The 56,249-nt window shown below is 67.0% G+C and carries 55 protein-coding genes and 8 pseudogenes; 31 read left to right on the plus strand and 32 right to left on the minus strand.

Annotation, left to right across the window (positions count from 1 at the left end):
• Positions 1-163 precede the first annotated feature (163 nt).
• A pseudogene (locus ACFYXF_RS47445) lies at positions 164-338 on the minus strand (enoyl-CoA hydratase); the annotation flags it as partial.
• Between the two features lie 445 nt (positions 339-783).
• Here ACFYXF_RS47445 and ACFYXF_RS47450 point away from each other — a divergent pair.
• A complete protein-coding gene (locus tag ACFYXF_RS47450; protein ID WP_389359785.1) occupies positions 784-1,419 on the plus strand; it encodes a TetR/AcrR family transcriptional regulator in 636 nt (211 codons plus the stop codon).
• Positions 1,420-1,469: 50 nt separating this feature from the next.
• Here the strand turns inward: ACFYXF_RS47450 and ACFYXF_RS47455 are convergent, their stop codons facing one another.
• From ACFYXF_RS47455 to ACFYXF_RS47485, 7 genes are all read right to left on the minus strand, one after another.
• Positions 1,470-1,856 carry a nuclear transport factor 2 family protein gene (locus tag ACFYXF_RS47455; RefSeq protein WP_389359787.1) on the minus strand — a complete coding sequence of 129 codons (387 nt, stop codon included), beginning with the start codon at positions 1,854-1,856 and terminating at the stop codon, positions 1,470-1,472.
• A 309-nt stretch (positions 1,857-2,165) separates the two neighbouring features.
• Positions 2,166-3,188 (minus strand): AraC family transcriptional regulator, encoded by a 1,023-nt coding sequence (locus ACFYXF_RS47460; RefSeq protein ID WP_389359789.1) that lies wholly within the window; start codon positions 3,186-3,188, stop codon positions 2,166-2,168.
• Positions 3,189-3,303: 115 nt separating this feature from the next.
• Positions 3,304-3,579 carry a YciI family protein gene (locus ACFYXF_RS47465; protein WP_389359791.1) on the minus strand — a complete coding sequence of 92 codons (276 nt, stop codon included), beginning with the start codon at positions 3,577-3,579 and terminating at the stop codon, positions 3,304-3,306.
• 97 nt (positions 3,580-3,676) lie between these two features.
• Positions 3,677-4,948, minus strand: a complete 1,272-nt coding sequence (locus tag ACFYXF_RS47470) for a hypothetical protein (protein ID WP_389359793.1) — start codon at positions 4,946-4,948, stop codon at positions 3,677-3,679.
• A 15-nt stretch (positions 4,949-4,963) separates the two neighbouring features.
• On the minus strand, positions 4,964-5,176 hold the full coding sequence (locus ACFYXF_RS47475) for a hypothetical protein (RefSeq protein ID WP_389359795.1): 213 nt from the start codon (positions 5,174-5,176) through the stop codon (positions 4,964-4,966).
• Positions 5,177-5,192: 16 nt separating this feature from the next.
• Complete coding sequence (locus ACFYXF_RS47480; RefSeq protein ID WP_389359797.1) at positions 5,193-5,936, minus strand: Asp/Glu racemase; 744 nt, start codon at positions 5,934-5,936, stop codon at positions 5,193-5,195.
• Between the two features lie 153 nt (positions 5,937-6,089).
• Entirely contained in the window at positions 6,090-7,457 is a 1,368-nt protein-coding gene (locus ACFYXF_RS47485; RefSeq protein WP_389359799.1) for a homogentisate 1,2-dioxygenase, read from the minus strand.
• A 423-nt stretch (positions 7,458-7,880) separates the two neighbouring features.
• Between ACFYXF_RS47485 and ACFYXF_RS47490 the strand changes: the two genes are divergently transcribed.
• Together ACFYXF_RS47490 and ACFYXF_RS47495 are read left to right on the plus strand one after the other, a co-directional pair.
• On the plus strand, positions 7,881-8,183 hold the full coding sequence (locus ACFYXF_RS47490; protein WP_389359801.1) for an antibiotic biosynthesis monooxygenase family protein: 303 nt from the start codon (positions 7,881-7,883) through the stop codon (positions 8,181-8,183).
• A 433-nt stretch (positions 8,184-8,616) separates the two neighbouring features.
• Positions 8,617-9,525 carry a TIGR03619 family F420-dependent LLM class oxidoreductase gene (locus ACFYXF_RS47495; RefSeq protein ID WP_389359803.1) on the plus strand — a complete coding sequence of 303 codons (909 nt, stop codon included), beginning with the start codon at positions 8,617-8,619 and terminating at the stop codon, positions 9,523-9,525.
• Between the two features lie 339 nt (positions 9,526-9,864).
• On the opposite strand, the gene ACFYXF_RS47500 is transcribed toward ACFYXF_RS47495, so the two are convergent.
• From ACFYXF_RS47500 to ACFYXF_RS47515, 4 genes are all read right to left on the minus strand, one after another.
• Entirely contained in the window at positions 9,865-9,990 is a 126-nt protein-coding gene (locus ACFYXF_RS47500) for a hypothetical protein (protein WP_389359805.1), read from the minus strand.
• A 165-nt stretch (positions 9,991-10,155) separates the two neighbouring features.
• Positions 10,156-10,953: an ISAs1 family transposase gene (locus ACFYXF_RS47505; protein WP_389359807.1), complete on the minus strand. Its 798-nt coding sequence runs from the start codon at positions 10,951-10,953 to the stop codon at positions 10,156-10,158.
• Positions 10,954-11,209: 256 nt separating this feature from the next.
• Entirely contained in the window at positions 11,210-11,989 is a 780-nt protein-coding gene (locus ACFYXF_RS47510; RefSeq protein WP_389359809.1) for an HpcH/HpaI aldolase/citrate lyase family protein, read from the minus strand.
• A 161-nt stretch (positions 11,990-12,150) separates the two neighbouring features.
• Complete coding sequence (locus ACFYXF_RS47515; RefSeq protein ID WP_389359811.1) at positions 12,151-13,233, minus strand: zinc-binding dehydrogenase; 1,083 nt, start codon at positions 13,231-13,233, stop codon at positions 12,151-12,153.
• A 261-nt stretch (positions 13,234-13,494) separates the two neighbouring features.
• On the opposite strand from ACFYXF_RS47515, the gene ACFYXF_RS47520 reads away from it, so the two are divergent.
• Both ACFYXF_RS47520 and ACFYXF_RS47525 read left to right on the plus strand, forming a co-directional pair.
• Entirely contained in the window at positions 13,495-14,292 is a 798-nt protein-coding gene (locus ACFYXF_RS47520; protein WP_389359813.1) for an alpha/beta fold hydrolase, read from the plus strand.
• 203 nt (positions 14,293-14,495) lie between these two features.
• Positions 14,496-14,837, plus strand: coding sequence for a transposase (locus ACFYXF_RS47525; protein WP_389359814.1), 342 nt, complete (start codon positions 14,496-14,498; stop codon positions 14,835-14,837).
• 166 nt (positions 14,838-15,003) lie between these two features.
• Here ACFYXF_RS47525 and ACFYXF_RS47530 read toward each other — a convergent pair.
• From ACFYXF_RS47530 to ACFYXF_RS47545, 4 genes and pseudogenes are all read right to left on the minus strand, one after another.
• Positions 15,004-15,414, minus strand: a pseudogene (locus ACFYXF_RS47530) (acyl-CoA dehydrogenase family protein); the annotation flags it as partial.
• A 98-nt stretch (positions 15,415-15,512) separates the two neighbouring features.
• The gene (locus ACFYXF_RS47535) at positions 15,513-16,469 is read right to left on the minus strand and encodes an alpha/beta hydrolase (RefSeq protein ID WP_389359816.1); all 957 of its coding nucleotides are present in this window, start codon (positions 16,467-16,469) and stop codon (positions 15,513-15,515) included.
• 201 nt (positions 16,470-16,670) lie between these two features.
• Complete coding sequence (locus ACFYXF_RS47540; RefSeq protein WP_389359818.1) at positions 16,671-17,531, minus strand: 3-hydroxybutyryl-CoA dehydrogenase; 861 nt, start codon at positions 17,529-17,531, stop codon at positions 16,671-16,673.
• Between the two features lie 50 nt (positions 17,532-17,581).
• Positions 17,582-19,839, minus strand: a pseudogene (locus tag ACFYXF_RS47545) (methylmalonyl-CoA mutase family protein); the annotation flags it as partial.
• An 827-nt stretch (positions 19,840-20,666) separates the two neighbouring features.
• On the opposite strand from ACFYXF_RS47545, the gene ACFYXF_RS47550 reads away from it, so the two are divergent.
• From ACFYXF_RS47550 to ACFYXF_RS47575, 6 genes are read left to right on the plus strand one after another with little or no spacing between them, the layout of a single operon-like run.
• Positions 20,667-22,304, plus strand: a complete 1,638-nt coding sequence (locus ACFYXF_RS47550) for a GMC family oxidoreductase (RefSeq protein WP_389359820.1) — start codon at positions 20,667-20,669, stop codon at positions 22,302-22,304.
• The gene (locus tag ACFYXF_RS47555) at positions 22,301-22,741 is read left to right on the plus strand and encodes a hypothetical protein (protein WP_389359822.1); all 441 of its coding nucleotides are present in this window, start codon (positions 22,301-22,303) and stop codon (positions 22,739-22,741) included. The genes ACFYXF_RS47550 and ACFYXF_RS47555 overlap by 4 nt, the downstream gene beginning before the upstream one ends.
• A 36-nt stretch (positions 22,742-22,777) precedes the next feature.
• Entirely contained in the window at positions 22,778-23,557 is a 780-nt protein-coding gene (locus tag ACFYXF_RS47560; RefSeq protein ID WP_389359824.1) for an SDR family NAD(P)-dependent oxidoreductase, read from the plus strand.
• Between the two features lie 50 nt (positions 23,558-23,607).
• On the plus strand, positions 23,608-24,510 hold the full coding sequence (locus tag ACFYXF_RS47565; RefSeq protein WP_389359826.1) for a polysaccharide deacetylase family protein: 903 nt from the start codon (positions 23,608-23,610) through the stop codon (positions 24,508-24,510).
• A complete protein-coding gene (locus ACFYXF_RS47570) occupies positions 24,503-25,675 on the plus strand; it encodes an acyl-CoA dehydrogenase family protein (RefSeq protein ID WP_389359828.1) in 1,173 nt (390 codons plus the stop codon). The genes ACFYXF_RS47565 and ACFYXF_RS47570 overlap by 8 nt, the downstream gene beginning before the upstream one ends.
• 56 nt (positions 25,676-25,731) lie before the next feature.
• Positions 25,732-26,799: an alcohol dehydrogenase catalytic domain-containing protein gene (locus tag ACFYXF_RS47575; RefSeq protein WP_389359830.1), complete on the plus strand. Its 1,068-nt coding sequence runs from the start codon at positions 25,732-25,734 to the stop codon at positions 26,797-26,799.
• 60 nt (positions 26,800-26,859) lie between these two features.
• Here the strand turns inward: ACFYXF_RS47575 and ACFYXF_RS47580 are convergent, their stop codons facing one another.
• Complete coding sequence (locus ACFYXF_RS47580) at positions 26,860-27,075, minus strand: hypothetical protein (RefSeq protein ID WP_389359832.1); 216 nt, start codon at positions 27,073-27,075, stop codon at positions 26,860-26,862.
• 248 nt (positions 27,076-27,323) lie between these two features.
• Between ACFYXF_RS47580 and ACFYXF_RS47585 the strand changes: the two genes are divergently transcribed.
• Complete coding sequence (locus ACFYXF_RS47585) at positions 27,324-27,455, plus strand: hypothetical protein (protein WP_389359834.1); 132 nt, start codon at positions 27,324-27,326, stop codon at positions 27,453-27,455.
• A complete protein-coding gene (locus ACFYXF_RS47590; protein WP_389359836.1) occupies positions 27,448-27,582 on the plus strand; it encodes an FAD-dependent oxidoreductase in 135 nt (44 codons plus the stop codon). The genes ACFYXF_RS47585 and ACFYXF_RS47590 overlap by 8 nt, the downstream gene beginning before the upstream one ends.
• A 170-nt stretch (positions 27,583-27,752) precedes the next feature.
• Here the strand turns inward: ACFYXF_RS47590 and ACFYXF_RS47595 are convergent, their stop codons facing one another.
• The 4 genes from ACFYXF_RS47595 to ACFYXF_RS47610 are packed head-to-tail and all read right to left on the minus strand — an operon-like array spanning position 27,753 to position 29,902.
• Positions 27,753-28,232, minus strand: coding sequence for a MaoC/PaaZ C-terminal domain-containing protein (locus ACFYXF_RS47595; RefSeq protein ID WP_389359838.1), 480 nt, complete (start codon positions 28,230-28,232; stop codon positions 27,753-27,755).
• Complete coding sequence (locus tag ACFYXF_RS47600) at positions 28,229-28,975, minus strand: hypothetical protein (protein WP_389360001.1); 747 nt, start codon at positions 28,973-28,975, stop codon at positions 28,229-28,231. The genes ACFYXF_RS47595 and ACFYXF_RS47600 overlap by 4 nt, the downstream gene beginning before the upstream one ends.
• Positions 28,863-29,426 carry a hypothetical protein gene (locus ACFYXF_RS47605; RefSeq protein WP_389360007.1) on the minus strand — a complete coding sequence of 188 codons (564 nt, stop codon included), beginning with the start codon at positions 29,424-29,426 and terminating at the stop codon, positions 28,863-28,865. The genes ACFYXF_RS47600 and ACFYXF_RS47605 overlap by 113 nt, the downstream gene beginning before the upstream one ends.
• Positions 29,423-29,902, minus strand: a complete 480-nt coding sequence (locus ACFYXF_RS47610) for a hypothetical protein (protein WP_389359840.1) — start codon at positions 29,900-29,902, stop codon at positions 29,423-29,425. Before ACFYXF_RS47610 ends, ACFYXF_RS47605 begins: the two co-directional genes overlap by 4 nt.
• Positions 29,903-30,128: 226 nt before the next feature.
• Between ACFYXF_RS47610 and ACFYXF_RS47615 the strand changes: the two genes are divergently transcribed.
• From ACFYXF_RS47615 to ACFYXF_RS47640, 6 genes and pseudogenes are all read left to right on the plus strand, one after another.
• Positions 30,129-30,962, plus strand: coding sequence for a citryl-CoA lyase (locus ACFYXF_RS47615; RefSeq protein WP_389359842.1), 834 nt, complete (start codon positions 30,129-30,131; stop codon positions 30,960-30,962).
• A 70-nt stretch (positions 30,963-31,032) separates the two neighbouring features.
• A pseudogene (locus ACFYXF_RS47620) lies at positions 31,033-31,704 on the plus strand (NAD(P)/FAD-dependent oxidoreductase); the annotation flags it as partial.
• A 34-nt stretch (positions 31,705-31,738) separates the two neighbouring features.
• Positions 31,739-32,005 (plus strand): hypothetical protein, encoded by a 267-nt coding sequence (locus ACFYXF_RS47625; RefSeq protein WP_389360009.1) that lies wholly within the window; start codon positions 31,739-31,741, stop codon positions 32,003-32,005.
• Positions 32,006-32,381: 376 nt separating this feature from the next.
• A complete protein-coding gene (locus ACFYXF_RS47630) occupies positions 32,382-33,917 on the plus strand; it encodes a class I adenylate-forming enzyme family protein (RefSeq protein WP_389359844.1) in 1,536 nt (511 codons plus the stop codon).
• 114 nt (positions 33,918-34,031) lie between these two features.
• Positions 34,032-34,433 (plus strand): annotated as a pseudogene (locus ACFYXF_RS47635) (nitrilase-related carbon-nitrogen hydrolase); the annotation flags it as partial.
• An 86-nt stretch (positions 34,434-34,519) separates the two neighbouring features.
• Positions 34,520-34,798, plus strand: coding sequence for a hypothetical protein (locus ACFYXF_RS47640; protein WP_389360011.1), 279 nt, complete (start codon positions 34,520-34,522; stop codon positions 34,796-34,798).
• Here the strand turns inward: ACFYXF_RS47640 and ACFYXF_RS47645 are convergent.
• Positions 34,765-35,106 (minus strand): hypothetical protein, encoded by a 342-nt coding sequence (locus ACFYXF_RS47645; RefSeq protein ID WP_389360013.1) that lies wholly within the window; start codon positions 35,104-35,106, stop codon positions 34,765-34,767. The genes ACFYXF_RS47640 and ACFYXF_RS47645 overlap by 34 nt on opposite strands.
• Before the next feature lie 180 nt (positions 35,107-35,286).
• Between ACFYXF_RS47645 and ACFYXF_RS47650 the strand changes: the two are divergent.
• The 7 genes and pseudogenes from ACFYXF_RS47650 to ACFYXF_RS47680 all read left to right on the plus strand — a co-directional run.
• Positions 35,287-36,471, plus strand: a pseudogene (locus ACFYXF_RS47650) (aldehyde dehydrogenase family protein); the annotation flags it as partial.
• A gap of 64 nt (positions 36,472-36,535) precedes the next feature.
• Positions 36,536-36,724, plus strand: coding sequence for an aldehyde dehydrogenase family protein (locus ACFYXF_RS47655; protein ID WP_389360003.1), 189 nt, complete (start codon positions 36,536-36,538; stop codon positions 36,722-36,724).
• A gap of 76 nt (positions 36,725-36,800) precedes the next feature.
• Positions 36,801-38,957: an FAD-dependent oxidoreductase gene (locus ACFYXF_RS47660; RefSeq protein WP_389359846.1), complete on the plus strand. Its 2,157-nt coding sequence runs from the start codon at positions 36,801-36,803 to the stop codon at positions 38,955-38,957.
• Positions 38,958-39,000: 43 nt separating this feature from the next.
• The gene (locus ACFYXF_RS47665) at positions 39,001-40,053 is read left to right on the plus strand and encodes an aspartate/glutamate racemase family protein (protein ID WP_389359847.1); all 1,053 of its coding nucleotides are present in this window, start codon (positions 39,001-39,003) and stop codon (positions 40,051-40,053) included.
• A gap of 19 nt (positions 40,054-40,072) precedes the next feature.
• Positions 40,073-40,873: an electron transfer flavoprotein subunit beta/FixA family protein gene (locus tag ACFYXF_RS47670; protein ID WP_389359848.1), complete on the plus strand. Its 801-nt coding sequence runs from the start codon at positions 40,073-40,075 to the stop codon at positions 40,871-40,873.
• A gap of 13 nt (positions 40,874-40,886) precedes the next feature.
• The gene (locus tag ACFYXF_RS47675; protein WP_389359850.1) at positions 40,887-41,840 is read left to right on the plus strand and encodes an electron transfer flavoprotein subunit alpha/FixB family protein; all 954 of its coding nucleotides are present in this window, start codon (positions 40,887-40,889) and stop codon (positions 41,838-41,840) included.
• 280 nt (positions 41,841-42,120) lie between these two features.
• Entirely contained in the window at positions 42,121-43,578 is a 1,458-nt protein-coding gene (locus ACFYXF_RS47680; protein WP_389359852.1) for an APC family permease, read from the plus strand.
• Between the two features lie 62 nt (positions 43,579-43,640).
• Here ACFYXF_RS47680 and ACFYXF_RS47685 read toward each other — a convergent pair whose 3' ends face one another.
• Both ACFYXF_RS47685 and ACFYXF_RS47690 read right to left on the minus strand, forming a co-directional pair.
• Complete coding sequence (locus tag ACFYXF_RS47685; RefSeq protein WP_389359854.1) at positions 43,641-44,003, minus strand: MmcQ/YjbR family DNA-binding protein; 363 nt, start codon at positions 44,001-44,003, stop codon at positions 43,641-43,643.
• Positions 44,004-44,011: 8 nt separating this feature from the next.
• A complete protein-coding gene (locus tag ACFYXF_RS47690; protein WP_389359856.1) occupies positions 44,012-44,395 on the minus strand; it encodes an MmcQ/YjbR family DNA-binding protein in 384 nt (127 codons plus the stop codon).
• A gap of 168 nt (positions 44,396-44,563) precedes the next feature.
• Here ACFYXF_RS47690 and ACFYXF_RS47695 point away from each other — a divergent pair, with 168 nt between their 5' ends.
• The 4 genes from ACFYXF_RS47695 (at position 44,564) to ACFYXF_RS47710 (ending at position 47,561) form a co-directional block, all read left to right on the plus strand.
• Positions 44,564-44,800, plus strand: coding sequence for a hypothetical protein (locus ACFYXF_RS47695; RefSeq protein ID WP_389359858.1), 237 nt, complete (start codon positions 44,564-44,566; stop codon positions 44,798-44,800).
• A gap of 5 nt (positions 44,801-44,805) precedes the next feature.
• On the plus strand, positions 44,806-45,555 hold the full coding sequence (locus tag ACFYXF_RS47700; protein ID WP_389359860.1) for a helix-turn-helix domain-containing protein: 750 nt from the start codon (positions 44,806-44,808) through the stop codon (positions 45,553-45,555).
• Between the two features lie 91 nt (positions 45,556-45,646).
• Positions 45,647-46,426 (plus strand): SDR family NAD(P)-dependent oxidoreductase, encoded by a 780-nt coding sequence (locus ACFYXF_RS47705; protein WP_389359862.1) that lies wholly within the window; start codon positions 45,647-45,649, stop codon positions 46,424-46,426.
• Between the two features lie 82 nt (positions 46,427-46,508).
• Positions 46,509-47,561, plus strand: a complete 1,053-nt coding sequence (locus ACFYXF_RS47710; protein ID WP_389359864.1) for an NAD(P)H-dependent flavin oxidoreductase — start codon at positions 46,509-46,511, stop codon at positions 47,559-47,561.
• Positions 47,562-47,606: 45 nt separating this feature from the next.
• Here ACFYXF_RS47710 and ACFYXF_RS47715 read toward each other — a convergent pair whose 3' ends face one another.
• From ACFYXF_RS47715 to ACFYXF_RS47725, 3 genes and pseudogenes are all read right to left on the minus strand, one after another.
• Positions 47,607-47,870, minus strand: coding sequence for a YciI family protein (locus ACFYXF_RS47715; RefSeq protein WP_389359866.1), 264 nt, complete (start codon positions 47,868-47,870; stop codon positions 47,607-47,609).
• 270 nt (positions 47,871-48,140) lie between these two features.
• Positions 48,141-48,311: a hypothetical protein gene (locus ACFYXF_RS47720; RefSeq protein WP_389359868.1), complete on the minus strand. Its 171-nt coding sequence runs from the start codon at positions 48,309-48,311 to the stop codon at positions 48,141-48,143.
• A gap of 111 nt (positions 48,312-48,422) precedes the next feature.
• Positions 48,423-48,807 (minus strand): annotated as a pseudogene (locus ACFYXF_RS47725) (glycoside hydrolase family 3 C-terminal domain-containing protein); the annotation flags it as partial.
• A 79-nt stretch (positions 48,808-48,886) separates the two neighbouring features.
• Here ACFYXF_RS47725 and ACFYXF_RS47730 point away from each other — a divergent pair.
• Positions 48,887-49,385 (plus strand): annotated as a pseudogene (locus ACFYXF_RS47730) (glycoside hydrolase family 3 N-terminal domain-containing protein); the annotation flags it as partial.
• Here the strand turns inward: ACFYXF_RS47730 and ACFYXF_RS47735 are convergent.
• From ACFYXF_RS47735 to ACFYXF_RS47755, 5 genes are all read right to left on the minus strand, one after another.
• Entirely contained in the window at positions 49,375-49,794 is a 420-nt protein-coding gene (locus ACFYXF_RS47735; protein WP_389359870.1) for a CocE/NonD family hydrolase C-terminal non-catalytic domain-containing protein, read from the minus strand. The pseudogene ACFYXF_RS47730 and the gene ACFYXF_RS47735 overlap by 11 nt on opposite strands.
• A gap of 137 nt (positions 49,795-49,931) precedes the next feature.
• A complete protein-coding gene (locus tag ACFYXF_RS47740; protein WP_389359872.1) occupies positions 49,932-51,206 on the minus strand; it encodes an ABC transporter ATP-binding protein in 1,275 nt (424 codons plus the stop codon).
• Positions 51,203-53,158 (minus strand): dipeptide/oligopeptide/nickel ABC transporter permease/ATP-binding protein, encoded by a 1,956-nt coding sequence (locus ACFYXF_RS47745; RefSeq protein WP_389359874.1) that lies wholly within the window; start codon positions 53,156-53,158, stop codon positions 51,203-51,205. The genes ACFYXF_RS47740 and ACFYXF_RS47745 overlap by 4 nt, the downstream gene beginning before the upstream one ends.
• The gene (locus ACFYXF_RS47750) at positions 53,155-54,096 is read right to left on the minus strand and encodes an ABC transporter permease (protein ID WP_389359876.1); all 942 of its coding nucleotides are present in this window, start codon (positions 54,094-54,096) and stop codon (positions 53,155-53,157) included. Before ACFYXF_RS47750 ends, ACFYXF_RS47745 begins: the two co-directional genes overlap by 4 nt.
• A gap of 117 nt (positions 54,097-54,213) precedes the next feature.
• Positions 54,214-55,791 (minus strand): ABC transporter substrate-binding protein, encoded by a 1,578-nt coding sequence (locus ACFYXF_RS47755; RefSeq protein ID WP_389359878.1) that lies wholly within the window; start codon positions 55,789-55,791, stop codon positions 54,214-54,216.
• Positions 55,792-56,249: the final 458 nt, after the last annotated feature.

The following is a 56,249-nucleotide window of genomic DNA, read 5'->3' on the forward strand; positions in this document are numbered from 1 at the left end:
GGAACGCAGGGCCGACATCCACGAAGCGTTCCTCAAACTCGCCTGCTGCCTCATCACCCACCGACAACTCGGATCATTGTGTTAGCCGTTCTAAGGGCGATAAGAGCCGGGCCGAATCGGGATCGCGACTCACCGCTACGTGCGACCGGGGCTGCCCATGGCATCGACCCACTCCTGACTCGGCCATCGTGGCCACCGGCAACGACATTCCCGCCACGGCCTCCGCGACCCGCGACCGCCAATGCCTCGGCGATCAGCTCGTCGGCTGGGACGACACGGGGGACCAGCCCGGCCCGCTTGGCTTCGCCTGCGTCCATGGTGCGGCCAGTCGGGCACAACAACCCGAGCCTGTTCGTGGTGGGTAGGCGTCGGCGACATCGGCACGTGAGGCGGCTTCTACGGCACAGACGGCGGGCTCGGCGCCCGCCGCCAGCGCCGTGGCCTTTTTCAAGGCTGTGGCGTCGACAGGGGCATTGCGTGATCGGGAAGACGCCCGATACTCCAGGCCCACGAAGGGGCGGTCACTTAGCTCTCCCGCCGACGGCTCCGAAGCCGTGGAATGCGATCCGCTCACTATTCCATCCGCGCGAATCAGTCGGACCTTTTAGAAACTATCGACCACCGTGGCAATTGCGTGACCGATGAGCAACTAATAGTTTATCATTGGTTGCAGTGCGCCTGCTTGAAGATCAGTCCGGAGCACGGGGAGACCGCGTTGGGCAAGGGTCACACTTAAGAGGGGGGCAGACGCGGCGTCCCCTCGATTCTGCTAGCCTGGCGAACATGCCCAGGGAAGAGAATAAGACGAATACCTCTGATGCCAGTCGCCCTTCGTTGCGTGGTGACGCGGCCCGGAATATCCGGCGCGTTCTTGACGCCGGCCGTGCGGTATTCCGGGAGAACCCCCAGGCATCTGCGGATGATGTCGCCCGGGCGGCAGGCCTCGGGGTAGCGACTCTTTATCGGCGCTTCCCCACGCGAGACGACCTGCTTCGCGGGGTCGTAATGGACATTTTTGAGACCGATATGGCTCCGGCCATGGCCAGGGCAGAACGCGAACCAGACCCTCGAGAAGGGGTCCGCATTGCCTTCGAAGCGGGTTTGAGTTCGGCAAGCCAAAGCGGATTTTCCTTCCCGGCGGGGATCACTCTGGAAATCATCCAGTCGACGTTTCTCGACCCGCTGAACCGCATGATCTGCAGAGCGCAGAAGCAGGGTCTGCTGCGAGCCGATATCGACCCGGAGAAGGACACGTTCCGGATCCTCTGCATGCTGCTGGCCGTCGTGCCGACATTCCGTCAGGACAGTGAGGGATGGAGGCGTTATCTGACGCTGGTGCTGGAGTCACTGACGCTGACGCCAGCCGAGCCGCTTCCACCGGCTGAAGCCGTCGTCGACCCCTTTCGGCGCGGTAGGTGAGAAGGGCGCCGCGGCCCCCGAATTCGAGACCGTCCCGCAATCCGGGAGACCTAAGCGAAGACCGGCGCCATGTCCACGTAGACCTGGTAGTGGCGTATGAGGCCGTCTTCCAGCCGGAAAATGTTGGAACACGGGACGCTTACTACGTTGTCATCGAGCCGTGTGTAGTGGACTGTCATCGCCGCGATGATGGTCTGGTCGTCCCCGGCGGCCTGCCACACGTCATGGATCTCGTGACGTATGCCTTTCAGCAGGTTCTTGACCTGAGCGGACAGCCTCGCGTGGCCGGCCTTCCCGCGCACCGGTTCGTTGTTGCCCAGGACGATCTCGATGTCGTCGTGGAAGAATTCGGAGGTGACCGCTACATCGAAGCGGTCGGTCGCGGCGAAGAGCTCGGCGACCTTCTCCACGGAGAACAACTTTCGGGTGTCCTGCATATGGTCTCTCCTGTCGTGATCCGGTGCCTGGGTACGCCGGCGCCGTCATCATCTCTGCGACCACGTCGATCGGCTTCAGGCCCTCGGGGGGGGCGATCCCCAGGCCGAAGGACTCGGGGAGTAACACTGGACGGCCCCATGGTCTGAGGCACGACAGCAGGTGCGCTGGGTCGCCAGGGACAGTCGCGGCAAAGCCGTATACGTGAATCCAACCGCCGCGCGGGGTTCGCCGCGTAGCGCGGAAGCAGTCGAGGCAACCCGCCCCGGCCACACCCCGCTGCACGACCGGCACCCCGGTTCGGCGGGTTGCTACCTCGATCGCAACGTCTGAGCCGGCGAGCATCCGTAGCGCGCGCGGTATTCGGCCGTGAAACGGGCGTAGTGACTGAAGCCCCAACGGTGAGCGATCGTGGTGGCCGTCACCTCGTCCGGGTCGCTCCGCGTGAGCTCCTCGTGGACACGTGCCATACGCACACCCCGCACGTAGTGCATCGGCGAGGTGCCGAGATGCGAGCGGAAGCCGTTCTCGAGTGCGCGTACGCTCAGGTTGGCCAGCACGGCGAGATCGCTGACTCTGGTGAACCTGAGCGGGTCGGCCTCGATCCCCTCGATAACGGCTCTGATGGACCGTGGTCCTTGAAATCCGGCTGGACGAGCCAGTGCCTCCGAGAAGTTGTGCGGGAATTCCAGGAGGACGCCTGCCATCAGCACACCGCTCAGGTGTCGTGCCATCACCGGGTTCTCCGCCATCGCCGCCAGTGCCACGGGCTGCGATCGCAGAAGCTCCAAGGCGTGCAGGAAGTGGCCGCCGGAACGTTGCGAAGGCGGGAAGTCCGCACGGAACTTGATCGGTGACGTCACAATGTGGCCGAGCATGACCGAGAGTTCATTCTCAAGCGCGACCGCATCGAGCACGACCGTGAGCATTTTGCAGGAGCTGGCGCTGAACTCGGTTCGCACTGGCCTGCCGGGCGGATTCACCATCCCCCACACCTGCGGCACCTGCCTCATGGCATCGCCGATCGTCAGATTTGCCCGCCCCGCCAACACCGTCGGCAACACGTAGAACGACGCCGGCTGGCCGATGACCGTCGACGCAGTGATCGAAAAATCGACGAGCTTGACCGCCGAAAAGTCCAAACTCCGCAGGCGCATCCGCATCCCAGCGCGCTGGGGTGCTGTGACAGTGCTATCGATGTACGCGCTGCTCAGAATCACAGCGGCTTCGTCGGCGTCCGAGGCCGACGCAGTCTGAAACTCGCCCTGTACCTCATCCGAAAGCTGGTCCACGCAATCACCCTGGGCAATGTCGAGATCGACGTCAGTAGACATCAACAGCCCCTCACCGTGAAAATTCCCGAAAAATGGATACCATTCTGCCTCGCTGCACCGGGCGAACAGAGACGGCCCACCCCACGGGCTTACAAGCCGTCACGCAACGTCGCGGTCAGCCCTGTACCACCCCGAACACGATGTTCCACTCGCGCACTACGAATGCCGCGCCGCCGTCACGGACGATGGGGCTGTCCCGGTACAGGTCCTGCACTGCTTCGAGGGTGTCGCCGCGCAGGACGGCCATGTCACCGCCGCCATCGGCGAATCCGCCCGAGAGCGTGAGGGTGTTCTGCTCGTACAGCTTGGTCAGCCACGCCCCCTGAGCCTTGCCCACCCCCGGGCCCGGGGCTCCCTTGACGAAGGTGAGCGTCACGGCGAAGTGCTTCACGTCGGTCTCTGATTCCTGGGTCCGCCGAGTCAGTGGTGGTGGCTCTGCCCCTCCGTCGGGTGCGGCCGCAGGCGCCCGCACCCGACGGAGGAATCGCTCATGCGTTGCTCGCCGCGGGAAAGCGCGGGGCGAGCCAGTCGACGACGAGCTGGAGAGCCTCTGCCCGCTTCGCGAGATCGGTGGTGAAGTGGTCGGCGTCCACGAAGTCCATGGTCTTGTCCTCGGCCGGGGTGGCGTCGAACTGTGCCTTGTTGTCGTCGGGGAAGCAGAGGCTGTCAGCTGTGTAGTTGATCATGAGCAGCGGCTCGTGGACCGATTTCAGGTTCTCCGCGAGCCTGGCCCGGGTCGACAGCCCCGACCAGGTGCTCAGCCACGCGCGCGGCGTGACGAGCCGACCGAACCCGGAGGCCGCGTAGTTGACCTGGTCCGGGCGGGCACCGAGGATCGAGCCGGGCTTGCGGGTGGACTTCCACGCGTGCAGGCTCAGGTCCGTGAACGCCGGGTCGGCCTCGGTCCGGTGCACGACCATGTACTGGCCGACCAGCGCGCGCCGGGTGATGTAGTGCTGCTCCTCCAGCGGGAGGTCCGCGAAGCCCGGCTCCTGCATCTGTTGCTTGTAGCGGTTCTGCTCGGCGATCAGCGCGTGGGCGCGGGCGTCCAGCCGGGCCACCCGGGCATGCTGCGCCGCTCGGTAGGGCTCGAGGAAGTCCGCGGAGTACTTGCTCCCCTCCGGGAGCGGGCGGTAACCGTTAGCCGGGTTGTACATGTCCAGTTCCGGGTCCACCAGCAGCGGGTCGTCCTCGTCGATCACCGACGGGTCGATGGAGGTGAGCATGAAAGAACCCTGGCCGGGGTGCGCGGCGAGCAGGACGACGCCGTCAGCCTTGGGCATCTCCACCGCGTTGAGGTCCAGCGGGTCCCCGGACGCGGTATCCGTCAGCCTCCCCGGCGAGGGCGTGGTCGCCTGCTGCTGGTAGAACGTCAGCAGCGATCCGCCACCGCTGTTGCCGAGCAGCACGATCTTCTCGTAGCCACGCTCGTCCTTCAGGTGCTTCAGCCCTGCCGCGAGATCGAGCAGCAGCCGCTCGTGTTCGATGTCGACGTCGTTGTTCAGGCTCCGCGGCGAGTGGACGTAGAAGGCGTACCCGGCCTCCAGGACCGCCGGAGCGGCATAGTGCCGGGTCATGTCGCCACGGGGGTGCGCGGTGATGACCACCGTCCGCTCACCGCCCCGGGCGTAGAGGACGCCACGGGAGCCCGCATCGTCGTCGGCGGCCACCGGGATGAGCGTCGTCTCGGTCCCGGCCGGCAGCGCAGGGAAATCGATGACGCCGATGGCCGTGGCGCTGATTCGCTTCTCTTCAGTCACTTTTCGTCCTTTTCATTACGTTGTCCAGCTCGGCCGGTGCTGCTTTCCCTGACCCTTCGCGGCCTTGGCGCGCGACATGCGGGGCGAAGGCCGCACGGCGTCCACTCCTACGTCCTCCATGCCGATGCGGTCGCCCGGCCTGAACGTGCCGTTGTGGAGGAACAGGAACTTGTCGTAGTCCGCGGTGCGACGGAGAAGGTGCCAGTGCCGAAGTACGGTTCGCGCCACCGGTGTCATCCCGACCTCAGCCGCGGAACAGTGCGCCTGCACCGGGGGCCGGATTGTAGGCGCCGAGTGAGTTCAGTAGCTGCCAAGAGGTGGCGGTGGCTGCGGTGACGACTGGCAGGTCGACGGCATTCTCCGCGGCGGGGATGGCCTGCAGAGACGGCATCTGCACGCAGGCGCTGAGCACCACCGCGTCCACCCCGCGGGTGTCGAGCCGGCCCGCGATCTCCGGCAGCCGGGTCTGGTCCAGGCGGCCGACGGCGAGGTTGTCGTCCACCTCCAGGCTGATGGCGTCCTGCACCTCGACCCCCTCGGCCTCGATGTAGTCGGCCACCAGCGCCGTCAGCGGCTTCATGTACGGCGTGACGATGGAGACCTTGCGGGCGCCCAAGTGATGCAGCCCGGCCACCAGCGCACCCGCGCTGGAGACGACATCCACGGGGGCACCCGCGTCCTTCGCCGTCTTGGTCAGCCGCTCCTCGATCTCACGGTGCGCACCCCGGCCCTGGGACATGATGGCGACCAGACACGCGTACGCCATCACATCCACCGCCGCGTCGGCCAGCTCGACCGCCGCCCGGTCGGCATCGGCGTTCATCGCGGCGAGTTCCTCCGCGCTGACCGTCTTCATCCGCATCCGGTTGGAGTGGAACGTGAACCGATCACGGGTGCGCGCGGCGACGCGCCGCAGCACCTCGGGGACCTCGGTCTCCATCGTCGTATTGGAACTGGGCACCAGCAGGCCCACACGGTACGAACTCACTGCACTTCACCTTCCGTTACTGGACGCGCTTGACAGGCCGGCAGACCCGCCGGTCGCGGGCCCGGACGCCGTCACCTTCCTGGCCGGGCATCGCCCCGGGAGTAAACGCCCGCCGGGGCCGCGTCCGGAGCGCCGCTGCCGTGATGAGAATGCTCAGTAGCGAAAGTTGCTCTGCAGCGTGTTGTTACCGCTCAGCGTTTCGTCGTCGAGGTCGGCGACTGCCTGGGCGGCCTGATCGGTGAGGTAGATCGGCCGCAGCGTTTCAACAACGACGATCAGTCCGTCGCCCTTGAACGGGGACGCGAGGTCGTCGTTGGTGGCGGCCGTCCAGATGTCTGCTCCCGATCCGTGCGGGGTCAGCATGTTGGTCAGGCCCGAAATGCCTCGCCGGAAACCGCCGGCCTGCGCATATTCCTGGACGACAGCGACGAACTCGGTGCTCACGTTGCGGTGGAACCACTGCGGGCGGAAGGTGTCCTCCTGGACGGACCACTCCGGAGGGACGATGCCGAAATCGATGTTGTTCAGGCCGAGCGAGGCGGTTGTCGACGTGAGCGCCGTGAATCGCGAGGGATCCGGGTGGTCGAAGTTGGTACTGCCCATGACCTGGAAGTGGCGCATGTTGTAGACGTAGGGGACGCTGCTGCCGTGCCAAGCGACCACATCCAGCGGTGAGTGGTCGTACGTCGCCTTCCACAGGCTCCCGGCCACCTTGTGGACCACCTCGACCGGCCGCGCGGAGTCGTCGTAGGCGGCGGCCGGGACCCGGAAGTCTCGCGGGTTGGCCATGCCGTTCGTGCCGATATAGCCGAGCTCCGGAAGGGAGAACGCCGCACCGAAGTTCTCGAACACCCACCCACGGACGAACCCGGACCCGTCCTGGCCCTCGGCCGCGCCCAGGATCTCGACCCGGAACGCCATCGACCGCGGGATCAGGGCGAGCTCACCCGGCTCCACGGCCAGCAGGCCGAGCTCCGTGTGGATGAGCAGGCCTCCCAGCTCGGGCACGATCAGCAGTTCGCCGTCGGCGTTGCGGAACACCCGGTCGGTCATCGAGGTGTCGGCGCTGTAGAAGTGAATGGCCATGCCGGCACGCTCGCCGGGGTCACCGTTGCCTCCCAGGGTCCACAGACCGGAGACGAAGTCGGTGCCCGCGGCCGGAGCGGGCCTGGGCTCCCAGGCCTTGAGGTTCGGCTCGACGGGAGTCCTGAAAGGCGGCGTGAGCAGCGTCGGGTGGTCGGTGCGCTCGAACCGCGGGCTCGCGACCGACGGGCGGATGCGGTACAGCCAGGTGCGGCGGGTGTTCTGCCGCGGCTCGGCGAACGCCGTCTCGGAAAGCTGCTCGGCGTACAGGCCATAGGCGGGGCGCTGGGGATTGTTGCGCCCCACGGGCAGCGCACCGACCAGGGCCTCACTGCTGTGCTCGTTGCCGAAGCCGGTGGAGTAGGTCAGCGAAGCCGCCTTCTTGCGGGCCCGCTCACGCACTGCGGCTTCTGTGGTCGTCTCCTGGGAGATGGTCATGATCCTCGACCTTTCGCGTTGAACTCTGTCCGACGTGCTCGGCTCTGCGGACGCAACGTTCACGCCGCGCAGCTGGAACCCCGCACGGCCGGACCGCCGATCACAGCCCGTCTACACCTCTGAGGGCGACAGGCAAGTGATAGATGGTTATCACTATGTCGAGGTTAGGACAGACGAACCCTGGCGACCAGTCGGATTGCGACGCGCGCTATCCACTTTTCGCCACCCGGACTCAGACCTCGCGATCCGGCCCAGAATATCGCCCTACCTGCCCCTGCATGCCAGTCACTTGCCCTCCAAGAAACACTCTGATAGACACTTATCAGTACGGCTTGCGAATCCAACCCGAGCAAGTTCGACGCACACTGGCGTTCGCATCCACGACTTCAAATTCGAGCGAAATATTGACTCAGGAGGCAGGAAATGACTGTTTGGGAAGTTACTCAGCTGGCGGTTGCCGAGGGCGACCAGGATGAGTTCGAATCCGCCCTCCGGTCACATTTGCCCCTTCTCCAGGAGGCCGAGGGCTGCCTGGACGTGAAGCTGCTCCGGGCCGTCGACAAGGAGGGAGTTGCCCTCCTGTGCATCCATTGGCAGTCGCTGGAGCACCACACCGAGGTGTTCATGAAGACCGAGGCGTTCGCCAAGCTCTCCGAAGCCGTTGCACCCTTCCTCGCTGGACCTCCCGAGATGCTCCACGCCCGCACCGTGATCGACGGATTCTGAGCCGGCAGAGCCGGCAATCGGCGTCTTCGGAGTTATTGAGCCTTTTCAGGGGTGCCGCTCCAGGGTGAGGACGGCAACAGCATGACGCCCTTGACCTTCAGTTCCGTCCTACTCCTCAACGGGACGCACCGTCTCTGGCGGATATGGATAGCTCACGGCAGCCTCCCGATCAGCCGGAACTCTCCTTGGCGGGTCCGCGTCGCCCACTCCCGGCCAGCGGGCCAGAAGCCCCGACCCAGCGGACCGATCTCGACCACACCTGGAGGTGGCGGCCGAGCTCCCCAAAACGCCCGGCCGGACGATCCTCGCCGAGCGTTGGCCGAAAGCCACTCCCGGAGGGCGCGCCAACCAGTGAAAGGGCTTGCATGCCAGGCTAGTTGAAGTGTCATCTTTCCTTGTTGACCTCTTCGACCCCTTCCTTACGGGAGTACGCATGAACATAGGTTTTTCACTCCCCCAGTACGGCGCGATGGCCAAACAACTCGACCTTGTGGCGCGCTTCGCCCGGCAGGCCGAGGAACTCGGTGCGGCCAGTCTGTGGGTCGGTGACCGTGTCCTGGCCTCGGTGAATCCCACCGTGGGTTACGCGGGCCCGGGCACTCCGATCCCGTGGCAGATGAACGCCCTGCTCGATCCGTTCGTGGCGATGTCCGTGGCGGCCACCGCCACCGAACGGGTGCTGCTGGGCACAAGCACGCTCACCGCGCCCTGGTACTCGCCGCTGCTGCTGGCCCGGTCGCTGAGCGGCATCGACGTGGTGAGCCGGGGGCGGCTGCTCCCCGGTTTCGGGACCGGCTGGTCACCGGAGGAGTATCAGGGCGTGGGTGTGCCCTGGAGGGAACGAGGCGCGCGGCTGGATGAGTTCCTGGACGTGTTGGAGACGGTGTCAGCCACCGATCCCATTGAGCAGCACCAGGGCACGCACTACTCCATCCCTGCTGCCTATATTGGGCCGAAGCCCGTCCAGCGTCCTCGGCCACCCATCTACCTGGCCGCTTTCGGGCCGGCCTCGCAGCGGAGGGCGGCCCGCCGGGCGGACGGCATCCTGCCGGCGGTGACGCCGCACCCCGGGTTCAAGTTCGACCCGGTGGGCGCAGTGAGCGGGCCACTGGAACAGGTGCGCCGGATGGCCGAGGACCAGGGCCGAGACCCGGCGAGCATCGGTGCGGCGCTGCGGATCAGCCCGTCGGCCGAGTCGACGGTGGAGGATGTCGTGGACATCGTCCTGCGGACGCGGGACGAGACGGATGTCGACCATGTCTTCGCGGATTTCGTGTACATGGCCGACCATGTGGACCAGGCGCTGGAAATGGTCCAGCGGACACTGGAACTGACGCGCTGATCCTTTCCGGCCATATTGCCCTGACGTCGCGCGGCTGCCCGCGTCAGGGCAGCGCCCGCGGCATCACCGCCGCGTCGAGTCACACCATCACGTTCCATTCGCGCACGTCCAGCGTCGCACCGCCGGAGCGGACGACGGGGCTTTCTCGATAGATGTCCTGTGCCTCTTCGAGAGAGTCGCAGCGCAGGACGGCCATACCCTCCGGCCGTCACTGAACGGACCAGACATCATGAGGGTGTTCTGCTCCAAGAGCTTGGCCAGGAACGCCTGTTGCGCCTCACCCACCGCCGGGCCCGGTAGTCAGGGCTTCGGCGTAGTCGCGTGACGTCCGGTTCGCGATCATCCGAGACCGAGGAGTGCGAGGGGGCGGCGAGGGTCGCGGGCGTTGGGGCGGCGGTCGGCCGCGGTGTTCTTCGCTCCGGCCGTGCGGAGGGCTCCGATGGCGAGGTTGCGCCAGGTGGCCATCGCGCGGGGCCAATGTGCCGGTCCGCAGCTGGGAGGCGTCCTCGGCGAAGGTGGTGCCGCGGACATGGTGCGGGGCCTCGATCTTCCAGTGGTCGCGGACGAGTTCGGCGAGGTGGGTCGCGGTGGCTTGCCCGGCGGTCAGGCTGGTGACGGTGCAACCCGTTTTCACGGTGGCCTTGCGCGTCCTTGCGGTCGGTGCGCCGGCGCTTGATCTGGACGGCCTGGCGGGCTCCGGGCAAGAGGAGGCTGTTCAGGGTGGCGACCTTGATCCGGCGGATCTCCGAGCGGCCGTGGCCGATGCCCCGGGTGCGTCCCCGAAGCGGGATGTCTTTCCAGGGAAGGGACTTGAGCTGTCGGCACAGCGCCTTCTGGTTTGCCCTTGACGATCACGATGTACTGGGCCCGCCGACTGAGGAGGTAGTCGGCGTGCTCGCGCCGCGTGTGCATCGCGTCGCTGGTGACGACGGTTCCTGCCAGGTCGGCGCCGGTGTCCAGCAGCAGCTGGAAGCAGGTGACCTCATTCGTCTTCTCGCCGACATCCAGCTGGGCCAGGACCAGGCCGGTGGCGTGCCGGAGCGCGGCGAGCAGGTGGATCTTGCGGCCCTTCGCCCTGGCCGCGCCACGCAGGCTCTTGCCGTCCACGGCCAGGCCGCGCAGCCAGGCGGTCCCGGTCATCTTGGACCGGCGATCCGCGAGCCGGCATCCGACGGTTCGGTCCAGGGCGTCGCCGTCGATCCGGGCCAGCAGCCGGAGCGGATCGTTGCCTCGGCGGGCAGGACCCGCCTGGGCAGAAGCGGATCGGGGTGGACGCCGACCTGTTCGAGGACGTGTGCCGCGGCATCGGCGATCCACTCGCTGACCGCCTGCAGCGAGGTCGCCCCCGGCGAGCACGGCACACGCGGTGAGTGCGAGCACGACGGCGAGGCGGTGGCCCACCCCGCGCGGATCCCGCGGGTCCGGCACCTCGGCCAGCCGCTCCAGCCGCTCCAGCAGGCCCGGGACACCCCGGATACGACGTCGGGATGCTCGCGGAGTTGGTCAAGGGCGGGCGGGATCAGCGATGCGTCGGCAGGCACGGTCTTCGACTCGGATCACGGGGCGTAGAGAACCCCATGATCTTGGAAGCCGTGCCTGTCACGTTCCGGGGCACCGCCGAGCTGACAGATTGTCACGAACTGGGCGTCACGCGACAACACTCAAGCCCCGGTACGGCGACTGATCAGAACCAGCGGTGAGCGACCGTCTTCCGCCCCAATGCCTCGTTCATCGACTCGATCTGCCGAATCATCAAACCGATGTCCGAACCCAGCGACACCATGCCGAATCCTTGGTCAACGCGCGTGATCGCTTCGTCGGTGTTTCGAGCGACGATGCCAGTTCGGATTCCTCTCCGGGAAGCCCGGCGCACGATGTCGAGGTTGATCTCAGCGACTCCTGGCCCCTCCCATTCGCCGACTGCACCTCGGCTGGCGGACATATCACCGGGTCCGAGGAAAACGGCCTCGATCTTGTCAGCCGCGAGGATCTCGTCCAGGTTCTCGTATGCCCGTTGAGTTTCGATCATCGGAATCAGCAGCAGGTCTTCGTTGGCGCTACGAACGTAGGACTCAAGGTCAAGCCCCCACTTCACGCAGCGCTCACCACCGATGCCGCGGTGGCCGAGTGGGGGGTAAAAGAAGTGGTCGGAAGCGGCGCGAAGCTCCGCAGCGCTGTTGACCAAGGGAAGGATGACCCCGTGTGCGCCGAGGTCGAGGGCGCGCTTCATCGGCTCGAGGTCATGTGAGGGAGGACGTACCAGGACGGTCATCCCCGTGCCGCGAGCCGCTGTCAGGTGTCCGGCGATCGACCGGTGGTCCAAGTACCCGTGCTCCATGTCGATGCAGAGCCAATCGATACCGAGGATCGCCGCCACCTCCGTGACCGCTGTTGACTCAGAGGTGACCCACAGTCCGTACGCAGTTTCGTTCTTTGCGAACTTGCTTCGGAGGTTCTCGTTCAATTGCTTTCCTCTCGTTGACCGCGTCAGGGAAATGAGTCGTTGGTAAAAAGAATCGTCCGGCCCCCAGCCCTGCACTTTGGGGATGACTCCCTTCAAGAGGCAGGACGGAGTGGGAGTCCTGGATCACCTCTGCTCCATAGGCCCGAACTGCCGGGCGACGACTATGCGTTTGCGGCGAGATGGAGTTCTGGCTGATCCCAGTCCGGGAGCGACGGGTCCAGGAGTACTTTGCCCGCCTCGCCGCGCATGAGGTCGAGAGCTTGCGGAAGGCCGCTGAGTGGGAGCCGGTGGGTGATGAGGTCCTCGAGGTCGACCTTCCCTGCGACCACCAACGCGGCCAGCCGATGCCAGGTGTCCCAGATGGACCGCCCCCAACTGCCTCGTAGGGTCACACCATGGGAGATCAGTACCTTGCTGATATCGAGCGGGAACTGCTCCTTCACCAGGCCCACCGCAACAACCGTGGCCTCGCGGCGGACCGTTTCCAGAGCGCCGACCAGCGCCGACTTCGCGCCGGAGCATTCCAACGCCAGGTCGAAGCCTCCCCGTACGCGCGTCATCCCGTCAGCGACCTCCCGCGGGTCGCTCTCGGGGCCGACGGCCACGGCGCCCACCCGTTCAGCCATGGCGCGCCGGTAGGCGTTCGGCTCGACGACCACCACGGAACGCGCTCCCAAGGCGTAGGCGATCTGTGCCGCCACCAGGCCGATGGGACCCGCTCCCGTCACGAGCACAGATGCCCCAGCCGGATTGACCCCCGATCGCAGCACGCCGTGCATGGCGCTTCCAGCGGACTCCAGCAGTGCGGCGACCTTGGGATCGATCCCGTCGGGGAGAATGAAGCAGCTTCGTGCCGGGACCACGAATCGCTCGGCGAACGCGCCATCTACCGTGACGCCCAACAACTTCAGCCGGGCACAGTTGTGCCCGTCGCCTGCAAGGCAGTTGAAGCACTCGCCGCAGTGCAGATGCGTCTCGACCGCGACCGGTGTACCAACCGCAATTCCGGCCGTGTGCGGCCCGAGTTCGACCACAACGCCGCCGACTTCGTGGCCCATCGTGCGCGGAAACGTCATCTCGACATCGCCGCCGGCAAAACCGGACTCGAAGAAGGCAGCGTCAGAGCCACACACCGAGGCCGCGGCGACCTCCACCCTCACCTCGCCCGGCCGGAGCTCAGCCTCCGTCTGGTCAAGGACGTACTCGCATCCACGGCCGGGAACCTTCTTGACAACTGCACGCATGTTTTGAGGTTCGATGCTACGGCGCCCGCCGACCACCGCCCGGTGACGAAGGTTCCTTACCGGCGCTCCGACAATTGTCGCAACCGTCGGCCACCGCTCCCGATAGGCCGGTGCCGTTCCTACAGCTGTCCTACTCCAGGCGCTCGGAACTCGACTGGGGGAGGTGGTTGCGGATGGAGGCGCGGAAGATAGTTGTGCGGTGAGGGGTTCGGCCGTGAAAGCGGCAGGAACCTCGCGCACTCACCCCGAAAGGAACCCTTCATGCCAGGCACCGACCTCACGATGACGACCTCGGACGGAGTGCGGATCGTCTACGACGACGAGGGCGGCGGCAGCACGTTTCTGCTGGTCCACGGTTACGACGGTCTCCGCGGCCACTGGGAGTTCCAGCGAGAGGCCCTCCTCGCCGCCGGGCATCGGGTCGTGGCACTCGATCAACGGGGACACTGGGCGTCGGACAAGCCGAGTCACGGGCTTCGGATGGTGCGTCTCGGACAGGATCTTCGAGAATTGATCGACCTGCTCGACTTGGACGACGTCACCCTCGTGGCGCACTCGATGGGCGTGTCCGCCTCGCTCGCCATGTTTTCCATTTCGGGCGTCGCGCCGGTCAGACGATTCGTCGCCATCGAGCAGTCTCCCAAGCTCACCAATGACGAGCACTGGTCCTGGGGTGCCCAGGGCCTCGGCTGGGACAACGTCTACGACATCGCCTACATGCGCGCAGTTCTGGGACAGCCAGAACTTGAGCCTCCGATGCCAGAGGGCGCCGCAATGGGAATGACCGAGGAGACGTTCGACCACGACAAGGTCTCGCCGTTGCGGCTGGACCATCTCGTTGCGGACTGGCGCGACGTTCTGCCTCGCATCTCGGTGCCCACCTGGGTAGTGACAGGGCGACTCAGCCCCTACTACGACGTGGGAGGAATGGAGTGGTTCGCAGCTGAGGTGCCCGATGGCCGACTGACGGTCTTCGAGCGCAGCGGACACTCACCGCACGTCACCGAAGCGCACGACTTCAACCGACAATTGCTCGACTTCGTCGACGCGAATCGATAAGCAACGTCCGGCCGGAACCCGGGGTCGCCGCAGTTGGAGCAGGTCGCCGATCCGGACGTAGTCGTTGAGCACCATCACGCCACGTGCGGATGCTGCGGGACCGGCCTGGACGGGGTGATGAGCGTGGGCTATCGGGCCCGCCAGCCCTTCGACTTGCCGAAGATCGCACCTGAGGTGACCGAGCGCCGGCTGCACCGAGCGGTGTGCGGCTGCGGACACACCACCACCGCGACGGCTCCCGGGGAGGCCGCTGCCGCCACCGTGTGCGGGGCCGGGTACGAGCCGCGATCTGCTACTCGTCGGCCTATCAGCACCTGTCGGCCAAACGCCTGGCCGAGGCGATGGACGCCCTGTTCGGCCTGCCCACCTCCACCGGCACCGTCATCTCCGTCCTGGCCCGTGCCCACGACGGCGTCGCAGGCTTCGAGACCCAGGTCAAGGAACATCTGGCCACAGCCCCGGTGGCATACGCCGACGAGTCCGTTGTAGGCGTGGCCGGCACGCTGTACTGGCTGCACGCGATGTGCACGCACCTGGTCACCTAGTACGGCCTCGACACCAGGCGCGGCCGGGCGGCGGCCATGGACTCCGCGGAGGGCAAGAAGATCGCCGCCCGCCTGAGGGCGCCGCGACGGCGATGCCGCCTCGCCACGCCGACGGTGCCGTCGGTGGAGGCCAAGCCTGAGATCACCAGGTCGTAAGCCGGCCTTCTCGAACGCCTTCGCCATCAGCTGAGGCTGCAGGCCAGGTAGACGAGGCGTACGAGAACATCGCGTCGCCCTTGGCCAGCGGCGCCAGGTACTTCTTCTTCAGGTCCTCGGAACCCGAGAGGATCACCGGGAACGAGCCCAGCTTGTTCACCGCGGGGATGAGAGACGAGGAGACGCAGGCGCGCGCCACTTCCGCGATCACGATCACCTTGGCGAGGGCGTCGGCGCCCACGCCGCCGTACTCCTCGGCCACGTGCACCGCGTGCAGGTCGCTCGCGACCAGCGCGTCCAGCGCCTCCTGCGGGAAACGGGCCTCCGCGTCGACCGCGGCGGCGTACGGCGCGATCTTCGCCTCCACCAGTGAACGGATCGCGTCCCGGAGCATGTCGTGCTCCTCGGACGGGCGGTACAGGTCGAAGTCGTGACTCCTGGCGCAGACGCCTCATCTCTGCTCCGGTCATGAATATGGCACGAGCGTGCAGGAATTATTGGTGGCAACAGAGTGCCGGCCTAGCGATCCTCGGCCTGATCGCGGAATATCCAGCGCAGCGTCTCGGGGAAAACAGCCCCGGCGTGACGGAGGGTGTGCCCTCCGGTCCCGAACTCGAACACCGAATCGTAGCGACGGTACTTGAGCGCTGCAGCCATGTCGTGGTTGGCGATCGGGATGCTCCCGAAGATCACATCCACGTCACGGCTGCCGCTCTGGTGCCAGACCCTGATCGGCTTGTGCGGCGACTGGCGGATCATGGATGGCAGATTGTGTGCGCCGCGGATATTGATGAAGCTTCCACAGTGAGAGATGACGTTGCCGAACACGTCGGGCCGGTGAAATGCGGCGGTCACGGCACATGCGCCGCCTGAACTCATACCACAGATCACGCGTCCTCGAGGATCGCTGGTCAATGCCACCCGCGCCCGCACCACCGGGAACAGTTCCTCATCGAGGAACCGTGCATAGTCGGCGTTCACCGAGTCGTACTCAATGCTCCGGTTGTGGCCACCCCCGAAGTGCGGGTACCCGGGGCCCTGCTCGCCCGGCGCGACGAACAGACCCACCGTCATCGGGATCTCCCCTCGGTGGACGAGGTTGTCGAGCACCGTGGTCGCGTTCACCAACGGGCCGAAGTAGTCCGGTCCGTCCTGGAAGACCGACAGATTGACGCTGCTCGCTTGCTCGGCACCCGCCGGGAGGTAGAGCCACACACTGCGTGATACGCCGGGGTAAACAGTGTGGCTGATCCAGCGGAAGTGGTAGAGCTGCCCGGTCGGCACCTCAGGCTGCGGGAGTGAGTCGGCACACAGCGAGTAGTCGGAATTCTTGTCGTAGGACAGAGCGTAGGCCGCCTTGTCCTTGCCCGAGATATTGAGCTTCAAGAAGTTGTCCCACTCTACGGCTTCATCGACCTGCCCGTGCGTGAGGTCGACGCGCTCGAGTTCTCTCGCAGCTGCCTGGGATCGGGGCACTGGCGGGCTACCTCTTTCTTGGCGACGGTCGGCTGACGTACAGCCCTTGTGATTCGCACCAACAGCAGAATGAGCGAGGACTGACGCGCCTCACTACGAACACAGCGAGGGACAATGCCACGACGCCTCCTACAGGTGTCGAAAACGCTGGGTCGCTGTCAGTGCTCAGCCGGGCCGGTAAGAACGTCACGAGCGCTGAGTTCAGGCGTCGTAGATGTAGAAGCCGCGTCCGTTCTTGCGGCCGAGGTGGCCGGCGGCGACCATGCGGCGCAGCAGGGCGGGTGGTGCGTACAGGCGCTCCTTGAACTCCTCGTACATGGACTCGGCCACCGCCTGGGCGGTGTCGAGGCCGATGAGGTCGAGCAGGCGGAGCGGGCCCATGGGATGGGCGCAGCCGAGTTCCATGCCCTGGTCGATGTCGTCGGGGCGGGCGGCGCCGGACTCCACCATGCGGACCGCGCTGAGCAGGTAGGGCACCAGGAGCGCGTTGACGACGAAGCCGGACCGGTCGGGCGCCTGGATGGCCTGTTTGCCGAGTTGCTCGGCGAAGTCACGGGTGCGCTGCACGGTGGCGGGCGAGGTGATGAGCGCGGGGATGACCTCGACCAACCGCTGCACGGGGACAGGATTGAAGAAGTGCATGCCGATGACCCGACCGGGTCGCTCGGTGGCGACGGCGAGGTCGACGATGGGGATGGACGAGGTGTTGGTCGCCAGGACGGCCTCGGAGTCCTCAACCGCCTTGTCCAGGGCGCGCAGCACGTCCGTCTTGATGTCGCGGTTCTCGGCGACGGCCTCGACGACGAACTGCCGGTCGGCCATCTCGCTGAGATCGTGGGTGAAGGAGAGCCTGGCCAGGGTCTGGTCCCGCTGCTCCTCGGTGAGCTTGCCGCGCCGCACGCCTCGGTCGAGGGAGGCGGTGATACGGCGGCGGCCTGCCGCTACGGCGTCGGGCGTGGCTTCGGCGACGCGGACGTCGAGGCCGTGGCGGGCGGCGACTTCGGCGATGCCGGAGCCCATGAGGCCACAGCCCACGACGCCGAGACGGGTGATGGGTTCCACTTGAGGTCCTATCTGTACGGGAAGGCGTGCGTGCCTGACGGTTGGTGAGGTCAGACGTTGCGGCGGTACTGGCCGCCGACTTCGAAGAAGGCGTCGGTGATCTGTTGGAGGGAGCAGAAGCGGGCGGCGTCCATGAGGACGGCGAAGACGTTGCGGCCTCCCATCGCCGCTTCCCTGAGGGCGGCGAGGGCGGTGTGCGCCTCGTCCCGGTGGCCCGTCTGGTAGGTGCCTACACGCTCCAGCTGGGACTGCTTCTCCTGCTCGGTGGCGCGGGCAAGTTCGACGACGCCGGGCTCGGCGGTGTCGGCGTGCGGGTTGCGGAAGGTGTTGACGCCGATCAGGGGCAGGGAGCCGTCGTGCTTGCGCTGCTCGTACAGCATCGACTCGTCCTGGATGCGGCCGCGCTGGTAGCCGGTCTCCATCGCGCCGAGCACGCCACCGCGTTCACTGATCCGCTCGAACTCCTGGAGCACCACTTCCTCGACCAGGTCGGTGAGTTCGCCGATGATGAACGCCCCCTGCAGCGGGTTCTCGTTCATCGCCAGGCCCCACTCACGGTTGATGATCAGCTGGATGGCCAGGGCCCGGCGAACGGAGTCCTCGGTGGGGGTGGTCACGGCCTCGTCGTAGGCGTTGGTGTGCAGGCTGTTGCAGTTGTCGTAGATCGCGATGAGCGCCTGCAGGGTGGTGCGGACGTCGTTGAAGTCCATCTCCTGGGCGTGCAGGGAGCGGCCCGAGGTCTGCACGTGGTACTTGAGCTTCTGGCTGCGCTCGTTCGCCCCGTAGCAGTCCCGCATCGCGACGGCCCAGATGCGGCGGGCGACCCGGCCGAGGACCGAGTACTCGGGGTCCATGCCGTTGGAGAAGAAGAACGACAGGTTCGGGGCGAAGTCGTCGACACGCATGCCGCGGGCGAGGTAGGCCTCGACGTGGGTGAAGCCGTTGGCGAGGGTGAAGGCGAGCTGGCTGATGGGGTTCGCGCCTGCTTCGGCGATGTGGTAGCCGGAGATGGACACCGAGTAGAAGTTGCGGACCTTGTGCGCGATGAACCACTCCTGGATGTCGGCCATCATCCGCAGGGAGAACTCGGTGGAGAACAGGCAGGTGTTCTGGCCCTGGTCCTCCTTGAGGATGTCGGCCTGAACGGTGCCGCGCACGTTGGCCAGCGCGTGTGCCCGCAGCTCCGCCTCCTCTTGGGGCGACGGGTCACGGCCCTCGGCGGCCCGGAACTTCTCGAGCTGCTGGTCCATCGCGGTGTTGAGGAAGAACGCCAGGATCGTCGGCGCGGGCCCGTTGATCGTCATCGACACCGAGGTGGTGGGCGCGACCAGGTCGAAGCCGTCGTAGAGCGCCTTCATGTCATCCAGGGTGGCCACCGAGACTCCGGAGGTGCCGACCTTGCCGTAGATGTCGGGGCGTTCGTCCGGTCGCGGCCATAGAGAGTGACGGAGTCGAAGGCCGTGGACAGCCGGGTGGCGGGCTGGCCTCGGAGAGCAGCTTGAAACGCCGGTTGGTGCGGAACGGGTCGCCCTGGCCGGCGAACATGCGTGCCGGGTCCTCTCCGTCACGCTTGAAGGGGAACACACCGGCCGTGAACGGGAAGTGGCCCGGCAGATTCTCGCGGCGCCAGAACCGGACCTGCTCTCCGTGGTCGGTGAAGCGGGGCAGGGCGACACGCGGGATGCGGTTCCCGGAGAGGGACTCGCGGGTCAGCTTGGTGCGGATCTCCTTGTCCCGGACCATCACCACCTGCTCGTCGCCGGAATAGGAGGCCACGATCGCTGGCCACTTCTCGAGTTGCTCACCGACCTCGTGCGGGAGCTGCCTGCGGGCGCCGTCGAGCAACGACTCAACGTTCTGGGCGTCGGAGCCGGCCTTGGCGAGTTCGTCCCGTACCGCTGCCAGACGCTGCACCCGCCGGGCCGCCTCGGCCAGCCGCTCGGTGTCGGCGTGGTAGCCGCGCACGGTCGCGGTGATCTCAGCGAGATAGCGCACCCGGTCCGCCGGGACGACCTGGCGGATACCGGAGGAGTGGCGTACGTCGACGGGTGCCAGCGCGCCCTCGGACAGCTGAAGCCCCTGCTCGGCAAGGGACGACTTCAGGTGCTGGTAGAGCGGTGACTCCGTCGTCGTTGAAGGTGGCCGCCGAGGTGCCGTACACCGTCACGTCCTCGGGCCGCTTGGCAAACGCCTCACGATTACGGACCAGTTGACGGCCCACATCGCGCAGGGCGTCCTTGGCGCCGCGCCGCTCGAACTTGTTGATCGCCACCACATCGGCGAAGTCGAGCATGTCGATCTTCTCCAGCGCCGCGTCCACGACCTCCTGCACCGAACGGTTGTGGCCGAGGTGGATCACCTCCGCGCCCTGGGACTGGAAGATCCTCCGCATGATGTTGATCGACGCGTCATGCCCGTCGAACAGGGCCGAAGCGGTGACCAGGCGAACGGGGTGCACGGGGTGATGCAGTTCAGGCATGGGGACCTTCCCGGACAGGGCGGGGGACGGCGACTCCAGGGATACTAGGACGTCCTAGTAAATAGCAGAAGGTGATCGTCGTGTGACATATCCCGCGTGGTGGACAACGGTGCAGGGCACCTGTGATGCGAGACCTACCTCAAGCACGGCTGCCGCCTGAGCACCCGCCATGCGGTTGCGATGGAAAGCGCGTGGCTGTGCGATGCCGACCGGATGATGCACGCTTGGGGCGCGTTCGCCCGGGGCGGGAATCCTTCGACCGCGGACCTGGCCTGGCCCGCCTACGACACCCGCACGCGTCGGACCCTGGTGTGCGATCGGGGCTCCGCAATCGTGGTCAGTCAATGGAACGCGTCACGCTGGCATCTCATCGAGGGACTACCCACCGTGTGGTAACTGCGAGGGACCCCCCGTGCGGAGCGGGTGACCGAGGTGCTGCGGGCCGCGAGCCTACAGCGACGGTCGCCCACTTGCGTGTCCCGGACTTTGCGCGGCGAGGTTTTTGGACTTCTCACCGCCGTGGCGCGGGAGATTTGTACAACTCACCGTTCGGGCCCTGGACCAGGCTTCTTAGGCTGCCTCGCAAGTGAGCACCCTCACCGACAGCAGGGGCCAGCAGGACGGAAGGGCGCAGTGGATCACCGAGGAGACTTCAGATGACAGTAGTCGGGCAGCCGCCGGACAAGGCGGTTACGGATGTCGTGGTCATCGGGGCGGGCCCCTCTGGAGCCACCGCAGCGCGGATCCTCGCGGAAGGCGGATACCGGGTCACCTGCCTGGAGCAGGGCGGCTGGGTGAACCGTATTGACTACCCGAGCGACAAACCGGAGCGGGACGTCCTGCTCGCGAGTTCGTGGTCAGCGGATCCCAACGTACGTCGCAGCGCGTGGGACTACCCGTGCGACGTGTCCGAGGCCGATGTGCACCCGTTGAACTTCAACGGCGTCGGCGGCAGTAGCATCTTCTACGGCGCCGAATGGCCCCGGTTCGTCCCCTCCGACTTCCAGGTGCGCAGCCTGTACGGCTTCGCCGACGACTGGCCGCTCACCTACGAGGACCTTGAGCCGTACTACGAGCTGCTCGATGAGATGGTCGGCGTCTCCGGGCGCCCGGGTGACCCGGCGTACCCGCCGACCGTCAGGCCTCCGATGCCGGGCGTTCCGATCGGCCGGATCGGTGTGAAGGCGGCCGAGGGCATGAACAGGCTCGGCTGGCACTGGTGGCCCTCCACCCAGGCCATCGTGACGAAGACGCACGGCGACCGGGGCGCTTGCGCGCGCTGGGGCACCTGTATGTCGGGCTGTCCCGAAGGCGCGAAGGGGTCGTTCGACATCGCAATGTGGCCGGCGGCCCTCGCCGCGGGCGTCACCTTGATCACCGAGGCGCGCGTGCGCGAGGTGACGGTCGACAAGGCTGGCCTCGCCAACGGCGCGACCTGGATCGACGCCGCAGGCGCGGAGCACCACACGTCCGCAGCGGTGGTCATTGTGTGCGCCAACGGTGTCGGTACCCCACGTCTGCTCCAGCTGTCGGCCTCCAACCTCTTCCCCGACGGCCTCGCGAACTCGTCGGGTCTGGTGGGCAAGCGGTTGATGATGCACCCGTTCGTCGGCGTCATGGGCGTCTACGAGGAGCAGTTGGAGAGCTGGCTCGGCCCGTTCGGCGCAAACCTCTACTCGCTGCAGTTCGCCGAGACCGACCTGAGCCGCGGTTTCGCCCGCGGCGCCAAGTGGTCGGCGATGGCGATCCCGGGCCCGATGGAGCTCCTGGCGAGGTACGCCGACCTGCCCGTCGCCCAACGGACCGGTGCCGCGGGCCAGGCACTCGTGGAGCGGACCCTCGGCCGGGCCTTCGAGTGGGCGGCGTCCATCGAGGACCTGCCGGACGAGAGCAATACCGTCACCCTCAGCCCCGACATGGTCGACAGCTCCGGCGTCCCGGCGCCGAAGATCACGTACCGCCTCTCCGAGGACAGCGTGCGCAACCTGGAGTGGAACGTGGAGCGTATGCACGAGGCACACCGGGCCGCCGGCGCGATCGAGACGAAGGTCGTGCCGTGGATGCCGAGTGTCGGCTGGCACATGCTCGGGACGACCAGGTGCGGCGACGACCCGGCAACCTCGGTGGTCGACCAGTTCGGCCGTGCCCATGACGTCCCCAACCTCTTCGTCCTCGACGGCAGCGTGTTCGTGACCTCCTCGTCGGTCAACCCGACCTCGACGGTGGTGGCCTTCGCGGCCCGCGCGGTGGAGCACCTGATGGATACCGCGAGCATTCAGAAAGTCCCGGTGTGACCATGCGGATTCACAGCAAGATCACGATCGCCGACCGGACTCGCGATGGTCTGTCACTGATCATCGACGTGCTGCTCCCCGGCACCAGCACGCTGCCGTCCGGGCGGGCCGTCGGCGCTCACCTGGAACTGCTGGACCAGGTGCTGGAGGCCGACCCGCGGCTCGAGCCGCTCGTCAACAGGGTCGGAGAACTTGCGGCCGACTCGGAGGCGTGCACGTTCGCCGACATCGAGGGCTGGGCGGGGGAGGACCTTGAGCAGGTGGTCTTCGCATTGCAGTCCGCTTACTACATGTCCCGTGACGTGCGCTCCGCGCTCGACTATCCGGGGCAGGGCCGCCGCCCCATCGCGCTCGCCACACCGGAAGAGGTGTGCTCGGACGAGCTCGTTGCTCCGGTGGTGGCACGTGGCGCCGTCTACGTGCCCACGCCCCAGTAACGGGCCCCATCCGCGCCGTCACAGGAGACGAGACAGTTGCCCAAGTCGAGAAGTGTGATCATCACCGGTGCCGGCAGTGGCATCGGGGCGGCGGTCGCCGAGGCATTCGCCGCGGTGGGTGACCGTCTCTACCTCGCCGATCTCTCCGCCGGGCGCTTGAAGTCGACGGCGGCAGCGCTCGGCGGTGCGAACGTGAGCACCCACGAGGTCGACGTCGCCGACGCCGCCGCCGTTGAGGCCCTGGCCGAACACGTCGTGGAAGACCACGGCAGCATCGACGTGCTCGTGAGCAACGCGGGCGTTTTCGACGGCTGCGCGAGCATCCGGGAGACCACCGCCGAGCTGTGGGACAAGGTCATAGGGATCAACCTCACCGGGACGTTCAACGTCGTCAAGGCCGTCAGCGAGCAGATGATCGCTCAGAGGTCGGGGCGAGTGATCAGCATCGGCTCGATCGCGGCGCAGAGGGCGATGCCGGACGGCCTCGCGTACTGCTCCTCGAAGGCGGCGCTCGAAGGCCTCGTCCGCCGCCTCGCCTACGACCTCGGCGGCTACGGCGTCACCGCGAACCTCGTGGCGCCGGGTGTGGTCCGTACCGGAATCCGCACGACGTCCGAAGAGATCCTCGGGAACCTCGTCCCAGACACCAACGTCGGCGTCGGCACGAGCACGGACCTGATGGACCTGCTCATCCCCGCGCGACGCGGCGGAGAACCGTCCGAGGTCGCGGCCACCGTCTTCTTCCTGGCCGGCACGGGAGCCGCCTATATCAACGGCGAGGTGATCCACGTCGACGGTGGCTGGATCGCCAGCTGACGAGCCGACTCGACCGAACCGACCGACCCGGCCTACGACAGGACCTGCTCATGCCACTCGCCATGCCCGAGGGAAAGCAGCTCGCGATCTCGTTCGGCCCCGACTTCGACGCGCACGGCGTCTGGATGGGGACCTTCCGCTCCAGCTCGCAGTCACTGCTCTCACGTGGCGAGTTCGGCGCCGAGGTCGGTGTTCCGCGCCTGCTCGACACCTTCGAGAGGTACGGCATCACCACCACCTGGTCCGTGCCGACGCACACGGTGCAGACCTTCCGCCCGGCCGTCGACGCGATCCTGTCCGCAGGCCACGAGATCGCCGCTCACGGGGTCTTCCACGAGTACGTCCCCATACCGGAGCCGGCCGAGGAACGGCGGCTCATCGAGCTGCAGTTGGCACAGCACGAGCGCCTCCTGGGCAGCAGGCCGCGCGGATACCGCTCACCGGCCCTGGACGTCACCGACATCACGCTCGACCTGCTGGCCGAGTACGAGTTCGACTGGGATTCCTCGCTGATGGGCCGCGATTTCACGCCGTACCACCCGCGGATGGTCACGCACCTGGACCTCGAACGCGGCAACACCTTCGGGCCGGAGAGCGCGGTGCTGGAGTTTCCCGTGCACTGGTGTCTCGACGACTTCCCCGAGCTCGAGTCGTTCAAGGGCAGCCCGCTCATGCAGTCGAACCAGGCGGTCCTCGAACGCTGGAAGGACAGTTTCGACTTCGCCTACGAGCGGTGCCCCGGCGAGATCATGTCCTTCGCCCTCCATCCGCAAACCATCGGCCGGGCGAACAACATGGTCATGCTGGAGCGCTTCCTGGACCACGTCACCGGCCACGACGGCATCTGGTTCCCGCCCCTGTCCCAGGCCTATGACGCCTGGTCCGACCCCGAGCCGTCCCGCCCGGACGGCGGCCCGTACTCCGCCGATCCCGAAGGCATCCGCAATGTCTGAACAGACCACAGTCCTCGGCCTCACCGAAGACCACCACGCCCTGCGCGCCGTCGTCCGGCAGTTCGTCGACGAACGCGTCATCCCCACAGCCATGGAACGGGAAGCGAAGGACGAGTACCCCGCGGACCTGATCCCGGAGATGGCCGCCCTGGGCATCATGGGCATGTCCGTCCCCGAAGAGTATGGCGGATCCGATGTCGACTACATCAGCTACGGCCTGGTCTTCGAGGAACTCGCCCGCGGCTGGATGGGCCTGGCCAGCGTGGTGGGCAGCTCCGCGAGCGGCGCCTTCCTCATCGCCCGCTACGGCACCGAGAAACAGAAGCGGAAGTACCTCCCGGGGCTCGCCGCGGGCAGCCGCACGAGCGGCATCGCGATGACCGAACCCGCCGTCGGCAGCGATCTGAAGAATATCCGGCTCACGGCCAAGCGCGACGGCGACTCGTACGTGCTCAACGGCACCAAGACAATGATCACCCAGGCCCGTCACGCGGCACCGCTCGTGGTCATGGTCCGTACGGACCCGACGGCACAGCCGTCGCACCGGGGCGGCATGAGCCTCATGTTGGTCGAGCCGGACACACCGGGCTACACCATCGGCCGCGACATGAAGAAGCTCGGCCACAAGGGGCTGGAACTGTGTGAGCTGACGTTCGAGAACGCGGTGGTTCCCACGAGCCAGCTGCTCGGTGACATCGACGGCCAGGGCTACTACCAGATGATGTCGGCCCTCGACCGCGGCCGGATTTACATGGCCGGTGCCTCCATCGGCATCGCCCGGGCGAGCCTCGAATCCGCCGCCCGCTACGCGAAGCAGCGAGAGGCCTTCGGCCACCCGATCGCCGACTACCAGGCGATCAAGCTGAAGCTCGCCGACATGGCCGTCCGCATCGACGCCGCACGCCTGCTCAACATCAACGCAGCCGTGAAGACCCAGGCCGAGGGCCGCGCCAGCGTCGAATCCGCGATGGCCAAGGTCTTCGCCTCCGAGACCTGCATCCAGGCCTCGCTCGAGGCCATGCGGATCCACGGCGGCTACGGATACACCACGGAATTCCCCGTCGAGCGCTTTTACCGCGACGCACCGCTGATGGCTATCGGCGAAGGCATGAACGACATCCTGATGCTCTCGGTCGCCGAAAGCGTGCTCGCACAGGTTCGCTAACGGTGGGGTGCAAAGCCCCACGGCATCGAGTGCCGACAACACCGCAGGGGAAGGTCATGAGCCAGAAGATGAAAGCCCTGGTGCTCCGAGGCGGGAAGGTGGCGATCGAGCACCGACCGACTCCGATGGCGGGTCCCGGCGAGGTGGTCGTCCGCACCACGGCCGCCTCGCTCTGCTCGGCCGACGTCGCGTGCGTCAGCGGAGAGTTTCCAACGCCAGACGGAACCGTACTGGGACACGAGGCCGTCGGCGTCGTCCACGAGATCGGCGCCCTCGTCAGCGGGTTCTCCGTCGGCCAGCGAGCCAGCGTCGCCTCCGCAACACCCTGCGGACAGTGCCCCAACTGTCAACGGGGTTTCAGCGGCCACTGCGGCGGGACGGAGTGGGGCGGCTACACCTACGGGGTCAGCCGCGACGGCAGCCTCGCCGAGTACTTCGCCGTACCGTTCGCCCAGCACAACCTGGTGCCGATCCCGGACGGTGTGACCGATGCGGCCGCCCTCTGCGTGCCCGACACCATCGCCTCCGGGAGCACAGGACCTGAGGCGGCGCGGTTCCCCCTGGGCGGCACGGTCGTCATCTTCGGCCAGGGGCACGTCGGTCTCGCCGCGACGATGACGGCCCGTGCCCTGGGAGCCGGCCTGGTTGTGACGGTGAAAGCCCGGCCAGGCGGTGAAGCCCTGGCGGAAACCGTCGGAGCCGACCACGCTCTCAACCTCGCCGAACACGACATCGAGGCCGAGATCCGGCGGCTCACGTCAGGCGCAGGCGCCGACTGCGCGGTCGAAGCGTCGGGAGTGAGGGAGTCCTTTCCCCGGGCGGTAGCCGTCACCCGCTTGGGCGGCGTGATCGCGGTCCTGAGTTCGTACAGCGGGCCGGACGACCCATCGCTCTCGATTCCTCTCGCCAAGTGGGGCCGGGGCATCGGCGACAAGACCATCCTGAGTACGTTCCAGCGCTCCGGCAGTGAGCGGCTGGGGCGGCTCCTGCGACTCATCGAGACGGGACGCCTCGACCCCACACCATTGCTGACCCGGCACTACGCCTTCGACGACGTCGAGCGCGCGCTCACTGAGGTCACCGCACGCGAGCCTGGTCACATCAAACCGCTCATCACGTTCTGAGACTGACCGCCGGCACCTGACCGCCCCGTCTACTGGAAGGACGCAACACCATGAACGGACCTACGACGCAGTGGTCGTGGGAGCCGGCTTCGCCGGGATCCGGCGCGAGATCCAGCGGTACGGCATCGCCCTGACCGAACACGTGGCGCCCAGCAGCGCCGCCTTCATCACCGACGGCGTCCTGCGCTCCTGCCCGGTACCGGGCAGGGAGATCGGTGACCTGGAACGGATCATCGGATACCTGCGGGACACCTCGAAGCCAACGTCCTGCGGCACGTCGACTTCAACCCGAGCGATTCCGCCGAGAAGCGGAACATTCTCGCCGCGAACCACCGGGGCCGCGCCTACAAGCTGTCGATGATGGTGCGGAACGTACCGCATTGGCCCTTCGCTCTCGGCATGGGCACCTTGCAGGCGATCCGTCTCGGTTACGAGCTCGCCGACGAGTCCTCCCTGCACAAGGGCTTCGCGGGGAAGGCACCGCCAAGCTCGATCCGACGAACCGGGAACAGGTCGAGGCCGCGGTGCGCGAGTACTACCCCGACGCCGAGGTGCTCACCGTGGACGCCCACGACTGGAACACCGACCCACTCTTCGACGGGACCCACCGCATCGATCGTCCGGGCCAGGTACAACTTCCTGCGCGCGATGAATGAGCCGGAGGACCGTGTCGTCTTCACCGGGACCGACGTCGACGAATCGGTCTGGCGGACCTGGATCGAGGGAGCCGTCAACAGCGGCTACCGCGCGGCTGACGGAGTAAGTGTCATTCTCGGTCGGTAGGCACGCCGGACGACCTGCAGAGAGCTTTGACGTGATGGGGTGTCCCGCCGGGAGGGCACCCCATCACGTCTTCCCCTGTCCGGGAACCGTCGATCGTCGTTGTCAGCGTCATGGCTGTGGCCCGGCCTGTCGAGGCCGGGCCACGAGAATGCAGATGGTGATGACGCAGGTCAGGACCTACGCTCGAACATCACGAACCACTGGCCGTCGTGGCAGATCTCATCGTGCTGGTTCTTGACCTGGACGTCGAAGGTAACGATCCCGCGGTCCGGCTTGGACTTCGACGGCCGCACCTCGGCCACCTGCTGCTCGACACGGATCGTGTCGCCGATCCGCACGGGACCCTTGAGATTCCACGTCATGCCGAGAAAGGCGATCGCGGTGCCCTCCTTGATACCCAGACGGGACTCAAGCCCGGTCGCGACCGCGAACACCCCGGGACCATGGAAGATACGGCCGCCGAACTGCGTCCTCTTGGCGAACTCCTCGTCCGTGTGCAGGGGGTTGAAGTCGCCGGAAATTCCGGCGAAGGCCACCAGATCGGCGTCGGTGATCGTACGGGCCGGTGTGACCCATGACTGGCCGACGGTGAACTCGTCGAAGTAGAGGCCACGCTCGACGGGCGCCTGAACGGCGGCTACCTGGCTCACCAGGGGCTCCTATCGTTCTGAGAGGATCGGATACCTAGATACTGGGCTCGACGGCACGTGTGGGTGACCATGGGAATCCCCAATTCCAGAGACCCGAGTCGTTGCTTCACCAAAGGGTGTGAACAGCGGTGGTCACTGGTGGACCCTCCTCTCTGCGGGGCCTGAGAAGGTGCCCGTGGTTGGATGCCGGTGAGAGCCGGGGTGATGGCCTGTGGTGGTCGCGCGTTGAGGGCCCCAATGACACTGCCGCCCCGGGCTCTTCCGGAGCTGTCGACCGGCGACAGAGGGACGCGCCGCAGAGCGCCAGTCAGTGACTGCCCGGGGACCAGCTCCGTCGCCGGCCTGTCGCTGATGTTCTGATCGTTCTCGAAGTAGGCGCGCAGGCCGGCGAGCAGGTTATCCCGGTTCACGAGGGGATTGAGGAAGTCCTCGGCCCACGCCATCATTCGTTCCGGACCGACATCGGCGAAGAGCCGCGTGGCGAAGTCGAAGTCCTCGTACGCCATGAGCCGCTGGTCCTGGGCGACGCGCCGGAGTGTGCGCACGGCCAGGTGGGCGTCGTTGTACGAGTCGACGATTCCGTCGACAGCGGTGACAGGCCGCCCGATCCCTGTCTGCAGCGCTGGCAGCTCACGTATGAGGCCCCAGGAGCCGTTGCCGTGCGGCCACGCCGCACTGACGAGCAAGGTGGCACCGTTGCCACGAGCAGTGATCAACGACGGGGGCCCAGCTGCTGACAACATCTGACGCCTGCCGGCGTTGGTCGCGGCGCGGTGAGCGGGCGAACGTCGCGACGGCGACTCGGACCTCGGTATCGAAAGTGATGCCCAACCCCGCGACCCGCGCGGCGATTTCGGCATCGTGCCGCTCCCTGCGCAGGGCCAGCGCTTGTTCGAGCACAGCAGCGCGCACTGCCCGCTCCTGTTTCGGCACGAGGACGCTCATGCGCTGGTTGGCCTCGACCAGGCTGGCGGCTACATGCACGGCCGAAGTGGCGTAGACATCGGGGAAATCGGGGCGTCCACTCGTGACGACCAGCCAATCGGTGTGCTCGTCGGGAGAGGAGGGGTCGGCGATACGGGCCGCGAGACCGTGCCAGCCATCGATGTCCAGTATCTGCGTGTCGGCTTTCGTCGAGGAGATCTCGTCGAACAGGAGCGCGCGGAACTGGAGCGGTCGCGTGCATGACCTCACCGTGCCGGTCGAACAGCGCGGTCGTCGCGTTGCACACCCGCTTGAGACGGACCAGAAGGGCTGGAATCGGTGCCGGGTACAAGCGCGATACTCAGCGATCGTTGAAGCGTCCCGAGGCGCCGTGAGACTGCCTCCTCCACGCTCTGACTCGATCTCGCGACGGATGCGACGACCTCGCCGGCGCCGACGCTGACCACCCCTACGACGTTGTCCGCCACCCTCGTGACGTCGAGGACCTCGGCTCCGACCGGTGCGTCGCAGAGCAGGACGACACGGAAGTCATCCGGCTCCAGGAGCGGAAAGACGTCCTCGATACCCGCCCGAAATCCGGTACAGACCACGATCATGCCCGGGTCGGAGGGCACCGCATCGCCCGGTACCCAGACAGCCGCACCGCGGACCGGACGGGTCAGGTCCAGCGCGCTGCCAGGAACCAGACGAACGCTCGAACCGGGCTCGGTCAGGATCGTCCCCAACTCGACGGAGTGATGCGAGGCGGGCATGGCGACGTTTGCGCTGAGGGGCGACGCGGACCGTGACGGACCTGCGGAATTTAGTCGCAGAATGGTCCAATGAACGGACTGTAGATTTGGCGGTTCTCCAATGGTTGCGGCCCGTCATTGGGAAACATCCGATTGGACTACGGGTGCGGCCCTCCTAGATTGCGGTTCATCCGCACGGAAAGAAGGAGAACGCCGCGTCATGACGATGGCAGACCCGAACAAGGCCCCGTACTGGCACTCAGCGGTCAGCGAGATTACACCTGACACTGTCTTCGTGCGGGGATACCAGTTGGACGAACTCATCGGCCTCTCCTTCACCCAATCCACGTACCTGCTCATCAAGGGGAGGCTCCCCACCCCACAGGAAGCACGGGTCCTCGACGCCGTCCTGACTGGCGTGCTCGACTACGGCCTGGAGAAAGCGGGGACGGCCGCGGCACGGTACGTCGTGTCGGCGAACCCGAACATGCAGGCCGGTCTGGCCACCGCGGTCCTGGCCGCTGGTGACCACGGTCTGGCCACGGAGAACAGCGCGCGCTTCATTGCCGATACGTATGCCGCCTACGATGCGGCCGGCAAGCCGGGCATCGCCCCGTACGCCGAGAAGGTGGTCGCCGACGCCCGCGCCGCGCGGCTGCGAATTCCCGGCTTCGGCCACCCGGTCTTCAAGCGCGCCGACCCTCGCGCCCAGATCCTGCGGCAGATCGCGGTCGACGCGGGCCTGTGGGGAGAGGCAGCGCAGCTCTACGAGGCCGTACACCAGGCTTTCACCCGGCTCCCAGGCCGGGAGGAGTTCCCGATCAACGACGTCGGCATGCTCGCCGCGATCTGCGTCGCGCTGGGCTTCACCCCGCAGGAGTCGACCGCACTGACCGTCATCGGAACGCTGCCCGGGGTCGTCGCCCACATCTCGGAAGAGTACGCCTCCGGTAGGTTCGGACGGGTGATTCCGGCCGAGGACGTCTCTTACACCGTCCCCCGTCGCGACCTCGCCACCGACCTCAAGGCGGCAGGATGGGAAGCGACGCCGTGACGCCTCGACCGTTACTGAAGGGACCCGGTCCATCGTGATCCCGGACGTTCTCTCAACCTCGGACATCGTGGTGGTCGGCGCAGGGCTTGCCGGCCTCTGCACAGCCTTTGAACTGCGCCGACGGGGCTTCGACGTTGCCGTGGTCGAACAACGCTTCCCGGCGTTCGTCGCCTCCGGCCGCAACCCCGGCTGTCTCTGGGTCCAGACCCGCCGCAGCGATGTCGAACTCGCGATCGCCCGTGCCGCCAAGGAGAAGTACGCCGAATTCGCCGAAGAACTCGGAGACGTCTTCGAGTACCGGAAACTCGGCGGACTGTGCTTCTTCAAAACGGAGGAACAGCGGCGCATTCTCGAGGACTACGTCCGCGAGCGGCGAGCCGGCGGCGTCGAGATCGAACTGGTGTCGGCGGGCCACGCGGCCAAGTACGCCCCGCTGCTGCCCGCGACCGCAATCGGCGCCGTCCACTGCGCCGAGGACGCACAGATCGACACCCAGCAGTTCATCGGCGCCCTGAGCACGGCGGTCGTCCGCTCCGGTGTACGTCTCTACGAGAACACCGCTGTCCTCTCCGTCATCCGGCAGGGCAACCACGTCGACGGTGTCCGGACGGTCCGCGGGGACATCAGAGCCTCGGGAGTCGTGTGTGCGACCGGAGCCTGGACGCTCAACCCGGCGGAAGGCATCATGCTGCCCGTCACGACGGCCCGCATGGGCCAGGTCGTCACCCAGCCCGCCGACCAGCGGCCGAGCGATCCTCCATGGACCTCGTGGAGTCGTGCACTGCGGTGCCCTCACCGATCTGCCCCTGTACGACCCCAGCGTCTTCGCGCATCCTCATGCCCGGCCCTCCCAGGGGGCCGACCGCCTGGACTACGGCGACTCCCTGGCGCAGAACCGCAGCGGAGCCCTCGTGATCGGCGCCGGCATCGACGCCTACGGATCACTCAATCCGCACATCAGCTTCGCCTCGACCGAGGCCATGATCTCGACCACCCTGGAGCGCTACCCCAATCACGCCCACCTCGGCGTCACCGGGCTCTAAGCCGGCCTGATGAGCGACACTCCCGATCACCTGCCGATCGTCGACCGGCTCGACGCGGCCCACGTCAACGCGGGTCACACCTGGGGAGTGGCCAGCGCCCCCGTGTCCGGACAGGTCCTCGCCGAGCTGATCGCCGGTGAGCAGAGCGAGTTCGCCGATGCGCTGAAGGCGGACCGCCCCTCGAGGCCCCCCACTAGATCACCCCGGTGCTCCTGGGCCATCGCCCCGGGTGTCGGTATTTCTCCGGACACGGCCGCGGACCGCAGGACAAACACCAATTCAGCTGCGGGCTGCCCCCGCGTACCGAGTCGGAACACGGCGAGCCCCGTCCCCGGACGGCGCGGCCGGCCTTTCGCGATCAACCATGGAGAAGGTCATGCCAGGAGACGTAGGGACACGCGGCGACTACCTCGTCGAGCTGCGCCATGTCGCCGCCGCGCAGCCGACGGCGACGGCAGTCATCGGCGAGGGCCGCCACACCACCTACGGAGAGCTCATCGCGGAGATCGACCGACGTGCGGAACGTCTGGCCGCCGCAGGGCTGCAACGGGGTGACCGAGTCGCCCTTGTCGCCGAGAACTCGTCGATGTTCCTCGTCTCGGCACTCGCCGTATGGACCGCGGGCGGGGTTTTGGTGACGATCTATCCCTCGACCGGGCGCGAGGATCTGCTGTACACGTTGCACAACGCCGACCCCGTACTCGTGCTCGTCGACAGTGGTACGGCCGGAGCCGTGCGCGCCGCCGCGGAGGAACTGCCTGCCGCGCTCATCGACGGAGCGGACTTCGACCCGCCTTCCGTGCGCACGGGAACGATGCAGAACCCGACGGACCTGCGGGAGCCGGTGTCCCTCATCTGTTACTCGTCGGGGACGACGAGCAGGCCCAAGGCGATCATGCTCTCGCAGGCCGCCCTGTACAACGGCGCCCGCACGTACGCCGATATCTGGCGTCTGACGCCGGCCGACCGGACCATCGTGTGCCTGCCGATGGCCTGGCTCTACGGCCTTGACAGCACATCCATGGCGACCCTGCTGGTCGGCGGAACGGTCATCGCGCTGCGCCGGGCACGCCCCGACCTCCTCGTCGAGGCCATCCGGAACGACGGCGCCACCTTCCTCCCCGGCGTGACGACCGTGTTCGCCAAGCTCGTGGACCACCTGGAGCGGTCTTCCGACCGACCTGACCTCTCCTCGCTGCGACTCGCGGTCTCCGGCGGCGAGCCGCGCAACGAGGCCGCCTTCCAGCGGTTCACCGAACTCGTCGGCCGCCCCGTGCACGACACCTTCTGCGCCTCGGAGTGCTTCCCCCTCATCACGTACGACCCCGTCGTCGATCCGTACCCGGTGCCGGGTTCGGCCGGTCGGCTCGTCCCGCGCTCGGAACTGCGGATCGTCGATCCCGACGGCAACGAGGTGCCGGTCGGTGAGGCGGGCGAGGCCTTCTCACGAGGGCCCGGCCTCATGCTCGGTTACTGGCGCGACGAGGAGGAGTCCGCCAAGGTCCTCACACCGGACGGCTGGTACCGGACGAGGGACCTGGTCCGCATGGACGAGGACGGGTTCGTCTACGTCGTCGGCCGTCTCTCCGACATGATCATCCGTGGCGGGAGCAACGTTTCCCCGGCGGAGGTCGAGCGCGCCCTGCGCGAGGACCCGGACATCCGGGACGCGACCGTGGTCGGGCTTCCCGATTCGGTCTACGGGCAGGCCGTCGCCGCCGCCGTCGTGATCAAGCGCGGTGCGACCTTTGACCCCGACCACATCCGCCGCGAACTGGGTGAACGCCTGGCCACGTACAAGGTGCCGACACGGCTCGTCCGCGTCGACCGTCTGCCGAACAACGCCACCACCGGCAAGGTCGACCGTCGCGCGGTCGCGGCGCTCGTGTCGCGGGAAGGGAACCCGGACTGATGAACTCGCTCAAGATCGCCATCACGCAGTTCGAACTGCGGCCCGAGCGTGGCTTGGATTCCTTCCTCTCCCACGTGGAGTCGCTGGTCTCCGAGGCCGCGGCATCCGGTGCCGATGTCGTGGTGCTCTCCGAACTGGCGAGCACCGGCCTCCTCGCGAGCCGCGAGGACCACACCGTCGCAGACGAACCGGCACGGCCTGACCGCCTACACCGACGACATCGTCACAGGGCTCGTCCGTATGGCACGGGAGCACGGGATCGTCCTGGTCGTGGGCAGCCACAACCGCACCGCCGACGACGGATCACTTCGGAACACCGCGCACATCGTGTTCCCCGACGGTCGTGTGGAAGTGCAGGACAAGATCCACCTCACCCCGCCGGAACACGCGATGGGCACGCGGGGCGGCGATGACCTGCTGGTCACGACCATCGGTCCGTTCACGGTGGGACTGCTGATCTGCGCCGACATCCAGATCCCCGAACTCTCCCGTTCGCTGGTCGGGCGTGGGCTCGAGGTGGCTTCTGCCCCTCGCTCACCTGGAACCGCCGCGGCGTCCACCGCGTGCGGGTCGGCTGCCAGGCCCGCGCAATGGAGAACCAGGTGTTCGTCGTCACATCCCCGCTCATCGGGCATAGTGGACTGCCCGCAGACGGACCCTTGTGCACCGTCGACCGGGCCCTCGCGGCGGGGCCCGTGGACAGAACCTTCGGCCGTAACGACGGCATCCTCGCCGAGGCGACCAGCGATAAGGAAGAGATCGTCTACGTCGACCTGGACCGGGACCTGCTGTTCGCGTCCCGCGAGAACCCCGAGGTCCCCGGGCTCAAGCTGCGCCGGCTCGATCTCTACGCCGGACTCGTCACCGGCAGCGAGACCTGAGCAGGACCCAGTGACGCCATGACGTCTACCAGCACCGCGTCCGTTACCACGAGGCCGACGCCCAGGGCTTCCTCTTCACAGCCCGCTATCTCGAACTCGCCGATGTGGCGATGACCGAGTTCGACGACCTGCTGGACATCACCACCCGGTGCACCCGCGTCGGCACGTCCAGCTTCGGCCTCGACGTGCACGTGGCCCGCGGCGCGGACACCGTCGCCACGATCGCGCTCGTCTACGTCAACGTCGATGTTGTTGTCCGCCACGTCGCGGCCGCTTCCCGACAGCCTCGCCAAGGCGCTGCGGTCCACGATCACCGATCAGTAGGACGTTGTCGGATTCACAACTGATCGCGCGGCACCTTGTGGCGATCACGATTCCCGCTGCGGCGGTGCCAGACAAAACTGACCGCTATGAGGCCGCCCCACGGCCTCAGAGGTCCGCCGGGCCCGAAGCCCGCGCTTCACTGTTCCAAGGAGGTCGACGTCCGAATGCCCACCGCCCCGCTCGCAGGTCCGCTCTTCGACTCCTGGCGTGCTGGTCCCGCAGACAGCAACGTCTCCGTCGTCCATGAGCCCGCGACAGGCGAGCCTCTCGACGCCTACCGGAACGCGACATCCCAGGAAGTCGCCGCCGCTGTCGAGAAGGTCGACTCGGCCTTAAGCACTTGGGGCCGTACGACTCAGGCCGAGCGGGCCGCGCTGCTGCTCACTCTCGCGGACCGTCTGGAGGCCGCTGGTGAGGACTTCGCCCGGTCGGAGAGCGCCAACGTCGGCAAGCCGCTGGCGCCGGCCCGCGACGAGATCGCGTACGACGCGGATGTCCTGCGCTGGATGGCCGGAGCCTGCCGGATCTCACACGCCTCCGCAGCGGGCGAGTACGTGGAGGGGGGCACCTCCATGACCCGGCGCGCCCCCTTGGGCGTGGTCGGGCTGATCACCCCCCGCAACTACCCGCTCATGGAGGCGATGTGGAAGGTCGCCCCGGCAGTAGCGGCCGGCCACACGGTCGTTCTCAAGCCCTCCGAGCTCACTCCCCTGTCGACGATCCTTTTCGCCCAGCTGGCCCACGAGGTGCTTCCTGACGGGGTCCTCAACCTCGTGCTCGGTGACGGCACGATCGGCGCGGCCCTGGTGGAGCACCCCACCGTACGACTGGTGTCCTGGACCGGAGACGTGGCCACCGGCAGGAAGGTCGCCATATCGGCCTCCGCCACACTCAAGCGCGTCCATCTGGAACTCTGCGGCAAGGCTCCGGCGCTGGTCTTCGGCGACGCGCCACTGGACGGGGTCGCCGCCGAACTGGCCGCGACCGGCTTCCTCAACGCGGGCCAGGACTGCCCCTCGCCCTGTCGCATCATCGTCGAGGACGCCGCCTACGACTCCTTCGTCGAGGCCAACCGCAAAGCCGTGGCCGATCTGCGATGCGGCGACCCCGAGGACGAGTCGTCCCACTTCGGTCCCGTCATCTCGCGGCGGCAGCTCGAACGGGTGGAGGGCTTCGTCGACCGGGCACGCTCCACCGGTGCCTCGGTCCCGGCCGGTGGCCGGCGGGTGGACCGTCCCGGTTGGTTCTACGAAGCCACCGTGATCACTGACGTACGACAGGACGACGAGATCATCCAGCGGGAGATCTTCGGCCCGGTGGTCACGATCCAGCGTGCCGGCTCGGACGACGAGATGCTCACGATGGCGAACAGCGTCGACTACGGCCTGGCCGCCAGCGTCTGGACGAGCCGACGTGAACCGGAGCCTCCGGCTCACGCGGGACCTCGCGTTCGGGACCGTCTGGCTCAACCAGCACCTGGTCCTCGCGAACGAGATGCCCCTCGGCGGATTCGGGCAGTCCGGCTACGGCAAGGAACTCTCGGCCCACGCCATCGACGAATACTCACAGGTCAAGCACGTCATGCTGAAGGCTGCGGGCTGATGAACCGCCTCGTCCAGCAGCGCCCAGCCGTCCGCCTGGCGGCGACCGGATCCAGCCCCCGCGGAAAGGGACGCCGATGAGCGCCGATCGCTACGACATCCTCTTCGAGCCGGTTGTGATCGGCCCCAAGACGGCGCCCAACCGCTTCTGGCAGACACCGCACGCCACCGGATTCGGCACCGAGTACCCCGACATGCAGGCGGCGTATCGCGGGATGAAGGCCGTGGGCGGCTGGGGCGTGGTGTTCACGGAGGCCACCTCGGTGGCCCCCGAGACCGACAAGGTCCCCTACGTCCTTGGCCGCCTGTGGGACGAGGGAGACGTACGTAACTCCCGCCGTATCGTCGAACGCATCCACGCCGGCGGCGCCCTCGCCGGCGTCGAGCTCGAATACCACGCCTCGATGTCGGTCGCGTCCGAAGGCCGTCTGGTCGCCCATTCTGTCGACCCGGTGGCCGGGGAGGGACCGCTCCCGGTCGCCTACGCCGGGACCGCCGCTGCGCTCCGCGAGTCGGACATCGCCCGCGTCCAGGATCTTCATGTGCAGGCGGCCCTGCGCGCCGTGGACGCGGGCTACGACCTGATCACCCTGCACTGCGGCCATGCGGCGTCGCTGATCTCGCACTTCCTGATCCCGTACTACAACACCCGCACCGACGCCTACGGCGGATCGTTCGAGAACCGTGCCCGCTTCGCCAGGGAGACGCTGACGCAGGTGCGTGCGGCCGTCGGTGACCGCGCGGCGGTCGGCCTGCGCTTCGGCGTCGACACCCTGGACGGCCCCCTCGGACTCGGCGACCGTGGCATGCGGCACGACGGCGAAGCACCACGCGTGCTCCAGCACCTCGACGACGTCGTGGACTACTGGGATCTGATCATCGGCGGAGTCGACTGGGGACAGGACGCCCAGTCCTCCCGTACCGCGCGCGAGAACCACGAGGCACGGTTCACCGGCCGGATGAAGCGGTACACGGCCAAGCCCGTCGTCAACGTGGGTCGTTTCAACAGCCCCGACACGATGGCGAAGGTCATCAGATCCGGCCAGGCCGACTTCATCGGGGCCGCCCGGGCGGGCATTTCCGACCCCTTCCTGCCTGCCAAGATCCGCGACGGCGGCATCGAGGACATCCGGGAGTGCATCGGCTGCAACATGTGCGTCTCACGCGCGAACATGGCGAACGGACGCATCATCTGTACGCAGAACCCGACCATCGGCGAGGAATTCCGCCGCGACTGGCACCCGGAGACCTTCGAGACGGCCGGGAACCGCGACCGGGCCGTCCTGGTCGTGGGCGCAGGTCCAGCCGGCCTCGAATGCGCCATGGTCCTGGGCAAGCGCGGCTTCGACATGGTGCACCTCGTGGACGCCGCCGAGGAGGTCGGCGGCAGCCTCAACTGGATCGCCAGGCTGCCCGGCCGCCAGGAATGGCGTCACGTCGTGGAGTACCGCGAGCACCAGCTCTCGAAGCTGAAGAACGTCACCACGATCCTGGGCACCCGGCTCAGCGCCGACGACATCCTCGACTACGGCGCCGAGATCGTGGTCATCGCCACCGGAGCGCACTACGCGGCTGACGCCGTCTCGCCCTACGACCGTCGTCCGCTGTCACTCGGCGACACCTACCGCGGCAACGTCCTCACACCCGAGGAAGTCATGTCCGGCGAGGCCACGATCGGCGACCGCGTCCTGGTCTGGGACACCGACGGCTACTTCGTCGGTCCCGGGATCGCCGAGCACCTCGCGGCGCTCGGGCACGACGTCACCGCGGTGACTCCGGCCTCCGCTTTCGGACCGTACCTCCACCAGACGATGGAGGACGCCCGCATGACCGAGGACCTGCGGGCACTGGGTGTACGTATCTTCCCCAGCAGCGGCCTGGGCCACGCGGACGCCGACACCGTCCCGGTCAAAACCCTGGCCGGCTCGGTCGATGTCGGCGTCGACACGTTGGTCGTCGTGGGCCAGCGCGTCGCCGACTCCGGCCTCTACCAGGACCTCCAGGACCGCAGATCGGAGTGGAGCCAGGCCGGACTGACCAGCGTGTACAGCATCGGCGACTCGCTGCGGCCTAGCTTCATCGCCGACGCAGTCTTCTCCGGCCACCGACTGGCCCGGGAGATCGACAGCCCCAACCCCGCCGAGCCGCGGCCCTACATCAGGGAACGGCGACTGCTGAACGCCACCGAGACGGATTTCACCCTCGCCGGACGCGCTCAGTCCCGGACCGTCTGATCAGCCGCCCCAGCCCGACGTACACCCCAGCCGAGGAGCAGACATGCGAGCCAGCACGAAGGTGACGGTCCTTCCCTTCGACGAGAGCAGGGCCAAGCCGTTCGGCCCGGCCGTCATCGAACATCGCACCGCGCAGGCCGAATTCGGCGAACTCGGCACCTACTTCATGACCTTCCCCGACGGCGGGTACACGGATCGCTGGACCCTCCGGTACGAGGAGTCGATCTACGTCATCAGCGGCGAGGCGTCCCTGCTCGTCGTCGACGCCGAGGACGAGACCCCCGTGAGGGTCGGTGCAGGCGAGCTGGCCGCGCTCCCCAAGGGCGCCACCGTCCGCTACGGCGGAGAACCGGGCACCCGCCTACTGCTGTCGATCGCGCCCGTCAACTGGGCGGCGGCCGACCCGGTACGGGAGCGGTCCGGCGAGGTGCCCCGTGTCCTCTTCCTGACCCCCTTCCATTTCGAGAAGCCCGAGCACGACGACGAGTTCGACGCCGTACTGACGTCGCTGCTCGCGGGACACGGGGAGCAGACGGTCTCCGCCGAGCACGTGGAGCCCTTCGAGTCCGAGGGCGTCGACTACGACACGGCCCAGAGCAAGGCCATCCTCAAGGCGGTCGAGCAGGCCAACGCGGACGATTACGACGCGATCGTCATCGCCTGCCACTACGACCCCGCACTGACCGAGGCACGCGAGGCCTCTCGGATCCCGGTCGTCGGGCCGCTGCAACTGACCACCGGCCTCACCACGCAGTTCGGCCCGAAGTTCGCCGTCATCACCGACATCCCGGAGGCCGTGGAGGTCATCGGCGGTCTGATCGACGGCTACGGACGCGGAGCCGACTGCGTCGGCGTGGCCGCCATCGGCTGGGACGGTGACGCCATCCTGGAGGACCCGCGCGGCGCGGCGCGCGCAGTGGACCGCATCGTGGCCGAGCTGGCTGCGGCGGGTGAGGCGCAGTCCGTCGTCATCGGCTGCACCATCGTCTCCTCCGCCTACGAGCGACACCGGCAGGAGTTCCCGGACCACGGAGTCGTGGTGCTCAACAGCAACCTCGTCGCCCTGAAAGGCGCGGCCGCCCTGGCTGCCAACTGACCAAAGGATCCCTCTTCTTATGAACATTGTCGTCCTGGTGAAGCACGTGCCCGACGCCACCGGCGACCGTCGCTTCGAGCCGGACAACACGGTTGACCGAGACGGCGTCGAAGGCCTGCTCTCCGAGCTCGACGAGTACGCCGTCGAGCAGGCACTACAGATCAGGGAGCACCGCGCCGACGAGGAGATCGAGGTCACGGCGCTGACCATCGGCCCCGACGACGCGGAGGAAGCTCTCCGCAAGGCCCTGCAGATGGGCGTCGACAAAGCCTTCCACGTTTCCGACGACGCGATCGCCGGGTCCGACGCGATCGCCACCTCGCTGGTGCTCGCAGAGGCCGTGAAGAAGGCCTTCAACGGTGCGGTGCCGGACCTGATCGTGACCGGTATGGCCTCGACCGACGGCGGGATGGGCATCGTCCCGGCGATGCTCGCCGAGCGCCTGGGCATCCCGCAGGTCACCCTGGCGTCGGCGGTGGAGACGCAGGGGGACCTGGTTCGCATCCGGCGCGACGGGGACGCCGCCACGGAATCGGTCAGCGCCACCATGCCGTTGGTGCTGTCGGTGACGGACCAGTCGGGAGAGGCCCGCTACCCCTCCTTCAAGGGCATCATGGCGGCCAAGAAGAAACCCCTGGTGACCTGGGACCTGGCCGACCTGGGCGTCGACCCCTCCTCGGTCGGCCCGGATGCCTCCCGGACCACGGTCGAGACCATCACGGCCCGCCCGCCCCGCACCACCGGCGAGATCGTCAAGGACGAGGACGGCACGGGTGCCAAGGCACTCGCCGGCTTCCTCGCGAACAAGAAGTTCATCTGAGAAGGAACGAGACATGTCTGAGGTTCTGGTCCTCGTCGACCACCTGGCGGGCACGGTCAAGAAGCCGACGTACGAGCTGCTCACGATCGCCAAGCGGCTCGGCGAGCCGTCCGCCGTGTTCATCGGCAGCGCCGACGCCGGAGAGGCCGTCGCCGATGCCGCAAGGGCGTACGGCGCCGAGAAGATCTACGTCGTCGACGACACCGAGATCAGGGACCACCTCGTGGCACCCGAGGCGGAGGCGCTGCAGCAGCTCGCCGCAGACACGGACCCGGCCGCGATCCTGCTGCCCTCCTCGGCCGAGAACAAGGAGATCGCCGGTCGGCTGGCCATCAAGCTCGGCTCGGGCCTGATCACCGACGCCGTCGACGTCCAGGCCGACGGCACCACCACCCAGTCGGTCTTCGCCGGCAGCTACACGGTCACGGCCAAGGTCACCACCGGTATCCCGATCATCACTGTCAAGCCCAACTCGACAGCCCCGGAGGAGTCGGCCGGTGCCGGAAGCGTCACGCCCTTCGAAGTGACGATCTCCGACGCGGCCAGGACCGCTCGGATCGAGGACACCCAGCCGCGAGCGGCCACCGGCCGTCCCGAACTCACCGAGGCCGCGATCGTCATCTCCGGAGGCCGCGGCACCGGCGGCGACTTCGAGGCGGTCGAGAGCCTCGCCGACGCCCTCGGCGCGGCCGTCGGCGCCTCGCGTGCCGCTGTCGACTCGGGCTGGATGCCGCACACCCTCCAGGTCGGCCAGACCGGCAAGACCGTCTCCCCACAGCTCTACATCGCAAACGGCATCTCCGGAGCCATCCAGCACCGAGCCGGCATGCAGACTTCCAAGACGATCGTGGCCGTGAACAAGGACGAAGAAGCCCCGATCTTCGACCTCGTCGACTTCGGCGTTGTCGGCGACCTTCATAAGGTCCTGCCCGCGCTGACCGAGGAGATCAACCAACGCAAGGGGTGAGTCGGCCAGCGTTACCTGACGAACAACGACGTCTCCGGCCGGACTGCTGGTGGCGTCGTTGTTTCTTTGCCATCCAGTCGGGCCCCTCAGCCGTTGTCGCCCTGCCTTCGTCGTAGGGATGGCGGAGCGAGCCACCGAATTTCGGACATCTCCCAATGGAAGTGGCCAAGGGGTTATCCCTACGTTCCTGGCATCTCAAACGTCGCGTGGTGTACGCCACACCCAGGCCCAGGCAGCCAACGGCGACGTATCCGTGAATCGACATGATGGAGGATGCCGTATGAGCGCAGCGAGCGAAGCCGCTGATGCCGAAGTGGCAATGAGCAGCGAAAGTAGCGCGAGTCTGCGCGGCAACATGGGCGTACTCGAACTGATCTTCACGGTCGTCGCCTACAACGGCCCAGTCGTGGTGTTCCTCGGATTCATTCCGGTCGCCGTTCTGCTCGGCAATGGTGTCGGTACGCCGGTGGCGTTCCTCGTCTGCGGCGTGATCGTCGCGATGCTGGCAGTGGGTCTGCTCACCATGTCCGTACGGCTGAAGAGGCCAGGCGGCTTCTACGCCCTGATCACCGCCGGGCTGGGCAGGGTCGTTGGCCTCGGCTCCGGCTTCGCGGCGCTCACCTGCTACTTCGTGGCCCTGCTCAGTGCCTACGCACTCGGCGGGATCGCCCTCAACACCATCATCGTGGACCTCTTTCACGGACCCAAGGTCGCGTGGTGGGTGTGGGCAGGTCTGATGCTCGTCGTGACCAGCGTGCTCGGCCACCTCAACATCAGCTTTTCGAGCCGCGTCCTCACTGTGTTCCTGGCGTGCGAGCTGCTCCTCATGATCGCCTATGACATCTCGGTCCTTGCCAAGGGCGGCGCACACGGGATCGACTTCGACTCCTTCACCCCGCGTCAGATCTTCTCGGGGTCGACATCGATCGCGTTCCTCTTCGGCATGGGTCTCTTCGGCGGCTTCGAGGCGACCGTGATCTTCCGCGATGAGGTGCGCAAGCCAGAGCGGACGATTCCAGTCGCCACCTACGGCGTCGTGGCATTGCTCGCCGGCCTCTACGCAGTGACCGCATGGTGTTTCATCAACTCCTACGGTGCTGCCGCCGTCATGGATACGGTGAACAAGGACCTGGTGGGCGCGTCGACCAACAGCATCAAGGAGTACACCGGGCAGTTCGCCTACGACGCGGCAACAGTCATGCTCTTCACCAGCTCGTTCGCCCTCGCGCTCGCGGCCCACAACATCACCGCCCGGTACGTGTTCAATCTCGGCGCCGACGGCATCTTCCCGCGACGCTTCGGCCAGCCTCACGAGCGGCACGCGTCCCCGCACAGGGCCTCGTTCGCCCTCAGCGTGACGGCACTGCTGGTGCTCGGCGTCTTCGTGGCCGCGGATGTCCCCGAGGCCGACCTCTACGCGCGACTGGCCGGGCTCTACAGCTACTCGTTCGTCATACTGCTGGTCCTTGTCGCACTGGCGATCGGCATCTATTTGCTGCGTGACCGTGTACACGGAAAGGCAGTCAGGCCGGCGGCGGCCTCCCTCGTAGCCTTCGTCGTGCTGTGCGTGACGCTGGTCCTGGCTACCAAGAACTTCACGCTGCTCACGGGAGCGACGGGAACCACGAAGGATGTCCTGATCATCATGATCTGGGGCGTCACGCTGGGCGGGACAGCCTGGGCGTTCTACCTCAAACGGAACCGTGCGGAGATCTACAACAGCATCGGCCGCCAGTAGAAGGGACCGAGAAGGAGTGCTCTCGCGAGCAACATCGAAGGAAATGGTCGGTCGGTTGCTGGTCATTCGGGGCGGCGGTTGTGCGGAACCGTCTCCAGGACGAGGTGGTAAGAGTGGTCTACGAGTTCGCCGACCAGATCGGCGGTGACGCCCCGGCCGACTCCTACGGAGATCCAGTGCCGCTTGTCGAGGTAGCGGCCCGGAGTGATCGACGGGAACTGGCGTTGCAGCAGCCGCCCGTACTCCGGCTCCGCCTTGAGGGTGACGATGAGTTCGTCCGGGTCGTCCGTGACGATCAGGAAGACCTTGTCGGCCACCTTGTAGACGTCCAGCTGCTCGGTGAACGGGCGCCCGTGACCGACTCCCGGCAGCGCGAGTGCCGTGTCGCGCGCGGTGTCCTGGAGCTTCTCGCCACTGGAGGGCACGTGGCGGCTCAGGAGAGGCGGCCGTAGGCGTATGGATCGACGGGCTGCCGGGACTTGGGCAGCCGGCCTACGACGAGACGGTAGGAGTCGGCCACCAGCTCCCTGACGAGCTTCTCGTCGAGGGTGTTTCCGCCCTTCAGCGTGATCCAGTGCTTCTTGTTCATGTGGTAGCCGGGGGTGATGTCCGCGTACTGCTCGCGCAAAGCCACGGCGTCACCGGGGTCCGCCTTCAGAATCACAATGGGGCGTCCCGGTACGTCGGTCATGAGCATGAACACCTTGCCGCGCACCTTGTAGACCTCCCATTCGGGGCCGAACGGGTGCTCCAGTCCGGCCCCAGGCAGGCCTTCGGCGCAGTCGGCCGCGGTCTTCTGCAGTGTTTCTCCGTCCAAGGTCGCCCACTCCTCGATTCCTGTCCGTGCCCCGACCGGCGGGCCACAGCACGTGGCGCCGTCTCCGTCATGATCAACACGCGCTGCGGCACCGGCACACGGTGACGGGAACGCCGCGCTCACCATCCTTCCCCGTGGACGACGATCCGGTCGGTAAACTGCGGACACATGATGGTCGGCAGGCGACACTCGCCAACGTCGGAGCAGCGTTCCTCCGCCCTCTTCGTCTCGCGGTCCGTCTCCGCCGGACGCGCCGGGCCCGAGTCCGTCCCGCTGTACGGCTTCCAGCCCCCGGTCGGTACCCCGTACGGCCTGGAGGTCACCACGGTCGAGGACTTCACGCCGATCACGACGACTGGCCGTGGAATCCGCCCCGTCCGGGCCGGGCCACCTTCCACTATCTGATCCTGGTGACAGAGGGTGAGCTCCAGCACGACGTCGATCACCTCACGCGGACCGTCGCCCCCGGCCAGTGGCTGTGGGTGCGCCCCGGGCACGTGCAGTGCTGGCACGACCCCGGCACCGCCCGTGGCCCCTTCATCCTGTTCGAGCCGGACGCGCTCCGACCCGACACCGCCAAGCATCTGACTCCGCTCATTTCGCACGACGCCCCTGCCGTGCTGACCCCACACCCCGCCGACGCCCCCTGGCTGGAGCAGACCGCGTTCCAACTCCTCGACGAACACCACGCGTTGGGACGCCGCCCGCTCGCGGCCCATCACGCCCTGCGGTGCAGCCTCCTCGAAGCCCTGCTGCTCCGCCTCGCCGACTCACCGGACGTCGTCACAGCAGCTCCGCTCCCGGCCAGAGTCACTCCCCGGGGGGAAGCTCAGAACGACGCCAGGTCTACGAACGATTCCGGGACACCCTGGAGCTGCACTACCGCGAGCTGCACCGCGTCGACAACTACGCCCGGCTGCTCGGTACGCACTCTCAGCCGCGCCACCCAGGCCGCCGCCGGCACCGGAGCACGGCAGGTCATCGACGAGCGCCGTCTGCTCGAAGCACGCCGTCTGCTCGGCCACGCCCGGTGGACCGCCCGCGCGGTCACCGACCATCTGGGCTTCACCGACACGGCCAACTTCGGCCGCTTCTTCCGGCAGCACACCGGCCTCACACCCGCCGCCTACGCGGCTCGTCAGGCCACCCCGAATCCCTGAGACTCCCCCGGTGGATATCCCAAAACTTCGCGCGACGTCTCATGAGGATTCCACTTCAGAGCCGCGCCAGAGGCTCTCTACAGTCACAGGCATGGACAAACCAAGCGTCATCATCACTGGGGCAGGCTCCGGCATCGGGCGGGGTATCGCCCGTGCTTTCGTCGACGCGGGGTACGAGGTCTTCGCGAGTGACATCTCCCAGGAGCGCCTGGAGGAGACGAAGGCCGAGCTGTCCTCCCCCTCGTCGCTCCACCTGCGGGTCATCGACGTGAGCAGTTACGAGAGTGTCGGCGCGCTCGTCGACGAAGTGGTCGAAGCCACCGGTTCCCTGGACGTCATGGTCAACAGCGCGGGCGTCTTCGACGGGTACGCCGACGTGCTGGAGACCACCCCGGAACTGTGGCAAAAGGTCATCACGGTCAACCTCACCGGCACGTTCAACGGCTGCCGTGCCGCCGCGAAGGCCATGATCGGCCAGAAGTTCGGCCGGATCATCTCCATCGGTTCCGTCGCGGGTCAGCGCGGCGCCGCCGACGGTCTCGCCTACGTCACCTCCAAGGCCGGTATCGAGGGCCTCCACCGCCGCCTCGCAATCGACGTGGGTCCGCACAACGTCACGGCCAACGTTGTCGCACCAGGTGTCATCCGGACCAATCTCCGCGCAACCTCGGAAGAACTCCTCGGCGACCTCGTGTCCTCCCAGAACCGCGGGATCGGGGTGTCGCCCGAGATCATGGACTTCCTCATCCCCGCGGCCCGCTCCGCCGACCCCAGCGAAGTGGCCTCGGTCGTGCTGTTCCTGGCCTCCGACGGAGCCTCCTACGTCAATGGGCAGGTGATCCACGTCGACGGCGGATGGAGCGCCACCTGAAGCCGCCCTCGCGCCCAGGGACGTACACATCAGCAGCAGTCAGGCAGCCACCACCCGCCGATCGAGCCGAAAGGTCCTACCCGTGATACAGACGGCACTCACCGAGACTCTCGGCATCGCCCACCCCATCTGTTCTGCGGGGATGGCGCGCGTGGCCCAGGCGGAACTGGTGGTGGCGGTGAGCAACGCCGGAGGCCTGGGTTGTCTCGGCAGTGCCGGCTTCATGCCGGACGCGCTGCGGGACCAGATCGAGAAGATCAAGAAGGGGACGGACAAGCCGTACGCGGCCAATCTGCTGCTGCCGGATGCCCTGACCACCGAGGACCAGCAGCAGTGGGCGCCGGTGCGCGAACTGTGGGACTCGCTCGACGACCAGGAGCGCACCAAGCTGGCGGGGATCGAGGCGCTGCTGACGCCGGGTGCCGTGGCCGATCAGGTGCAGATCGTGCTGGACGCGGTTCCGGCTGCGGTGGTGCTGACCTTCGCCACGCCCGAGTGGTTCATCCGGGAGTGCAAGGAGCGGGGCATCCAGGTCTTCGCACTGGTCGGCTCGGTCGGCAAGGCCCGCGAGGCGAGCGCCGCCGGTGTCGACTTCATCGTCGCCCAGGGCACCGAGGCGGGCGGCCACACCGGGTACGCGTCGACCATGACCCTCGTTCCGGCCGTGATCGACGAGGTGGACCAGCCCGTCCTGGCGGCGGGCGGCATCGCGGATGGCCGCGGCCTCGCCGCGGCGCTGGCGCTGGGCGCAGCGGGCGCCTGGGTGGGCACCCGGTTCATCGCGAGTCCGGAGGCTTTCGGGCACACCGCGTTCAAGCAGCGCGTCGTCGACGGCACGTTCAAGGACACGACGATCACCCACTCCTACAGCGGCAAGCGGATGCGCGCCTTCACCAACCGATGGACGAGCGAGTGGGAGACCTCCGGGGCACAGGCCTCCGGTTTTCCCGCCCAGTACGCCGTCGCGGGATCGCGCGTGGAGACGGGATACCAGGACGGCGACCTGGACTTCGGCATGATGCCGGCCGGCCAGACCATCCAGCTGGTGCACGAGATCACCCCCGCGGGACAGATCGTCGAGCAGATGGCCGCACAGGCGGAGACCATTCTGCGGCGGATCGCCCCGCGGGACTGACGTACCCGGTCGGTCTAGGAGGGGCTGAATCCGCAGGCCGGGGCTTCACTGCCAGGTCGAACCCAGCAGAACGTTCCACTCGCGCACGTCGACTGCCGCGTCGCCGGAGCGGACGACGGGGCTCTCCCGGTAGAGGTCCTCCACTGCTTCGAGCGAGTCACCAGTCAGGATGGCCATCCCGCCCCGACCGTCGCTGAACGGTCCGGACATCACGAGGGTGCCTTGCTGCAGGAGTTCGGCCAGGAAGGCCTGTTGGGCCTCGGGGCCCGGCGGGCCTACGAGGAGTTTCGTCACGACGAACTGCTTCATGTCAATCTCCTGATCGCGACGGGAAGTGCGGAGCGAGCCACTGGACGACGAGTCGCACGGCCTCTTCCCTCTTCGGGAGGAGGGTGGCGAAGTGCTCGGCCTCCACGAACCGGATCGTCTTGTCCTCAGCCGGGCTGGCGTCCAGCTGTGCCTGGCTGGCGTCGGGGAAGCCGCGATTGTCCGACGTGAGGCTGATCAGGAGGAGCGGCTCGTGGACCGCCTTCAGTGACTCGATGAGCGTGGCCCGGGTGGACAGCCCCGACCAGGTACTCAGCCACGCTCGCGGTGTGACGAGCCGGCCGAACCCACCGGGGGCGTAGTTGACCTGGTCCGGTCGCGGTCCGAGGCGGGTGTGCGGGTGGAGTTCCAGGAGTGCAGACTCACGTCCAGGTGGGCCGGATCGGCCTCGGTCCCCTGGACGACCATGTAGTGGCCGGCCACCGCCCGGCGGGTGATGTAGCTGCGCTAGTCCAGCGGCAGGTCCGCGAATCCCGGCTCCTGCGTCTGGATGGTGCCAAGTACTGGGCCCTCACCCGCCTCGTAGGCCGCACCTTCGTAGGACCACTCGGTGTACCCCAGCCCGTGCCCGAACGCGTAGGCCGACTCCACGCCGGCCCTCTCCCATGCGCGGTACCCGATGAACAGCCCCTCGTCGTAGGACAGCGCCTGCCCTCTGGTACGACCCGGCTCACAGGAACGTCCTCCAGCCGCACCGGCCGGTGGTGGGTAGCCGCCCACCCGGTTCGGCCCCGCCGAGCAGCACTTCCGCCAGCCCATTACCCACCTCCTGGCCCGGGAACCAGCAGAGCAGTACGGCCGAGACGTCGTTGCGCCATGGCATTTCTACCGGGGAGCCGGAGTTGACGACCACAATGGATCGACGGTTGACGGAGGCAACGGCGCGTACGAGCTCATCCTGGCGGCCCGGTAGCCGCAACAAGAGAGGCTCGCCATCATGACCGATCGCCGGCACACGATCGCCGTTGAGGACGCTGACCAGGCTCGATCTCGACGCCATGGCAAGCCTGCTCGCGGGGCAGGACATGTGGTCGCTACCTGCATTGCCCGAAATCGGCCTCGGCTCCTTGGTGATGTCGGATGGTCCGATCGGTGTCCGGGGTGTGCGGTGGACATCGGACGACCCGTCGATCGCGGTGCCCAGCCCCACGGCTCTTGCCGCCACCTGGGACCCGGCACTCGCCCGCCGAGTCGGGCGGTCACTGGCTCAGGAGACCCGCCGCAAGGGCGTGCACGTCCTGCTCGCACCGACCGTCAACCTGCACCGCTCGCCGCTCGGCGGACGTCATTCGAAGCGTACTCGGAAGACCCGTACCTCACCGGCGAGATCGGCACCGGCTTTGTCCTCGGCGTCCAGGAGGGAGGTGCCGGCACGACGGTGAAGCACTTCGTCGCCAACGATGCCGAGACCGACCGCTTCACCGTCAACAACATGGTCGGCGAGCAAGCCTTGCGCGAGTTGTGCCTCGCCCCTTCGAGGCCATCGTCAAGAACGCCTCGTGAAGCCGTCGCGTGTGTTCAGGTTGCGGTCCCAGCGGGGAAACGAGCTCGAGGTCACTTGAACCCAAATCCGGTGCCCCTTCTTGGACAGCATGCTGCTCGACCACAGGTCGACCTCGACGGCATTCGCCTCGCCCGCGGTCGCGGCCACTCGTGCGACGCCGTCGCAGAGGTTGTAAGACGTGCCATCTGGATGTACGTCGCACAACCGAACCACCGAGTTGACCTGGGGCCGAAGTACGACGACCCGTCCTGGAACACGATGAGGTTCACTCCGTCGTGGCTCTCGACTCCGCGGGGAAGACAGAGCCAGACATCGCGATCCACACCGGCGTACACCGTGTGGCTGGTCCACCGAAACCGCAGCAACTGCCCCTGTGGCCCCTTCCTGCGGCAACGAGTCCACACCGAGGACGTAGTCCGTCGTTCAATCCCACACCCGCATGTACGCGGCGCGATCCTTCCCCGAGACGTCGAGGTTGAAGAAGGCTCCCCACTCGTCCTCTTCGCCGAGCTGCGCATCGCGCGTGTCCAGGTTCGTCATCATCCGGCCACCCCCGTTCGCTTGGTCCGCTCTGGTTCGGCCCGATCGTCGAACGGGAGCACAGGCTCGAGCGAGCTCGCGATCGCCTGGACTCCGGCCTCGTCTCCGGCGCCAACAGCTGCCGAGAGCTCACGAATCCGGGCCACCACGTCGCCGACATCGCCCCGGCTGGCGTGGGCATTGCACAGCCGCCGCCGCGCATCGTCGATGCGCGACCTGGCCGGGTCGGGCATGGCGTCAGCGCTGGTCCGCGGTGAGAGCTCGAGAATCGCCGACCGCAGGTCGACGAACCGCTCGAAGTCGTCGGGATCCTCGGCGAACCGAGACAGAGCGACCTCGAGCACGACTGTCGACCGGTCGGGCTGGGCAAGTGTCTCGGCGACAGCCTGGCGCTCGAGCGCCGCCAGCGCCCGTCCGGCACGGTCGCGGTCATCTCCGGCCGCGTCCGCTACCAGGGCGGCAACCGCCCGCCTCGCCCGACGACGTGCGTCCTGGAGATCGGGGTCTGCCTGGGGCGAAGCCAGCAGCAGACGGCGGGTGTACGGCTCTTGCGGGTTCCCGGTGACTTCCTCCGCATCACCGTGCTCGACCAGGTGACCGTGCTCAAGAACCGCTATACGGGTGCTCATGTGACGCACCACTGCGAGGTCGTGAGTGATGAAGAGGTAAGCGACCCTGAGCTCACGCTGCAGCTCGAGCAGCAGGTTGAGGACCTGAGCCTGTACCGAGAGATCGAGCGCGGAGACCGACTCGTCGCAGACCACGAGTCGGGGTTCCGGAAGCAGCGCCCGTGCGATCGCGATGCGCTGACGCTGCCCTCCCGAGAACTGCGCAGGAAACTTCGCGAGGGCGGAGCGATCGAGGCCGACGCGCTCCAGCATGGCGATCACGCGGTCACGTCGCTCGTCCGGCGACACGCCGTGAACGCTCGTCAGCGTCTCCGCCACGCTCTGTTCGATCGTCCGATGCGGGTTGAACGAGCTGTAGGGATCCTGGAACACCGCTTGGATCTGCGAGCCGAGCGCACGCCGAGCGCGTGCCGGCAGGCGAGTGATGTCGCGACCGTCGAACACCACACTGCCGCTCGCCGGGCGCACCAGACCCAGCACGCACCCACCAAGCGTCGACTTGCCGGAACCTGACTCACCGACCAGGCCGAGGGTCTCCCCCGCGCCGACTTCGACGCTCACACCGTCGAGGGCGACCTTGTCCTTGCGTCTGCCGCGACCGCGGTAGACGACACCAAGATTCCGGACTTCGAGCAGCGGATTCATTTCGCCCCCTCGAGCTTCGATTCAGCGCGCACACATCGTGCGGTGGTCTCCTCCGATGTAGCGACGAGAGCGATAGGAGTCGCCCTGCACCGCTCCTCGACGAACTCGCAGCGGTCGGCGAACCGGCAACCGGTGGGCCACGATCCAGGTATGGGGACCGATCCCGCGATCGTCGGCAGCATCTGACGCGGCGCCACGCCAACGGACGAGGAGCGAAGGAGCGCCTGGGTGTACGGGTGTCGGGGCGCCCGCACGAGCGTCCGTACGTCGGCGGTCTCGACAACCTCACCGGCGTACATCACCATCGCGCGGTCACAGGTCTCGGCGACAACACCCCAGTCGTGAGTGACCAGGATGAGTGCCATCCCGGTCTGCTCTCGCAGGTCGCGGAGCAGGTCGAGGATCTCCGCCTGTACGGATACGTCGAGAGCCGTGGTGGGCTCGTCGGCGATCAGCAGCTCCGGCTCTCCCGCGAGTGCGCGCGCAATGGCGATCCGTTGTGCCATTCCGCCCGAGAGTTCGTGAGGGTACTTTCGAGCGACGACCTCGGGCTCCGGGAGTCGAACCCGCGCCATCAGCTCGTGTGCCACGCGACGCGCCTCGGCCTTGCCGAGATTGCGATGGAGGCGAACGGCCTCGGCGATCTGGTGGCCGACGGTGAAGGCCGGGTTCAGGCTGGAGATGGGCTCCTGCGAGATGAAACCGATCCTGCGCCCGCGGTAACGGTTCAGCTCGCGCTCGTTCAACGCGGTCAGCTCAGCGCCCTCGAAGCTCACGGAGCGGGCACGGAGGTGAGCCCCCAGGGGCAGAACCCGCAGCACGCCCGAGATCGTCACCGACTTGCCGCAGCCCGACTCACCGACGATGCCGAGCGCCTCACCGGGGCGTACCTCGAAGCTCACGCCATCGACCAGCCTCAGTTCGTGCTTGCCCTTCGGAACGCTGACGCTCAGTCCGTCGACCTTCAGGAGCGGCGCCGTGCCCTCTTGGGCCACGGCAGGGGCAGCCGCCGCGTCACGAGTCACCTGAGCGGTGAGCGCACGCCAGCTATAGGCCTTGACCGACCCGCTGGACCGGCCGACGTAGGCGTCGCGGATCCCGTTTCCGATCAGCGTGAGAGCGAGCGCGACAATCGCGATGATCCCGCCGGTCGGAACCAGCATCCAGGGTTGCAGAACGATCGCGTGCTGGGCATCGGTGACGAGGTTGCCCCAGCTTGGAGCCGGCGGCGCCACCCCGAGGCCGAGGAAGCCGATCGCTGCCTCTGCGAGACAGGCCACGGCGGCAACGATGCTGATCTGCGTGAGAGCCGGGCCTGCCACGGCAGGCAGGATGTGCCGGCGCATGATCTGCACGCTGGACAGTCCGGCCACCCTCGCACCAGCTACGTAGGGCTCCTCACGTACGGCGACGGTCGCCGCGTAGACGACGCGAATCAGGGTCGGCGACAGGATCACGCCGAGCGTCACCATTGCAGCAGATTCGTTCTGGCCGAAGATGGACAGGACAACCAGGAGGATGACCAGACCGGGAACCGCCATCAAGAGGTCGCTGAGCCGCATGACCAGCACCTCCGCCCAGCCGCCGAGCGTGCCTGCGGAGACTCCGAGCACCATGCCGATCGCCGTACAGACGGTGGCTGCCTGCACTATGCCGAGGAGGGTCACGCGGCCGCCGTAGAGGACGCGGCTCAGGATGTCACGGCCCAGCTGGTCAGTCCCAAGAAGATGGTCGACGGATGGCATTGCGTAGGTGTTCAGCAGGTCCTGGTGAAGTGGACCCGACGATGCCAGGACAGGCGCGAAGATCGTCCCCAGGACGATGATCAGGAGGACGATACTGCACGCCACGGTCACAGGCTGATGGAGGAGGCGGGACAGAAACCCGGCCCCGGCCTTTGCCGCAGCACGTCCCTCGGCTTCGGCGGAGACGGTCTCGACAGCGACACTCATCGGGCCACCACCTTCGGGTTGAGAAGACCATGTGTGATGTCGGTGATGAGGAAGACGACGATGACCATCGCTGTGTAGAAGACCGCCAGGCCCTGGATCACCGGGAGGTCATGGGTACCGGTCGAGAGCACCATCTGGGTCCCGAGACCGGGCATGCCGAAGATCTGCTCCATGAGGATGGTGCCGCCCAGGAGACCAACGAAGACAAGGCTGACCATGGTCAGGATCGGACCCGCAGCGTTCTTCGCAATGTGCTTGAACACGATCCGCTTCCACGGGTAGCCATTGGCCCGGAGACTGCGCACATAGTCGCTGCGCATCGCGGCCAGCATCTCGGCCCTCGTCACGATCGCGACGAGGGCTGATTCGCCCAGGCCGAGCACGGTGACCGGGAGCACGAGGGACGTCGCCCAGCCGGATGGCGAGTCACCGAAGGTGACGTAGCCCGAGACCGGAAACCACCTCAGGTTCACGCCGAAGATAAGCGCGGCGATCATGGCGATCCAGAAGCTCGGGAGCCCGCGGATCAGCACCGCGACGATCTCGACACCACGTCCGAGCGCGCCACCACGGACCGCGGCCACCATGCCGACGGCGACGCCCAGCACAATGATCAGCAGGAGCGCGATGACAGCCAGCGAGAGCGTGATCGGCATGCGCGCGGCCAGGACGTCAGTCACCGGTCGCCCGCTGACGATGGAGGTACCCAGGTCGCCCTGGACCGCGCCCTTCAGCCATGTGAAGTACTGGACGAGGAGCGGTCGGTCGGCGCCCAAGGTCGCATTGAGTTCCTTGATCTTCTCGAGCGTGGCCCCTCTGCCGAGGATCGACTCAGCGAGGCTTCCGGGCGCAAGCGAGCCCAGCACGAAGACAACGAGCGAGATGACCAGCATCAGCGGGATCGCCAACAGCACGCGCCGCACGACAACTCCCAGCATGGCTTCTCCTTCCGGTTCGGTGAGTGTCTGTCCCGGGTCAGCGGGTGTCACTCAAGTCGAGGACCCGCTTCTGGGGCATGGAACTTCGCCCCGGAAGCGGGTGGCAGGACGGCTCGATCAGCCCTTCGGCTTCCACGAGGTCACGTCGTACTCGCCGTCCGTCGCCGGCTTGCCGATCTCGACGCCCTTCGAGTAGACGTACTTCGGCGAGGAGGAGATCGGCACGTACCACGCCTTCTCCGTCATCAACTCGTTGAAGTGCTTCGCCTGCTCCCCGACGGTGGCGTCGTCGGAGGTCGCCAACTTCTCGTAGGCCTTGTCCAGCTCGGGGTCGACCGATCCCATGGGATTCAGAACCGCCGAGAACGGCAGCTTGTAGAGCCGGTTGGCTTCAGTGGGGATGTCTCCCAGGAGCGCCCAGGACATGGCTCCGATCGGGTACTTCGCGGACGCCAGGTCAGTGAAGAACGTGGTCTCCGGCGACGACTTAAGCTCGATCTTGATGCCGACCTTGGACAGCTGTTCGACTGCGGCGGACACGCCGTTCTTTGCGTCGGGGTCATCGGAGTCCAGGAGCATCGTCGCTGTGAAGCCGTCGGGATATCCTGCTTTGGCGAGGAGCTGCTTCGCCTTGTCCACGTCGTAGGAGTACCGGGTCGGCTGCGCCGGATCGTGACCCGTGAGCCCCGGGAGGCCGAACTGGTCGAGCGGCTTGGTCGCGGGACCGACGACCTTGGCGATCTGCTCACGGTCCAGCGCGTAGGCCATGGCCTGCCGGACGCGAACGTCAGCGAGTGGCTTCGCGACCTTCCCCTCGCGGTCCCACAACATGAGGCCGAACCCCCATGGACGTCCCTCCGTGACGTCGAAACCCTTCGACTTCACCTTGTCGAGCAGCGTCTCGCCGCCGACCGTGTTGACCTGCACCTGCCCGGTTGCCAGCGCGTCGAACGCCGTGTTCGCGTCACCGATGACACGGAGGACGATCTTCTTCCAGTGCTGGCGCGACTTGTCGTAGTACTTCGGGTTGGGCGTGTAGGTGTAGTGGTCGCCCGGTTCACTCTCGTCGGCGACGTACGCGTAGGGGCCGGCGCCGAACATCGCGGTCTTCATCTTCGACGGATCCTTCAGCCCCGCCTCGCTGATGATCATTCCGTTGTTGCAGGAACCGCCGCTCGACAGCAGGCTTTCCATCGTCCGCGCCGGCTGCTTGGACGTGAGGCGGACGGAGTCCGTGCCTACTGCCTCGACGGTCACCGGCTTCAGGTACCCGTCGTTGAGGCCGGGTACCGACTTGTAGTACTTGAGCGTGTCCACAACCGACTTCACGGTGACATCGGTGCCGTCGGCAAACTTGATGCCCGAGCGGATCTTCATGGTGAAGACCTTGTTGTTGTCCGAGTACTCCCAGGACTTGGCGATTCCCGACTCGTACTCACCGTTCGAGTTGACCCGGATCAGCGGTTCGTAGGCGAGCTCGAAAACCGGACTCGAACAGTTTGTGGGAAGGTCGAAGTTCTGCGGCGTATAGCTCGGGAGCGCGACCGTGAGGGTGTCCGACGCGGCCGATGCCCCACCACTTCCCCCACACGCTGCCAACATGGCCGAGCCCAGGGCTCCCACGACGGCCACTCCCGTCAGTCTTCGGAGACGCCGCGGGGTCGCGCGCGACGCGCCCTTATTCAGTCCGAACATGCGCTTTCTCTCCTTGGGTTGTGTCGTGTGCCGGTCGCGCGAACTGCTTGCCGGGCCCGAGGGTCAGATCGCCATCGCTGTAGGCGACCCACCCAGGTCGGTCGCGACCGCCGGCGCATGACCGGGGTATGAACAATGCTGGTGTCCTGCATCACTGCGAACAGACGACGAGGCAATCAGCGCAGAAGTGCTACAGATGCCGAACCAACGCGTAGGGACACCCATCCAGCACGCCCCCAAGGGCGCGTGTGACCGCTTTGATCTCGTGTCGGTTCGCGCCGCCGAACAGTCGACAACCAAGCCGCCTTGACAGCTGGGAAGTAGCGAGCGTCACCGGTTCCAACAGACGTCCGAAAGCCACTCCGCGACACAGGTGCCGTGGAGTGGCTTTCACAGCGGGGTCCGACAACCTTTGCTCTGCGCTGCATGGTCTGCTCCTGCCATGGTCCGGGATGTCC

The organism is Streptomyces sp. NPDC002680 (assembly GCF_042889145.1).
Taxonomy (GTDB): domain Bacteria; phylum Actinomycetota; class Actinomycetes; order Streptomycetales; family Streptomycetaceae; genus Streptomyces; species Streptomyces adonidis.

Coding starts and splice junctions, on each gene's coding strand:
- ACFYXF_RS47450 (WP_389359785.1), top strand. CDS start 784: ATGCCCAGGGAAGAGAATAAGACGAATACCTCTGATGCCAGTCGCCCT.
- ACFYXF_RS47455 (WP_389359787.1), bottom strand. CDS start 1,856: ATGCAGGACACCCGAAAGTTGTTCTCCGTGGAGAAGGTCGCCGAGCTC.
- ACFYXF_RS47460 (WP_389359789.1), bottom strand. CDS start 3,188: ATGTCTACTGACGTCGATCTCGACATTGCCCAGGGTGATTGCGTGGAC.
- ACFYXF_RS47485 (WP_389359799.1), bottom strand. CDS start 7,457: ATGACCATCTCCCAGGAGACGACCACAGAAGCCGCAGTGCGTGAGCGG.
- ACFYXF_RS47490 (WP_389359801.1), top strand. CDS start 7,881: ATGACTGTTTGGGAAGTTACTCAGCTGGCGGTTGCCGAGGGCGACCAG.
- ACFYXF_RS47495 (WP_389359803.1), top strand. CDS start 8,617: ATGAACATAGGTTTTTCACTCCCCCAGTACGGCGCGATGGCCAAACAA.
- ACFYXF_RS47500 (WP_389359805.1), bottom strand. CDS start 9,990: ATGGCCACCTGGCGCAACCTCGCCATCGGAGCCCTCCGCACGGCCGGA.
- ACFYXF_RS47515 (WP_389359811.1), bottom strand. CDS start 13,233: ATGCGTGCAGTTGTCAAGAAGGTTCCCGGCCGTGGATGCGAGTACGTC.
- ACFYXF_RS47520 (WP_389359813.1), top strand. CDS start 13,495: ATGCCAGGCACCGACCTCACGATGACGACCTCGGACGGAGTGCGGATC.
- ACFYXF_RS47550 (WP_389359820.1), top strand. CDS start 20,667: ATGACAGTAGTCGGGCAGCCGCCGGACAAGGCGGTTACGGATGTCGTG.
- ACFYXF_RS47565 (WP_389359826.1), top strand. CDS start 23,608: ATGCCACTCGCCATGCCCGAGGGAAAGCAGCTCGCGATCTCGTTCGGC.
- ACFYXF_RS47570 (WP_389359828.1), top strand. CDS start 24,503: ATGTCTGAACAGACCACAGTCCTCGGCCTCACCGAAGACCACCACGCC.
- ACFYXF_RS47575 (WP_389359830.1), top strand. CDS start 25,732: ATGAGCCAGAAGATGAAAGCCCTGGTGCTCCGAGGCGGGAAGGTGGCG.
- ACFYXF_RS47590 (WP_389359836.1), top strand. CDS start 27,448: ATGAATGAGCCGGAGGACCGTGTCGTCTTCACCGGGACCGACGTCGAC.
- ACFYXF_RS47600 (WP_389360001.1), bottom strand. CDS start 28,975: ATGTTGTCAGCAGCTGGGCCCCCGTCGTTGATCACTGCTCGTGGCAAC.
- ACFYXF_RS47615 (WP_389359842.1), top strand. CDS start 30,129: ATGACGATGGCAGACCCGAACAAGGCCCCGTACTGGCACTCAGCGGTC.
- ACFYXF_RS47630 (WP_389359844.1), top strand. CDS start 32,382: ATGCCAGGAGACGTAGGGACACGCGGCGACTACCTCGTCGAGCTGCGC.
- ACFYXF_RS47660 (WP_389359846.1), top strand. CDS start 36,801: ATGAGCGCCGATCGCTACGACATCCTCTTCGAGCCGGTTGTGATCGGC.
- ACFYXF_RS47665 (WP_389359847.1), top strand. CDS start 39,001: ATGCGAGCCAGCACGAAGGTGACGGTCCTTCCCTTCGACGAGAGCAGG.
- ACFYXF_RS47670 (WP_389359848.1), top strand. CDS start 40,073: ATGAACATTGTCGTCCTGGTGAAGCACGTGCCCGACGCCACCGGCGAC.
- ACFYXF_RS47675 (WP_389359850.1), top strand. CDS start 40,887: ATGTCTGAGGTTCTGGTCCTCGTCGACCACCTGGCGGGCACGGTCAAG.
- ACFYXF_RS47680 (WP_389359852.1), top strand. CDS start 42,121: ATGAGCGCAGCGAGCGAAGCCGCTGATGCCGAAGTGGCAATGAGCAGC.
- ACFYXF_RS47695 (WP_389359858.1), top strand. CDS start 44,564: ATGATGGTCGGCAGGCGACACTCGCCAACGTCGGAGCAGCGTTCCTCC.
- ACFYXF_RS47705 (WP_389359862.1), top strand. CDS start 45,647: ATGGACAAACCAAGCGTCATCATCACTGGGGCAGGCTCCGGCATCGGG.
- ACFYXF_RS47715 (WP_389359866.1), bottom strand. CDS start 47,870: ATGAAGCAGTTCGTCGTGACGAAACTCCTCGTAGGCCCGCCGGGCCCC.
- ACFYXF_RS47740 (WP_389359872.1), bottom strand. CDS start 51,206: ATGAATCCGCTGCTCGAAGTCCGGAATCTTGGTGTCGTCTACCGCGGT.
- ACFYXF_RS47745 (WP_389359874.1), bottom strand. CDS start 53,158: ATGAGTGTCGCTGTCGAGACCGTCTCCGCCGAAGCCGAGGGACGTGCT.
- ACFYXF_RS47750 (WP_389359876.1), bottom strand. CDS start 54,096: ATGCTGGGAGTTGTCGTGCGGCGCGTGCTGTTGGCGATCCCGCTGATG.
- ACFYXF_RS47755 (WP_389359878.1), bottom strand. CDS start 55,791: ATGTTCGGACTGAATAAGGGCGCGTCGCGCGCGACCCCGCGGCGTCTC.